Annotated in this window: 38 protein-coding genes and 8 tRNA genes (1 of these 46 cut by a window edge); 16 read left to right on the top strand and 30 right to left on the bottom strand. The window is 36.9% G+C overall.

The window, feature by feature from the left end:
• From GQR59_RS04295 to GQR59_RS04275, 5 genes are all read right to left on the bottom strand, one after another.
• Positions 1–944 carry the 5' portion of an ABC transporter substrate-binding protein gene (locus GQR59_RS04295; RefSeq protein WP_160060841.1) on the bottom strand. 16 nt of this gene lie to the left of the window's left edge, so only the first 944 of its 960 coding nucleotides appear in the window; the start codon lies at positions 942–944; its stop codon lies off the left edge, out of view.
• Positions 945–1,290: 346 nt separating this feature from the next.
• On the bottom strand, positions 1,291–4,338 hold the full coding sequence (gene amt / locus GQR59_RS04290; protein WP_160060840.1) for an ammonium transporter: 3,048 nt from the start codon (positions 4,336–4,338) through the stop codon (positions 1,291–1,293).
• Between the two features lie 2,652 nt (positions 4,339–6,990).
• Positions 6,991–7,260, bottom strand: a complete 270-nt coding sequence (gene rpsO, locus GQR59_RS04285) for a 30S ribosomal protein S15 (RefSeq protein WP_025563525.1) — start codon at positions 7,258–7,260, stop codon at positions 6,991–6,993.
• A 305-nt stretch (positions 7,261–7,565) separates the two neighbouring features.
• Positions 7,566–9,980 carry an ABC transporter permease gene (locus tag GQR59_RS04280; RefSeq protein ID WP_160060839.1) on the bottom strand — a complete coding sequence of 805 codons (2,415 nt, stop codon included), beginning with the start codon at positions 9,978–9,980 and terminating at the stop codon, positions 7,566–7,568.
• On the bottom strand, positions 9,977–10,663 hold the full coding sequence (locus tag GQR59_RS04275; protein ID WP_160060838.1) for an ABC transporter ATP-binding protein: 687 nt from the start codon (positions 10,661–10,663) through the stop codon (positions 9,977–9,979). Before GQR59_RS04275 ends, GQR59_RS04280 begins: the two co-directional genes overlap by 4 nt.
• Between GQR59_RS04275 and tesA the strand changes: the two genes are divergently transcribed.
• The 3 genes from tesA (at position 10,662) to GQR59_RS04260 (ending at position 15,529) form a co-directional block, all read left to right on the top strand.
• Entirely contained in the window at positions 10,662–11,264 is a 603-nt protein-coding gene (tesA, locus tag GQR59_RS04270; protein ID WP_160060837.1) for a multifunctional acyl-CoA thioesterase I/protease I/lysophospholipase L1, read from the top strand. The genes GQR59_RS04275 and tesA overlap by 2 nt on opposite strands.
• A gap of 83 nt (positions 11,265–11,347) precedes the next feature.
• The gene (locus tag GQR59_RS04265; RefSeq protein WP_160060836.1) at positions 11,348–12,223 is read left to right on the top strand and encodes a DMT family transporter; all 876 of its coding nucleotides are present in this window, start codon (positions 11,348–11,350) and stop codon (positions 12,221–12,223) included.
• A 345-nt stretch (positions 12,224–12,568) separates the two neighbouring features.
• Entirely contained in the window at positions 12,569–15,529 is a 2,961-nt protein-coding gene (locus tag GQR59_RS04260) for an ExeM/NucH family extracellular endonuclease (RefSeq protein ID WP_160060835.1), read from the top strand.
• A gap of 596 nt (positions 15,530–16,125) precedes the next feature.
• Here the strand turns inward: GQR59_RS04260 and GQR59_RS04255 are convergent.
• From GQR59_RS04255 to grpE, 10 genes are all read right to left on the bottom strand, one after another.
• Positions 16,126–16,815 carry a PEP-CTERM sorting domain-containing protein gene (locus tag GQR59_RS04255; protein WP_160062392.1) on the bottom strand — a complete coding sequence of 230 codons (690 nt, stop codon included), beginning with the start codon at positions 16,813–16,815 and terminating at the stop codon, positions 16,126–16,128.
• A 1,619-nt stretch (positions 16,816–18,434) separates the two neighbouring features.
• Positions 18,435–18,520 (bottom strand) — tRNA-Leu (locus tag GQR59_RS04250).
• An 11-nt stretch (positions 18,521–18,531) separates the two neighbouring features.
• Positions 18,532–18,605: transfer RNA gene (locus GQR59_RS04245), tRNA-Cys, on the bottom strand.
• An 8-nt stretch (positions 18,606–18,613) separates the two neighbouring features.
• A tRNA-Gly gene (locus GQR59_RS04240) sits at positions 18,614–18,689 on the bottom strand.
• 194 nt (positions 18,690–18,883) lie between these two features.
• Positions 18,884–19,447, bottom strand: coding sequence for a CDP-diacylglycerol--glycerol-3-phosphate 3-phosphatidyltransferase (gene pgsA, locus GQR59_RS04235; protein WP_160060834.1), 564 nt, complete (start codon positions 19,445–19,447; stop codon positions 18,884–18,886).
• A gap of 591 nt (positions 19,448–20,038) precedes the next feature.
• Positions 20,039–21,871: an excinuclease ABC subunit UvrC gene (uvrC, locus tag GQR59_RS04230; RefSeq protein WP_160060833.1), complete on the bottom strand. Its 1,833-nt coding sequence runs from the start codon at positions 21,869–21,871 to the stop codon at positions 20,039–20,041.
• Between the two features lie 165 nt (positions 21,872–22,036).
• Positions 22,037–22,681, bottom strand: a complete 645-nt coding sequence (uvrY, locus tag GQR59_RS04225; protein ID WP_025563534.1) for a UvrY/SirA/GacA family response regulator transcription factor — start codon at positions 22,679–22,681, stop codon at positions 22,037–22,039.
• 380 nt (positions 22,682–23,061) lie between these two features.
• Entirely contained in the window at positions 23,062–24,186 is a 1,125-nt protein-coding gene (gene dnaJ / locus GQR59_RS04220; RefSeq protein WP_160060832.1) for a molecular chaperone DnaJ, read from the bottom strand.
• 103 nt (positions 24,187–24,289) lie between these two features.
• Entirely contained in the window at positions 24,290–26,209 is a 1,920-nt protein-coding gene (gene dnaK, locus GQR59_RS04215) for a molecular chaperone DnaK (protein ID WP_160060831.1), read from the bottom strand.
• A 545-nt stretch (positions 26,210–26,754) separates the two neighbouring features.
• Positions 26,755–27,354 (bottom strand): nucleotide exchange factor GrpE, encoded by a 600-nt coding sequence (gene grpE, locus GQR59_RS04210; protein ID WP_160060830.1) that lies wholly within the window; start codon positions 27,352–27,354, stop codon positions 26,755–26,757.
• Between the two features lie 139 nt (positions 27,355–27,493).
• Here grpE and nadK point away from each other — a divergent pair, with 139 nt between their 5' ends.
• Positions 27,494–28,393, top strand: coding sequence for an NAD(+) kinase (nadK, locus tag GQR59_RS04205; protein ID WP_160060829.1), 900 nt, complete (start codon positions 27,494–27,496; stop codon positions 28,391–28,393).
• Between the two features lie 237 nt (positions 28,394–28,630).
• Positions 28,631–30,316, top strand: coding sequence for a DNA repair protein RecN (recN, locus tag GQR59_RS04200; RefSeq protein ID WP_160060828.1), 1,686 nt, complete (start codon positions 28,631–28,633; stop codon positions 30,314–30,316).
• A gap of 236 nt (positions 30,317–30,552) precedes the next feature.
• Here recN and GQR59_RS04195 read toward each other — a convergent pair whose 3' ends face one another.
• On the bottom strand, positions 30,553–32,424 hold the full coding sequence (locus GQR59_RS04195; protein WP_160060827.1) for a sensor domain-containing phosphodiesterase: 1,872 nt from the start codon (positions 32,422–32,424) through the stop codon (positions 30,553–30,555).
• A gap of 428 nt (positions 32,425–32,852) precedes the next feature.
• Between GQR59_RS04195 and lolB the strand changes: the two genes are divergently transcribed.
• The 6 genes from lolB (at position 32,853) to ychF (ending at position 37,954) form a co-directional block, all read left to right on the top strand.
• Positions 32,853–33,464 carry a lipoprotein insertase outer membrane protein LolB gene (lolB, locus tag GQR59_RS04190; RefSeq protein WP_160060826.1) on the top strand — a complete coding sequence of 204 codons (612 nt, stop codon included), beginning with the start codon at positions 32,853–32,855 and terminating at the stop codon, positions 33,462–33,464.
• An 11-nt stretch (positions 33,465–33,475) separates the two neighbouring features.
• Complete coding sequence (gene ispE, locus GQR59_RS04185) at positions 33,476–34,348, top strand: 4-(cytidine 5'-diphospho)-2-C-methyl-D-erythritol kinase (RefSeq protein ID WP_160062390.1); 873 nt, start codon at positions 33,476–33,478, stop codon at positions 34,346–34,348.
• A 65-nt stretch (positions 34,349–34,413) separates the two neighbouring features.
• Positions 34,414–35,361 (top strand): ribose-phosphate pyrophosphokinase, encoded by a 948-nt coding sequence (locus GQR59_RS04180; RefSeq protein WP_025565760.1) that lies wholly within the window; start codon positions 34,414–34,416, stop codon positions 35,359–35,361.
• A 255-nt stretch (positions 35,362–35,616) separates the two neighbouring features.
• Positions 35,617–36,246 (top strand): 50S ribosomal protein L25/general stress protein Ctc, encoded by a 630-nt coding sequence (locus GQR59_RS04175; protein WP_160060825.1) that lies wholly within the window; start codon positions 35,617–35,619, stop codon positions 36,244–36,246.
• A 2-nt stretch (positions 36,247–36,248) separates the two neighbouring features.
• Positions 36,249–36,839: an aminoacyl-tRNA hydrolase gene (gene pth, locus GQR59_RS04170; RefSeq protein WP_025565758.1), complete on the top strand. Its 591-nt coding sequence runs from the start codon at positions 36,249–36,251 to the stop codon at positions 36,837–36,839.
• A 23-nt stretch (positions 36,840–36,862) separates the two neighbouring features.
• Positions 36,863–37,954 (top strand): redox-regulated ATPase YchF, encoded by a 1,092-nt coding sequence (ychF, locus tag GQR59_RS04165; RefSeq protein WP_160060824.1) that lies wholly within the window; start codon positions 36,863–36,865, stop codon positions 37,952–37,954.
• A gap of 302 nt (positions 37,955–38,256) precedes the next feature.
• Here ychF and GQR59_RS04160 read toward each other — a convergent pair.
• From GQR59_RS04160 to sbcD, 5 genes are all read right to left on the bottom strand, one after another.
• Positions 38,257–39,283 (bottom strand): IS630 family transposase gene (locus GQR59_RS04160; protein WP_442966177.1). Its coding sequence is split into 2 segments (ribosomal slippage): positions 38,257–38,832 and positions 38,834–39,283, totalling 1,026 coding nucleotides; the frame shifts between segments, so codons are not numbered across the junction.
• Between the two features lie 191 nt (positions 39,284–39,474).
• The gene (locus tag GQR59_RS04155) at positions 39,475–40,353 is read right to left on the bottom strand and encodes a diguanylate cyclase (RefSeq protein WP_160060822.1); all 879 of its coding nucleotides are present in this window, start codon (positions 40,351–40,353) and stop codon (positions 39,475–39,477) included.
• 409 nt (positions 40,354–40,762) lie between these two features.
• Positions 40,763–41,524, bottom strand: coding sequence for a DeoR/GlpR family DNA-binding transcription regulator (locus tag GQR59_RS04150; RefSeq protein WP_160060821.1), 762 nt, complete (start codon positions 41,522–41,524; stop codon positions 40,763–40,765).
• Positions 41,525–41,729: 205 nt separating this feature from the next.
• Complete coding sequence (locus tag GQR59_RS04145) at positions 41,730–45,455, bottom strand: AAA family ATPase (RefSeq protein ID WP_160060820.1); 3,726 nt, start codon at positions 45,453–45,455, stop codon at positions 41,730–41,732.
• Complete coding sequence (gene sbcD, locus GQR59_RS04140) at positions 45,452–46,663, bottom strand: exonuclease subunit SbcD (RefSeq protein WP_160060819.1); 1,212 nt, start codon at positions 46,661–46,663, stop codon at positions 45,452–45,454. Before sbcD ends, GQR59_RS04145 begins: the two co-directional genes overlap by 4 nt.
• A gap of 245 nt (positions 46,664–46,908) precedes the next feature.
• On the opposite strand from sbcD, the gene GQR59_RS04135 reads away from it, so the two are divergent.
• The 5 genes from GQR59_RS04135 to GQR59_RS04115 all read left to right on the top strand — a co-directional run bounded on the left by GQR59_RS04135 (position 46,909) and on the right by GQR59_RS04115 (position 47,462).
• A tRNA-Met gene (locus GQR59_RS04135) sits at positions 46,909–46,985 on the top strand.
• A 10-nt stretch (positions 46,986–46,995) separates the two neighbouring features.
• Positions 46,996–47,080 (top strand) — tRNA-Leu (locus tag GQR59_RS04130).
• A gap of 83 nt (positions 47,081–47,163) precedes the next feature.
• Positions 47,164–47,238, top strand: a tRNA-Gln gene (locus GQR59_RS04125).
• 58 nt (positions 47,239–47,296) lie between these two features.
• Positions 47,297–47,371, top strand: a tRNA-Gln gene (locus tag GQR59_RS04120).
• A 6-nt stretch (positions 47,372–47,377) separates the two neighbouring features.
• Positions 47,378–47,462: transfer RNA gene (locus GQR59_RS04115), tRNA-Leu, on the top strand.
• A 1,145-nt stretch (positions 47,463–48,607) separates the two neighbouring features.
• Here GQR59_RS04115 and GQR59_RS04110 read toward each other — a convergent pair.
• From GQR59_RS04110 to GQR59_RS04070, 9 genes are all read right to left on the bottom strand, one after another.
• Entirely contained in the window at positions 48,608–49,057 is a 450-nt protein-coding gene (locus GQR59_RS04110; RefSeq protein WP_160060818.1) for a hypothetical protein, read from the bottom strand.
• A gap of 16 nt (positions 49,058–49,073) precedes the next feature.
• On the bottom strand, positions 49,074–49,781 hold the full coding sequence (locus GQR59_RS04105) for a DUF6796 family protein (RefSeq protein WP_160060817.1): 708 nt from the start codon (positions 49,779–49,781) through the stop codon (positions 49,074–49,076).
• A gap of 120 nt (positions 49,782–49,901) precedes the next feature.
• Positions 49,902–51,500 (bottom strand): CRTAC1 family protein, encoded by a 1,599-nt coding sequence (locus GQR59_RS04100; RefSeq protein ID WP_160060816.1) that lies wholly within the window; start codon positions 51,498–51,500, stop codon positions 49,902–49,904.
• A gap of 350 nt (positions 51,501–51,850) precedes the next feature.
• A complete protein-coding gene (locus tag GQR59_RS04095) occupies positions 51,851–52,444 on the bottom strand; it encodes a histidine phosphatase family protein (RefSeq protein ID WP_236546644.1) in 594 nt (197 codons plus the stop codon).
• Between the two features lie 198 nt (positions 52,445–52,642).
• Positions 52,643–53,077 (bottom strand): thioredoxin TrxC, encoded by a 435-nt coding sequence (trxC, locus tag GQR59_RS04090; RefSeq protein WP_160060814.1) that lies wholly within the window; start codon positions 53,075–53,077, stop codon positions 52,643–52,645.
• Positions 53,078–53,487: 410 nt separating this feature from the next.
• On the bottom strand, positions 53,488–54,528 hold the full coding sequence (locus tag GQR59_RS04085) for a glycosyl hydrolase family 8 (protein WP_160060813.1): 1,041 nt from the start codon (positions 54,526–54,528) through the stop codon (positions 53,488–53,490).
• Between the two features lie 533 nt (positions 54,529–55,061).
• Positions 55,062–56,069: a DUF4238 domain-containing protein gene (locus GQR59_RS04080; RefSeq protein WP_160060812.1), complete on the bottom strand. Its 1,008-nt coding sequence runs from the start codon at positions 56,067–56,069 to the stop codon at positions 55,062–55,064.
• Between the two features lie 109 nt (positions 56,070–56,178).
• On the bottom strand, positions 56,179–57,003 hold the full coding sequence (locus GQR59_RS04075) for a chromosome partitioning protein ParA (protein ID WP_160060811.1): 825 nt from the start codon (positions 57,001–57,003) through the stop codon (positions 56,179–56,181).
• 122 nt (positions 57,004–57,125) lie between these two features.
• Positions 57,126–57,620, bottom strand: a complete 495-nt coding sequence (locus GQR59_RS04070; RefSeq protein ID WP_160060810.1) for a GNAT family N-acetyltransferase — start codon at positions 57,618–57,620, stop codon at positions 57,126–57,128.
• Between the last annotated feature and the right edge of the window lie 51 nt (positions 57,621–57,671).

Raw genomic sequence — 57,671 nt, 5'->3', positions numbered from 1 at the left:
GTAGCACGAGCTAAAACAGCAGCAGGAACTTCGATGCCCATTTTAGCGGCCATTTTAGGGTTAACGTACAGGTCTGTACCTTCTGCCATTTTGACATCGATTGAACCTGCTTTTTCACCTTTTAGGATACGTACAACGATATCACCGGTTTGACGACCTAAATCGAAGTAGTTGTAACCTACGGCAGCAACTGCACCACGAGAAACGGTATCGGTATCACCAGCAAACACAGGAATTTGTGCGTCAATGCCTACTTTAATAACAGACTCAACAGCACTAATAATGGTGTTATCAATTGGACAATAGATAGCATCTACTTTGCCGACCAGTTGTTTTGTTGCAATCATTACGTCAGCAGATTTTGGTGCTGCTGATTCAATAATTTTAATCCCCATTTCAGCGGCTGCCACTTTTAACGCAGCAACACTTGAAACAGAGTTTGCTTCACCAGGATTGTAAGGTACGCCTAGCGTTTTTAAATTAGGAACAAATTCTTTGATTAATGCTAAATGTTGTCTCACATTCACCATGTCAGATAAACCAGTCACATTACTACCTGGTTGCTTTAACGACTGTACTAATTTAGCACCAATAGGATCGGTAACAGCAGAGAAAACCACTGGGATATTTCGGCTTACACTAACGGCAGCTTGTGCAGATGGTGTTGCAATGGCAACAATTACATCAGGTTCATCACCGACCATTTTACGCGCAATTTGTGCTGCGATTGCAGGTTGGCCTTGTGCACTTTCATAAGTGAATTTTAATTCATCACCTGTATAACCACTTTCTTCTAATACTGATTTAACACCATCTCGAACCGCATCTAAAGCAGGATGTTCGACGATAGCTGTTGTTGCTACATAAACCGGTTTAGCTTGTAAACCAGTAGAAATAACGACAGCGGCAAGGAGAGTACTTTTAACAATTGAATGTAGCTTCATAATTTAATCCCTTAGGTAAGCTTTATTTATAGAAGAATTAGTGTAAAAACCAAGCATAAAATGGACATAAAATCACACATTTTACCTCTGTTTATTTTTGCTTAACCGTACCAGTTAACGTTAATAATACCAAGCACCTATTGATAAAATGATGAGTAAAATTATTGTTTGATCACTGTTATACGGCGGTTGAGGTTATCAAGGCAATAAGTTAGAGAATGAGTGAATAAAAAAAACATCACAATCTAAAAAGTATGCTGCAGTTTAAAAAATAGCAGAGTATCGAATATAATATCTAGCATGGTATCTAACATAGTATCGGTTTATTGATAACCGATACTATTTATCAGGAGCACTTTTTAAAATATTGAGATTCAATATCGCTCGGATAAAGAGGCTTAGAAAAGAAATAACCTTGAAATACATGGCAACCATGTTCAGTTAAGAAATCTAATTGTTCTTTATTTTCCACTCCTTCAGCAACGGTTATTATCCTTAAATTATTTGCTAGGTTAATAATCGTTGCACAGATTTCTCCATCTTCCACTACTGTAGCGCAATCATCTATAAACGATTTATCGATTTTTAATACGTCGATTGGTAAACGCTTTAAATAATTTAAAGAAGAATATCCTGTACCAAAATCATCAATTGATATTTTGATGTTCAATCCTTTTAATTGTGACAGTACATCAATACAACGATCGATATCAGTCAGTAGCACCCCTTCTGTAATTTCAATTTCTAATAAATTGGCATCGATTGGATGGTCTATCAATAAACGTTGAATATAAGGAATTAATCGTTCTGACACTAAATGTCTACCAGAAATATTGATCGAAATGGGCACATTTTTATATCCTATTGCTTGCCACAGAACTAATTGTTTAGCTGCCTGTGTAAGTGCATATTCACCAATGTTGATGATTAAGTCTGATTCCTCTGCGATAGAGATAAACTCAATGGGAGAGATGAGTCCTTCTTTAGGATGATGCCAACGCATTAAAGCTTCAAAGCCTAATAAATCACCTTGATGAGTCACTTTTGGTTGGTACATTAAACTAAATTGATGTTCTGAATTAATACCTAGCAACATTTCTTGCTCGTAATTAAAGTCTCTTTGTACTTTATCGGCCATATCAATTTCAAATAATTGATAATTATCACGTCCACGTTGTTTGGCATGGTACATCGCAATATCTGCATGTTGAATCAGTTGCTCTGCTTTGTACTCCTTTCCTTTTTCAGTGATAACAACCCCTAAGCTAGTTGGAATAGTTATTTTTCTACCCGCTAATAATAAAGGACTGCGCATTAAGGCAAGCACTTCATTAGCTTTTGAATGGGCGATTTCAATACTAAAATTACCTGTAAATAAAACAACAAACTCATCTCCACCCCAACGAGCGATCGTGTCATTAGGCCCTGTCACTTCAATTAACCGTTTGGCCACTTCACACAGTAATTCATCTCCTGCTTGATGACCTAACGTATCGTTAATTTTTTTAAATTTATCTAAGTCCATGAAGAATAATAATACGTTTCCACTTTTATGGTGGTTTGGATCAATAGCCTTAGTGAGCGAGTCCATAAGATAGGTTCGATTATATAATCCGGTAAGAGGATCACTATAAGCGAGTTGACGCAAATTGCTTTGTAGTTTTAGTTGACGAGTTACATCTCGAATATGCAAGGTAAATTCATTATTATTTGAAAGGCCAAAATTAGCACTGGTCACGGTTATTTCTGCTGGAAAGGAGGCGTTACCATGACGTATTAAAGTAATACTGTTACGAATATTACGCAATATCCCTTCTGACCCTGAGAACTTACACGCTAGACTATTTCTAATAATATCTTGGTCTGGCGTTTGTATAAAAAGATCAATAAAATTCTTACCTATCACCTGTTGTTTAGTACAACCAAAGTTACGCTCTGCTGATGGGTTAAATTCAATAATAATACCTTCCAAGTTAATAATTAAAATACTATCCATGGAGGATTGCAGAATCGCACTTTTACGTTTTTCACTAGCACGAAAATCATTAATGGCGTCATCGCGTTTAGTCATTTCATGTTTAACGCGCGCCAAAACCTCATTATATTGACTAGCAATTTGCCCTACTTCAGTAAATGGTTCTACGGGCACAGGATCATTAAAAGCTCCCGCCTTTTGTTGTTTATGCATCGTACTCAACAAATCAATTAACTCTGTCGAAGCATGGTGCTCTGAAACATTAGTCCCTTTAAGCTCGTCTTCAGCACTGACACGTAATGGAACAAATCGATTAAGAATTGATAGCAGTAAGTAACTCAATATAAAACTATAACAGCCAATACTGACTACCCCAATTAATTGCGCTTCAAATTGCTGCAAGCGAGTAAGTCCAGTATCAAGCAGGGATAAATCTGCGAATAATGCAACCGCAAGTGTGCCCCAAATACCTGTTACAAGGTGAGATGGAACAACGCCCAACGCATCATCAATTTTTAATTTCTCAATCCAAAAAGTAGAAAAGTACAATAACACTCCTCCAACGATACCAATGATCATGGCTTCTGCAGGTGATACGACATGGGCATTCGCAGTGATCGAGACAAGGCCGGCAATAACACCGTTAAGCAAGAAGCCGACATCAAAAAAACGCTTATAATAGTAATGTAAAAGAGAGGCGATAATTCCTCCCCAAGAAGCGGCAAGACAAGTATTGAGAATAATAAGAGGAACTTGTTCGGTTAATTGTAAAGTGCTTCCCCCATTAAAACCAAACCAACCAAACCAAATTAATAACACCCCTAATACAGACATCGGTACGTTATTACCCGTCGGTAAACGACTATTAACATCAAAGCGACCAATTCTTGGCCCGATGATGATGATTGCAGCCAAAGCAACATAACCACCGACAGAATGTACAACGCTCGCTCCAGCAAAATCAACAAACCCAAGCGACTCTAACCAACCACTATTACCGGCTTGGTAAGATGATGCCCAAACCCAATGTCCAATCACTGGATAGATAACGGCAGAGAGAATACAAGCAATACATAAATAACCAATAAAAGTCATGCGCTCAGCGACAGCACCAGAAACTAAGGTAGCAGCAGTACCACAGAACATCATTTGAAATAAGAAAAAACTAATTTGATAAGCGGATTGAGTTTCACCGAAAAAGAAGAGGCTACTACCTATGAAGCCGTCCAGAGAGTCTCCAAACATAAAAGAAAAACCAAACATCCAAAAGATAACAGCGGCGAGAACAAAATCGGAAAGATTTTTTGCAGCAACATTAATGCTATTTTTACTACGTATTTTACCGCTCTCTAGACATAAAAAACCTGCCTGCATACAAAATACTAATAGCGCACAAATAAGCAGCCAAGAAAAATCCATTTTCCATAATCCTTTTAAACAAGAGATAAACTAATGTAGGTCTTAGTCGTTAGTGAATATCAATGTTGCTTAACGACACTTTTTCAAATTTATATATTTAAACAAAGATAAAATTAGATGACACATAATCTGATTTATAGATAAAGATCATACTTAACAAATATAAATAAACATCATCATAATACTCAATCTGAAATATAAATATATAGTTTTCAATGATTTATTAATATAAGTAATTTATCAATAGATATAAGGCCGAGTCCTCTGCTGTCTTAGGAGCAAGGTTTAAATCGCATTCATTTTCATATTGGCGATCTAAATTTGATTCAGAGACCATGGAGTTAATTACGAACAAGAGCCTTTTAAAGGTCCCGGTACTAAATACGCGCTATAAACGGAGGAAAGATGTCTTTTAGTTTATTTGCTTTACACAAAATACTGCAAGCTGAAAATAGGACTCGCAGAGTTCCTCCGCTCATAACACTAGGCAATGTCTGATTAGATATACGCGTCTAAGTCAAAAATAACACACTAAAACCTTCCGGCTTTCTGCAGCTATTATCAACCTTTGACTTTGGGGCGCTGGCTTCAGCCTGCAGGGATTCTGGTGTTAAGGTTTATGCTTTTGATTATGTATTAACTGTTATTAATTGAAATATCTCTCTTAGCAATCAACACAAAAAAGATCTGCAAGCTGAAGCGTGCGCCCCCAAATAAAACTCGCAGAACTCCTCCACTCATAATACTAGGCGACACCTAATTCGCCATGCGTCCCGAAGTCAAAAGATAGATTCAATATGCTTCTTAGTTCAGAACCTTGTCAGTTGGTAAAATATGCATTTGTCCTCGGGGCGCTGGCTTCAGCCTGCAGGATTTTTTGTGTTGAATTTTAAAAGGTAAATTGAATGGCAGTAAAATCATCATTAAAAAGAAAACACACACAAACAAAAAACTGCAAGCTGAAGCGTGCGCCCCGAAATAAAACTCGTAGAGCTCCTTCGCTCATAATACTAGGCTGCACCTAATTCGCCATGCGCCGCGAAGTCAAAAGATAAATTTAAAATGCTTCTTAGTTCAGAGCCTTGTAAATTGGTAAAATATGCATTTGACCTCGGGGCGCTGGCTTCAGCCTGCAGGGACTCTGGTGTTAAGGTTGATGCTTTTGATTATGTATTAACTGTTATTAATTGAAATATCTCTCTTAGCAATCAACACAAAAAAGATCTGCAAGCTGAAAATAGGACTCATGGAGATCCTCCGCTCATAATACTAGGCGGCACCTAATTCCCCATGCCCCCAGAAGTCAAAAGATAGATTCAAGATGCTTTTTAGTTCAGAACCTTGTCAGTTGGTAAAATATGCATTTGACCTCGGGGCGCTGGCTTCAGCCTGCAGGATTTTTTGTGTTGAATTTTAAAAGGTAAATTGAATGGCAGTAAAATCATCATTAAAAAGAAAACACACACAAACAAAAAACTGCAAGCTGAAGCGTGCGCCCCGAAATAAAACTCGTAGAGCTCCTTCGCTCATAATACTAGGCTGCACCTAATTCACCATGCGCCGCGAAGTCAAAAGATAAATTTAAAATGCTTCTTAGTTCAGAGCCTTGTAAATTGGTAAAATATGCATTTGACCTCGGGGCGCTGGCTTCAGCCTGCAGGGTTTCTGGTGTAAAGGTTTATGCTTTTGATTATGTATTAACTGTTATTAATTGAAATATCTCTCTTAGCAATCAACACAAAAAAGATCTGCAAGCTGAAAATAGGACTCATGGAGCTCCTCCGCTCATAATACTAGGCGGCACCTAATTCCCCATGCGCCCCGAAATAAAACTCGTAGAGCTCCTCCGCTCATAATACTAGGCTGCACCTAATTCGCCATGCGCCCCGAAGTCAAAAGATAGATTCAAAATGCTTCTTAGTTCAGAGCCTTGTAAATTGGTGAAATATGCATTTGACCTCGGGGCGCTGGCTTCAGCCTGCAGGGACTCTGGTGTTAAGGTTGATGCTTTTGATTATGTATTAACTGTTATTAATTGAAATATCTCTCTTAGCAATCAACACAAAAAAGATCTGCAAGCTGAAAATAGGACTCATGGAGATCCTCCGCTCATAATACTAGGCGGCACCTAATTCCCCATGCCCCCCGAAGTCAAAAGATAGATTCAAGATGCTTTTTAGTTCAGAACCTTGTCAGTTGGTAAAATATGCATTTGACCTCGGGGCGCTGGCTTCAGCCTGCAGGTTTTTTTGTGTTGAATTTTAAAAGGTAAATTGAATGGCAGTAAAATCATCATTAAAAAGAAAACACACACAAACAAAAAACTGCAAGCTGAAGCGTGCGCCCCGAAATAAAACTCGTAGAGCTCCTTCGCTCATAATACTAGGCTGCACCTAATTCGCCATGCGCCGCGAAGTCAAAAGATAAATTTAAAATGCTTCTTAGTTCAGAGCCTTGTAAATTGGTAAAATATGCATTTGACCTCGGGGCGCTGGCTTCAGCCTGCAGGGACTCTGGTGTTAAGGTTGATGCTTTTGATTGTTAGCAGCAAAACTTTTCACCTTGATAGCTAGATAAACCTTCAGAATCACAAATTTCAGACACAAAAAAAGAGCCTTTAGGCTCTTTTTGGAATTAAGATTTAAGTCGAAATTAACGACGTAGACCTAATTCTGCGATTAATGCTGTGTAAGCAGCAACATCTTTACGCTTTAAGTAGTCAAGTAATTTACGACGTTGACTAACCATGCGTAGTAGACCACGACGGCTGTGGTGATCATGGATGTGCTCTTTGAAATGGCCTTGAAGGTGGTTGATTTGTACTGTGTACAATGCAACTTGAACTTCAGATGAACCAGTATCGCCTTCTGAACGACCAAATTTTGCTACAATCTCAGCTTTCTGTTCTGCACTTAGTGACATAACGTACTCCGATATTTTGTGGTTATGTGAATAACCTATTTTAAGTATTACTGCCGATCACTAATTCAGCAGTAAAGTGAAGGCCGAATTCTACGGACTTTTCGTATTATGTGCAACTATAAATATGGTCGATTTTGCGCTTTTTATTGGTTATTTATATGATAATAAAAGTAGACTATGCCGTTAAGATATTTTAATGAAGTAAACATTTAATATGACGTACTACGTCGATAAAGTTGAAGGGCGATAAGGAAGTAAAAAGATAGAGAACGACCTTTGGCATTCAAAAGCCGTTCTTTTTATCATTAACGTAATGGTTTTAACAATGCTTTAATCACTGTACTTAAACTAATAAAAACAACCAACACCGCCAATAGCGGTAACACGATGAACATCATTGGATGCAATTGTGCTGGTAGCTCAAAGCTCCACGTCATTAAGCCGAATAATATAATTTCAGCAGCAATAGCAGCAACAAAGCCACCACTTAATGCCAATAATCCATACTCAGCCCACAAAGTATTACTAATACGCTTTTTACTTGCCCCTAAGGTGCGATACAACGTAATTTCTCGTTTGCGTTCGTTCAAGCTTAAACGCAATAAAGTAAAAATAAGCAAAATACCAGCTAATACACCTAAAGCCGCTAAACCAGTTAAAGACCAAGAAATCTGTCTTAATAGACCTTGTACCTTACTTGCCATTGTACGAAGATCTAATAAAGTCACCGTCGGATATAAACGAGCAAGTTGATTTACAAAGGTTGTTTGATTTTCTTCTGCTCTAAAACTAACCATCCATGTTGCAGGTAAATCAGCAACGGCATCTTTACTAAAGATGAAGACAAAATTAGGCTTTAAACTTTGCCATTCAACAGCTCTAAAGGAATTAACGGTTGCAGTAAATGGTTGGCTATTTACTTCAAAGGTCATTTCATCGCCTAATTTTATGCCTAGCTCTTCAGCAACCTCTACCTCAACAGACACTGTTTTTTCACCAGTCCATTCACCTGCGACGACTTCGTTGTAAACAGGTAATTGATCCATCCAAGTAAAGTTAACTTCACGTTTTAAAATACGTATTTCAGGATCTTCATAAACAGCAAGATCGGTTGTATTTTGATCTCTAATTTTTGTAATACGCCCACGAATGATGGCAAAAGCATCACTTCTTGGTAGTTCAAACTTATCTAGTTCTTTTAAATAATTAGGCTGATCTTCAGGACTAATATTAATAGAGAATACGTTAGGTGCATCAGGCGCTAATGTTTGTTGCCAATCCCCCAATAAATCACTTTTAATTAGCCAGATTAATGCGACTAACATTAATGATCCAGATAATGCGGCTAACTGCATCATGCTATTTTTGGGTGACCGACTAATACGACTTAGCGCTAGACTAAATGCAGCATTCCACTTCAACTTGCTTAATAACTTTAAAAACTTAAAGCTTAAAGAAGCTAATACAACAAATAAAACGAGCAAACCTATTAAGACCATCCAGACTTGTATATTAGCGCCATAAAACACCACCAATGCCGTCAAGGGCAGCAATAATAACCACCAGCTTTTTTTGGAGTATTGTACCGCTTGTTTTTGAATAACATTAATCGCAGGGGCATCTAATAACCGTGTTAATGGGATCAATAAAGCAGGTAACCCAATACAAAGTGCGACCCCAATGGCAAAGACAAAAGGCTGTACGCCAACGCTTGGTAATTCTTTTGGTAAAATACCTGCGAGTGGAATACGTAATAAATACTCTAATAGTAGTCCTAGCGAACCACCGATAACAAAAGCAACGGCAAACATAATCAACACTTGTGTTGTTAACCAACTGCGTAGCCATGCTCGACTAGCCCCCATGCTTTTTAACATAGAAACAGTTTCACTTCGGTTTCTGACGTAATGTAAACAGGTTAAAATAAGGGTTACAGCAGCCATTAAAATAACCATTAAAATAGTTAAAGATAAATATTGCTTTGCTTTATCCATTAATCTGGCCGCACGGCTTTCTCTGTTTTGATCGACCCATGATTCACCAGACTGTAATTCATAACTTTCTTGAAAAGCAGCTAAAGAAGTTAAATCACCATTAAGGAATAAGCGATAACGTACTCGGCTCCCTACTTGAATTGCACCTGTTTTATCTAGGTCGCTACTATGAATAAATAAGTTGGGGATACTATTAAAAGGGTTATAAGCTAACTCAGGCTCATCATCAATCACCCCTGTAATTGTCAACTCCGCATCGCCAATAGCAATTGAATCCCCTATCTCAGTTTCTAAAATAGAAAATAACCTAGGAGATAGCCATAGTTCACCGGGCTTCACTTCATGTGTCACAACCTCGCGACCATCACGTAAATTTAACGCGCCGCGCAATGGATAACTTGTTTCTACACTTTTAACAGTGACTAATTGTAATTTTTTTTCACTAAATGCCATCGTTTGAAAGCGACTTTGCGATGAAATAGTGAGTCCGGCAGCTTCTGCTTTATCTACTAGTGATGAAGAAATAGGATTTGATGATCTCATGACCAAATCCGCAGCTAATAACGCGCGACCTTGATTCGTCATTACTTTTTCTACACGTAATGCCAACGTAGAAAGTGCAACAACACAAGCAATGATCAAGGTTAATGCAACCATTACAGGCCAAAGCTGACCGGACCATATCTCTCGCCAGCTCCAGTTTATTATCATTTTATTTGTTTTCATGCGGATTCCTGACACTGGCCATCACTAATAATCAAAGTACGTTGACAACGCTTAGCAAGTTCAGCATCGTGCGTCACTAACACCAATGTTGTGCCTTGATCTTTATTCATCGCAAATAGTAGTTCAATCACATGTTGTGCCGTTTTATGATCTAAGTTACCCGTTGGTTCATCGGCAAATAAGATTTTTGGGCGTGTAACAAATGCTCTAGCTAATGCAACACGTTGCTGCTCACCACCTGAGAGTTGGGTTGGTAAATGAGTTTCACGTCCAGCTAAACCTACTTCTTTTAATAATGCTTTAGCTTTTTGGTTATTGCTACTTTCATCTTCATTACCACGTAAAACCATTGGTAAAGTGACATTTTGAAGCGCATTTAGAGAAGGGATAAGTAGAAAATTCTGGAATACAAACCCAATAGATTCGCTGCGCATTTTCGCACGTTGTTCATCATCCATCGTAGAAATGGTAGAACCTAAAATTGAAATTTTTCCCGAGGTTGGCTGGTCTAATCCAGCAAGTAAACTCATTAAAGTTGATTTACCCGCACCCGATGTCCCCATAATAGCAACTGACTCACCAGCATTGATGTTAAAGGAGATCCCCTTTAGGATAGATAACTCGTTATTATTACTAATAACTGATTTAGTAATGTTTTCAACACTTATAATGGATTGACTCATGATTAAACTCGTTTCCTTATTATGTACACTTTTGTTTTCATCTATCGTCAACAGTAACACGTTACTGATTGTTGGAGATAGTTTAAGCGCAGGTTACAAAATGCCAGTAGAAAATAGCTGGCCGGTATTATTACCAGAAAAATTAAAACAACAAAATCAACAAATTAAAATAATCAACGCCAGTATTTCAGGCGATACTAGTGGTAATGGTTTGGCGCGTTTACCCGCATTATTAGCAAAACATCAACCTGACTATGTATTACTTGAATTAGGTGCAAATGATGGTTTGCGTGGATTTTCACCCGATATCGTCAGTAATAATCTAAGTGCAATGATTGAGCAAGTCAAAACAAAAAAAGCTCAACCTATTTTAATGCAACTTAGAGTGCCGACAAACTATGGAAAACGTTATGGTGATGCATTCTCTAGTATCTACCCTTCATTAAGTGAAGAAAAAAATATCCCTCTCATGCCATTTTTCTTGGAATATGTGATTACTAAACCTGAATGGATGATGAGTGACGGTTTGCATCCAAAAGAAATAGCACAGCCATGGATTGCTGAATTTATTGCGACAGAATTAGGGAAAATAATAAAATAATACTGCCTTCAACTCATAAAAACATAGCGCTGACAATCAAAATGCTTTAAAAATGAAATACGTTCGTTGATAGAGTTAGGATCATGATTAAAAACCAAAAAACAGCCACGCTGTTTGCGTTATTAGCAGTATTAATGTGGTCCACTGTAGCCACTGCTTTTAAGATTACATTGACTTATTTCAGCGCATTACAAATGCTATTAGTAGCAAGTTTTGTAAGTAGCGCTGTATTACTCATTATCTGCTATCGACAACATAAAATAAGCTTACTTAAAACGAGTTTTTTAAAGCGCCCTTACTTTTATCTTTTAATGGGGGCAATTAATCCTTTTTTATATTATTCATTGCTTTTTCAGGCCTACGACTTATTACCCGCACAACAAGCACAATCTCTTAATTACACCTGGGCGATTACCCTCTCTTTATTGGCTGTTCCCGTATTAGGGCAGAAGTTACGCCGTAACGATATTATTGCTATTACATTAGGTTACTTAGGCGCGTTGATTATTGCCACTAAAGGAAACTTACTCGCGCTTGATTTTGTCAGCCCTTTAGGTGTTACTTTAGCTTTACTAAGTACTATTCTTTGGGCTTGTTATTGGATATTTAATAGCAAAAATGATGCAGATCCTATGATTGCTTTATCGTTATGCTTTTTATGCAGTTTACCTATGATCATGTTAACCGTCTTAATTTTCGATGATATTTACATAACCGCTTGGCAAGGTTGGTTGGGTGCGGCCTATATCGGGTTATTTGAGATGGGGCTTGCTTTTGTTGCTTGGCTAACAGCATTAAAATACGCTGAAAGCACCAGTAAAATTAGTAATTTAATTTTTATATCCCCTTTTGTCTCTCTATTATTATTAAGTCAGATTATTGGAGAAACTATCTACCCTGCTACCGTGATTGGTCTCATATTAATCATAGTCGGACTGTTCATTCAAAAACGCGCTTGATTCGCCTCTTACCCTCTTCTGTAGATCGATAAGTATTACTTATCGATTAACTTAAAATAATTATTCAACTATATTTCCTAACCCTCTGGTCAACTTAATGCACTTACATTACAATCAAAAAGACTCTAAGTAATTGTTTTAATTAAAAGCACCTATTTTGAGGTAGTTAAAATTTACATTAAATGGTCATATTTATTCAATAATTTTGTCACACAAGGTGCTTATTATGCAGCCTTTCAATTGAATAAATATTCAATCAACTTATCACCACCACACACTATGCATGATTTTGCTAGGTGTTTTGGTTTTTTTAAATGTATTTAATAAGAAAGAATAGAGGGATTTATGAATAAAAGTTTATTAGCAGCAGGTATAGCATTTGCTCTTTCAGCACCAACACAAGCCGATATTTTCATTTCAGAAGTTATTGAAGGTAGTGGTTTTAATAAAGCAGTTGAAATCGCAAACACAGGTAGCAGTGCAGTAACACTTACAGGTTACACTATTGCTCATAGTACTAACGGTGGAGTACCACTAGAAGACTTAGCAACAGGTTCTACTTTTGATTTAAGCGATGTAACAATTGAAGCTGGCGACGTATATGTAATAGCAAATACGCAAGCAGACACTGAAATATTGAATAAAGCAGATGAAACATCAGGTGGCAACCCTGTGAACTTCAACGGTGATGATCCCATTGCCTTGTTTATCGATGGCGTTGCACATGATGTCGCCGGTGAATTTGATGATGTAGATTGGAATAAAGACGTAACATTAGTGCGCTCTTTCGACCAAACTCCAAAAGCAGTTTACAACAGTGCAGATTGGGAAATACTGGCTAAAGATGATTCAAGTAGACTAGGCAGTATTAATGGGGTAAGTGAAGTAGCAGAAGCAACAGCACCTGAATTTGATGCTGAAGTTACCATCATGCAACTACAAGGTAACGGTGAAAGTTCACCATTCACCGATCCTGATAACTTTGAGTTTGACTCAGAAGAAGTGTTTAAAGTAACAGGTATTGTGACACACATCCAAACGGCTTCTTTAGGCAGTGACTTACCTGTTGGATTTTTTATGCAGGATGCAACGGGTGATGGTGACGTAACAACATCCGATGGTATTTTTGTAAGTTACAGTGCAGTATCAGGTTTAGACTTAACAGTAGGCGATGAAGTAGTTGCTTATGGTCAAGCAACAGAATCCTTTGATTGGACACAACTTTCAGCTGAATTTGTAGAGGCAACGGGTAGTAATAACCCAATGACGGCAACGACATTAGAAACGTTAGACACTGATGATGATTTTGAAGATACCTTAGAACGTTATGAAGGTATGTTTATCGAGTTAAACACTGGTTCTGACATGAAAATCACACGTACTTTTGGTTTCGACTTTGATAGTTTCAGAAACAACATGGTACTTGCTCATGGTGATATCAACCGTCAGCCGAACCAAAATAACAACCCAGGATCAGCAGGCGCAATTGAACAAACGGAAAATAATGCTTTAAATCGTCTATTTATTGAAACAGCGACAGAAGCTGAAGATGGAGTCGTGCCTTGGTATGAAGATTTCGGTGCAGATAACGGTACTGGCACAACCGAGGATTATTTACGTGTTGGTGCAACGGTTGACGGTATGCAAGGTTTTATTGGTTACTCATTCTCGGAATTCCGTTTATATGTTGATAATCAATTAACAGCAGAAAACTTTGATCATGAAGGTGTCGATCGAACAGTTGCACCTGTTATTGAGTCTGGTGACCTAAAAATCGCTACATTTAACGTATTGAACTACTTTAACTCAGAAGTGGGCGGTGCAGAAAATCCAAACGGTAGCAATCGTGGTGCTGACAATGCAGATGATTTGGCAGTGCAAACAGCAAAAATTGTCGCAGCATTAGTTGCGCTTGATGCTGACTTTGTAGGGTTAATGGAAGTTGAAAATAATGGCTTTTCAGAAGACTCCGCAATCGTTGCGTTGGTAACAGCATTAAACGAAGCATTAGATGAAGATAAGCAATACACTATCGCGTCTAGTGAAGACTACGATTACATCGGTACCGATGCCATTACTAATCAAGCCATCTACCGTGCTAATAAATTAAGTTTAGATGAGTTTGATGTGATAGAAATGCCACAACAACATGCACCTGAGACTGGTTCTGAATCGGGTGATAATTTCATGCGTGACGCGGTAACGCCTACTTTTACAGTGATTGGCACAGATAAAAAACTAACGATTTCTGTTAATCATTTAAAATCTAAAGGCTCTACCTGTTATGAAGATGTTATAAACGATGAACAATTAGCCGATACTGATTTACAAGGTAGCTGTGAAAACTTCCGTGTATCTGGTGCTTTCCAATTAGCTAACTCTTTAGCGGAGAAAGAAGGTTACACCATGATTGTGGGTGACCTAAATGCGTATGCAAGTGAAGACCCGCTTCTACTATTAACCAACCAAGATAATGCAGAAACAGGTTATGAACTTAAGGCTGCCGCTTACACTTATATTGGTGGTGACAGTGATGAGCTAGGTGAACAGTTACATGGTCCAGATGGTGCGACATTAACTGAGAGTTATGGCTATATCGATACACTAGCTAAATTTGAAGAAGAGGGTTTAAGCTACTCATTCAATGATGAAGTCGGTACATTAGATTACATTTTAGTAGATGAAGAGCTTGGCGAACTAGTCGTTGATGCTGCACATTGGAATATTAACTCAATAGAAAGCGGTTTATTTCAATATGATTACGACTTTGGTGATGTAAACATTTATAACGATGCTTACCGTTCATCAGATCACGATCCTGCTATCATCGTTTTAAACTTCGGTATAGAGAGTGATTTAGGTGAAAGTATTTCATTACCAAGTGAACCTGTTTCATTGCCCGTTCAAACAACAACGATTGATGAAGATGGTACATTCACTGTAGTTGTTGATCTAACCGCTTCTACTTTCAATAGTTTACAAATAGGCACCAATGTAAATGCAGTTATTTCAGAAGTTGAAAGTTCGCGAGCAGCAACAAGCCAAACGGGTTCAATAGACTTAACTGAAGAGCAAATAACACAAGGCTGGGCAACGGTTGAAGTAAAAGAGGCTAGCGCAGGAGATGTAACAGTATCTAGCTTTATAGGTGATGAATTAGTTGCAACAAACGACTACACGTTAACGACAGAAGAAGATACAGATAATAACGCTGACGACACTAGCGGTGGTAGTAGCAACATATTCACATTGTTATCACTACTAGGCTTTGCTGGATGGCGTTTAAGACGTCGTCAACAAAGTTAAAGCAACTGCTAAAGCTTACTCTATATTAGCAATTAATATCAGCCCTTTATGTGTTTCTCATAAAGGGCTTTTTTATAAGCTGTAGATTCCTCACTGTAATTTACACCTAGCATTTAAATCAGATATTTAAACTTAATATTTAAGCCAAAATACGATAATAACTAATACAACCTTATTAATATGAAACACCCGATCTACAAAACACATCAACTAAATAGTTTTTCAATTTACAGTCATATCAAACATACCGATAGACGATTAACGAAGTTAATCTTCGAAAGGCCTCAATTTACGCCTTAAACTAAGTCATTTTTCCTGCGTAAAATTTAGATCACTTATTTAATGTAATCGGTATAACGATTTTTAAAAGGTATGAAATTACTGAACAATAGAAACGTCCAAAGTAATTGAGACTATCAAAGCAATCAAAGTAGCAAGGAGATTTTAATAGCAGGTTGTTAGGTAAGGCTATTCAGATGAAGCGATTATAAAATCTGATTTATGAAATGTATTGCCTATAATCATCAAGTAAAAAAAAACACCAATCATCACAATTGGTGCTTTATATCATTCAAATATTGATTCGAAGATTAAAGTTATTTCTTAACTCTACGAGATACTAAAGCTAATAGGCCGAATGCAAAGATAGCAATAGTAGAAGGTTCAGGTACATCAACAACTAATGATGCATTATTAAATCCAGCGCCTTGAAAAGCAGTTTCTGAACCGAAGATAACAAAACCATTGTTTTCTGTGTCGCCGTTTACCCAATCTTGGATAATGCTCGTTACATCAACAGTATAAGTGTCAAACGAATCAGTCTTAACGTTATCTACCACTACAGATTGATTAGTTGATGAATCAGCATATTCAAATAAAGGCAAAGAACCAGACTCATCACTCCATGCACTTTCAACTTGCCCTAATAAAACACTTAAATCATTGATAGTATTAAGACGAGAAACAAAATCAATTTCAAACAATGCCGAGAACGTTGAAGCATTAACGATATCTGACGTTAAGAAACTTAAATCAAAATCAATAAAAGTCGCAATACGTAAATCTTCTTGAGATTCATTAGCTCGTTCACGTGCAATCACTTCAGTACTAGATAATGAACCACTACTAACTGAACCAGCTGAATTAAGGTCACCATCCAAAGAAACACTAATAATAGTTTCTGGAGATGTAGTAATTAATGAAGCTTGTGCACTTGTCGCGATTAATGCAGACATTAAGTAAAAGCTAGTTGTAACAGCAATCAAAAGTCTTTTTGAATTTAACATATGTTTTATCCTTTGGTTCACTATTGCTAATGTTAGTAGGCAAGATGTAAACGATTATTTAGGTATTCCTAAGATAGTATAAAGCATATACCATGCCATGATAAATATCACTTTAGTTTCAATAAGATAGATTTTTTAATGTGTTTTAAGAAATCAAAGTGAAAAGAAACCCGACACCTCTTTGGGGTTATTTTTCATTTCAGACAACATAACTTATGTTATACCTACTTCGGTGTATGAATAATCGACACTACGTTACCTGATAAAGTAACTGACTAAAGAGCAACTTATTAAGTAAATAACCTCAGTTCTGGGCAGGTAAAGCGATACAACACCGTGATTTTCGGGGATTTCTACGTTAAATTATTTATCAATAACCCGTTATTATACCAATGGAATTAAATAAGTGATCAGAGATTGCGCAGGAAAAATTAACACTAATAAGGTGTGAGTTGTAGGAGATAGTTGATCTCACTTCAAAACTCACAACGCAGTTAGGGGTAATTTTAACCAGCAAGAATGATCGCCTTATTAATTCTTTTGGTATTAATTCAATAATTCGCCTTGAACTACGTAAAACTAACGGCACTGACTAGTAAAAAATATAACCATGATTTTAAATGAAATTCCGCTTTCATTAACCAGCATTGAGGTTAAATAATAGAGATTTACACCACTCAAACTAGAAAGACCTAACACATGCCAGATATCACATCATTTATTTCATATTAATTTACTTTAATAAAATAGAAATCGTTAAATAAAGCCGTTAATAGCGTTATTAGAGAAAATAAATAACTGCCCACCTCTCAATATAATAAAAAGAGAAAAACCGTCTCAGGCCTCTTTAAATAGCTTAATAAAGGTTATTGAAACCAATAACCTTACATGACTAAATTAAATTGATGACTCATTTAGATAATTTAAGGAGGTGATAGAGAAATAAAGGAATAAAGGAATAAAGGTATAAAGGTATAAACAAGAACAATATTTACTAATCCAATTTTTGATATAAAAAAACCAGCTATAAGCTGGTTCTTTTATGAAATTGGTATCCGGAGACGGACTTGAACTGTCACGGCTAGAATTAGATGCGGGGATTTTTTATCAGAGTTTACAGAATTCCGATTGCATTAAGCTTGGCATAAATTAAACGCTTATAAACTGGCTTATAAACTAAAAACTCAAATTTTAGATATAAAAAAACCAGCTATAAGCTGGTTCTTTTATGAAATTGGTGCCCAGAGACGGACTTGAACCGTCACGGCCAGAATTAGATGCGGGGATTTTAATATCAGAGTTTACGAAATCCCGATTGCATTCAGCTTGATATAACTTAAACGCTTATAAACTGAAACTCAAATTTCAGATATAAAAAAACCAGCTATAAGCTGGTTCTTTTATGAAATTGGTGCCCGGAGACGGACTTGAACCTTCACGGCCAGAATTAGATGCGGGGATTTTATTATCAAAGTTCACAGGCCCCCGATCACATTAAGCTTGGTACTTGGATTAAAATAATAAGTGCATAAATTAAACGCTTATAAACTGGCTTATAAACTAAAAACTCAAATTTTAGATATAAAAAAACCAGCTATAAGCTGGTTCTTTTATGAAATTGGTGCCCGGAGACGGACTTGAACCGTCACGACCATAAGTCGAGGGATTTTAAATCCCTTGTGTCTACCGATTTCACCACCCGGGCAAAGATTGTAATGGAGGCGGAACCCGGAGTCGAACCGAGGTGGATGGATTTGCAATCCACTGCATGGCCACTCTGCCATTCCGCCAAAACATTTGGAGCGGTACACGAGACTCGAACTCGTGACCCCGACCTTGGCAAGGTCGTGCTCTACCAACTGAGCTAGTACCGCATCACTATGTTTATCTCAAGAAGAACTAGTAAACTGTTTCCCCTCTCGATGTGTGCGCATTCTAATGATTCTTCACAATGAGTCAATAGAAATTATCACCTTTTTTGCTTCTTTTAAGTTGTTCGACGTTTTTTTAGACGAAGCGTTTAGATATTCACCAATTTAACCTATATTAATCTGCTTTTAGTCTTTCTTTAATCTACTTTGCTTTCATTGCTCTTTTTTAGCAAAGGCCATGCTGCTTTTAAATAAACTATCATCGACCATAATGTTAATGCAGTAGCAACATATAAGAAAATAAAACCTACCCATTCCATTACAGGTGAATATTGCCAAATTAATAAAAATAGCGCTAACATTTGTGATGCTGTTTTCACTTTACCGATCCAAGAAACAGCAACAATACCTCTTTCACCTAATTCAGCCATCCACTCTCGTAGTGCTGAGATAATAATTTCACGGCAAATCATAATCATGGCAGGAACGGTTATCCAAATAACCGCATAATGTTCAACGATCATGACTAATGCCACTGCGACCATTATTTTATCCGCAACGGGATCTAAAAATGCACCAAAAGCAGTTTGTTGATTTAAACGACGAGCTAAATAACCATCTAACCAATCTGTTATACCAGCGAGCCAAAAAATAAATGCCGCAGCAGGTGCTGACCATTCTGCTGGCAGGTAAAATATAACCACAAACACGGGGATCAAAAGAATTCGAAAACTAGTCAGTATATTGGGAATGTTAAGCATTAATGTATCCTTTAAGGTATGCCTGCTTATTTTGGCACTTTATGCTTTGTATTTGCAAACCCTTAACTCATAAAATAAACAATTAAAACGAATGCTTAGTGCCTTGATGTGTTTTTTAACAGTTTTACCTGAAAGTAGTTAAAAATTAACGATGGCTTCGCTAAATTTATCTGACTTTTATCTTGTTTGTATTAAAAACACAAAAAACTTATACCCGTTACCATTCAAAGTACAACATTCAGCAAGCAGTGAAATGAACAGATTCTAGACAGATAGAGGAAGACCTAACGGGTTAAATCGATACTTTCGAACAACGAGGTGTTTACTTCACCGCTTACACGCTAGGTCGTTAGCTTGAAACCAACTCTGCGTTGCAACCTTTGATAAAGATAAAGATAAGGAATAGGTATTGTCAACATGTTACGCCTTGATTTGAAGTCCAAGCTAACGACTGAACAAAGCATATTGAACGGTATAGGCTAAAAGTAATTTGAAAATTTATTAATTAAAACACTGAATCTTTTTCGTTAACAACAGTTATCAATAAAGCATTTAATATAAAGACGATTTACTTTATTCAAACTGATTTAGTTAATGATTCAGTGCTTCGTTAATAGTTTCAGCTAAACTTTTGCTTATGCCGTTCAACTTAGCTAATTCATCAACACTAGCCGACTTCACCCCTTGTAACCCTCCAAAATGATTGAGTAGCATTTGACGTCGTTTAGCGCCAACGCCAGCAATCCCTTCTAAGGTACTGGTTCGTCTTACTTTGTCTCGTTGTTGGCGATGGCCCATAATGGCAAAGCGATGTGATTCATCACGTATTTGCTGGATAAGATGTAATGCAGGTGAATCACTATTCATTTCTAAAATTTCATGACTATCCGCTAAGATCAACGTTTCTTCACCCGCTTTTCGTGCAACACCTTTAGCGATACCAATCAATAACGGGTATTTCTCAGGGAAATTATGTTCAAGCGAGCTAATGATATTTTCTGCTTGATTCAGTTGCCCTAGCCCACCATCGATAAAGATAATATCTGGTGTTGTTTCTGCACTTTGTAAATCTTTAAAACGTCTAGCGAGTACTTGCCCCATTGCCGCATAATCGTCACCTGGCGTAATGCCTGTAATATTAAATCGACGATAATCTGACTTTTTAGCGCCTTCTCGATTGAATACCACACAGGATGCCACGGTTTTTTCGCCCATCATGTGTGAGATGTCATAACATTCCATACGTTTGATCGGTTGAGTTAATTCAAGTTTTTCTTCTAGCAAGTTATAACGTTGTAGAATTGATTTTTGCTGACTCAAATGGGTGCTTAATGCAATATTTGCATTGGTTTTTGCTAATTTAGTAAAACGTGAACGCTCGCCACGCATGGTTATTTTAAGTTTAGTTTTATAACCGCTGTGCTCAGAGAACAACTCCTCAAATATCTCACGATCCGCAAAGTCATCGGTTAATAAAATTTCTCTAGGAATAGCTCTACCGTTTTGTCCTGATAAATAAAATTGGCTTAAGAAGCTACTAAGCACTTCTTCTTGAGAACTATTTTTAGGCACTTTAGGGAAGTAATTACGACTACCTAATACTCGCCCTTGGCGAATAAATAACATGTGGATACTCGCCACACCATGCTGATAAGCAAAACCTAATACATCTAACTGTTCAACTTCACCACTGACCCATTGCTGCTCTTGTACTTTTTTCAGTGATTGAATTTGATCTCGCCTTACCGCTGCTTTTTCAAATTCTAATGTATTACTAGCCGTTTCCATTTCAGTTACTAACTGCTCTATAACATGCTGACTTTTACCTTGTAAAAATGCAGTCGCTAATTCCACTTGGTGTGTATATTCCTGTTCTGGCATGGCATTAACACAAGGACCTAAACAGCGTTTTAATTGATACTGTAGGCAAGGACGTGAACGATTTTTATAATAACTATCTTCGCATTGACGTATAGGAAACAGTTTTTGCATTAAATGCAGGCTTTCACGTACTGCCCCACCACTTGGATAAGGCCCAAAGTAAGTACCTTTACGCTTTTTGTTTTGTGAACGAACTAACGTCAGCTGAGGATGTTTATGATCGCTTAAAAACAGATAAGGGTAAGATTTATCATCACGTAGTAGTACATTATATTTGGGTTTATGTTGCTTAATGAAGTTATGTTCAAGTATTAACGCTTCTGTTTCCGTATGCGTAATCGTCACTTCAATACGTACAATATGGCTAACGAGTGCTAATGTTTTAGGGTGTTTCTGGGTAAGACTAAAGTAACTCGCTAAACGCTTTTTAAGGTTTTTAGCTTTACCGATATAGATGATGGTATCTGTATCGTCGAACATTCGGTAAACACCAGGTTCGCTTGTTACTGTTTTTAGAAAAGCATCAGAGTTAAATTTGATCATAAGTTAAATTTGGCCATAAGCTACGTTTTGTTCACCAGTTAAATTTTATCTTTCATTAAGTTATGCACTTACTATTTGAATACAAGTGTTATCAAATAAGCTTCAATAGTACATATAAAAAGGCACCTAAAATAGGCGCCTAATTTATGTATTTGAAACCGGCTTTTAGAGCGTATCTGCATCTAACATGCCGTAACGGATAGCAAGGTGGGTTAATTCAACATCGCCTTGTACACCTAACTTATCAAATAAACGGTAACGGTAACTATTGACCGTTTTAGAGCTTAGACTTAGTTGCTCTGAAATATCAACAACACGTTGTCCTTTGGTTATCATCATCATGATCTGTAGTTCACGTTCCGATAATACTCGGAATGGATCTTCATCACTTGGTGACAATTGTGACAATGCCATTTGCTGTGCGATTTCAGGCGCTAAATAACGTTGCCCAGAATTCACAATACGAATTGCATTCAACACTTCATCAGGACAGGCCCCTTTGCTTAAATAGCCAGCCGCCCCTGCTTGCATTACTTTGGTTGGAAATGGATTTTCAGTATGCATCGTTAGCATAATGATTTTAATATCTTCATTAATGCGCAAAATCTTATGCATTGCATCAAGTCCACCGATACCAGGCATATTAATATCCATTAAGATTACGTCTGGCTCATTACTGCGGCACCACTTAACAGCGTCTTCTCCGCTTTCAGCTTCGCCAATTACTTTCATGCCTCGAACATCATCAATGATACGGCTTATCCCTGTACGAACTAATTCATGGTCATCGACCAGCAGGATATTTATCACTAAAACTTCTCCGTATAGAGCAAATAATTACTCATTCTACTAAATAGGCTAAAACTCATTTTGTCGTGAATCATGCTAACCACATAAAGAAACATCACATAATTAAAAAAAGCGATGTCCTGAGCGACCTAACAGTTATTAAGAAAGTCATCATAACTCGACTCAAAATAGTTGACCTACTTAATTATTTAATAGGTTTAGTTAATAAAAACAGGCAGATATTGTATTACACATTGATAATAAATATTACCTTAAGACCTGTTTTAATCGCATTATTCCCAATCATCTAACTTGAGTGAGCGATATCATAGCAAACTATTGATTATGAGGTGCATAAAAAAAAACCACTCGAAAGTGGCCTTATATTAACACTCAATAAATTACTTACTTATGTCATCAAAGAATGTTTTCAAACTATTCAAAAAACCTTCAGATTTAGGTTTATGCTTTTTACTGCTGCTTGAACATAAAGAACTTTCAAACTCTTTCAACAATTCTTTTTGCTTGATTGATAACTTAACCGGTGTTTCTACGGTCACTTTACACATCAAGTCACCTGTAGAATGGCTACGTACTGACTTAACGCCTTTATTACGCATACGGAACATACGTCCTGTTTGCGTTTCAGCAGGGATTTTAAGCTTCACACGTCCATCTAATGTAGGGACTTCAATTTCACCGCCCAACGCCGCTTCTGTAAAGCTAATCGGTACTTCACAATATAAGTCATTACCATCACGCTCAAACACATCATGTGGACGTACATTCATTTGTACGTACAAGTCACCTGCTGGTGCACCTTGCTCTCCAGCTTCGCCTTCACCGCTTAAACGGATACGGTCGCCAGTATCAACGCCTGCAGGAATTTTAACTGATAATGTTTTACTGCGTTCGTAACGGCCTTCACCATGACACTTGTTACATGGGTCAGTGATGATTTTACCTTTACCGCGACATGTAGGACAGGTTTGGTTAACCGCAAAGAAACCTTGACGCATTTGCACTTGGCCTTGGCCATGACACGTACCACAGGTTTTAGATTCAGTTCCTTTTTTAGCACCAGAACCATTACACTGCTCACAATGTACTAAAGTAGGAATTTGGATCTCTTTAGAGATACCTTTAACGGCCTCTTCTAATGTCAACTCCATATTGTAGCGTAGATCAGAACCTTGTTGCGCACGTTGTTGGCCACCGCCACGGCGCCCACCACCAAAGATATCTCCGAATATATCGTCAAAACCACCACCACCAAAACCACCACCACCGTGACCTTGTTGATTAACACCATCATGACCATATTGATCAAATGCCGCTTTCTTTTGAGGATCGCTAAGAATTTCGTAAGCTTCTTTTACTTCCTTGAACTTTTCTTCTAGCGCATCATCGCCTTTGGTACGGTCTGGATGGTACTTCATCGCTAAGCGTTTATAAGCTTTTTTAACTTCTTTTTCTGTCGCATCTCGGCCTAAACCAAGTACTTCATAACAATCTCGTTTAGACATGGTTATTTCTCAAATCTCTGTTTATTGAAAACAAACACGCGGATTATAGATAAATCCATAACCCGCGAGTTGAAACGATCTTACTTATTTAGGGGTTACCTAATTATTTTTTCTCGTCTTTTACTTCTTCAAACTCAGCATCAACGATATCATCATCTTGCTTAGCTTGTGCTTCAGGTTGCTCTGCACCTGCTTCACCAGCTTGTGCTTTCTGTTGAGCAATCTCACCTAGTTTTTGAGATGCTTCAGCAAGCGCTTGAGTTTTAGCTTCGATTTCAGCTTTATCTTCGCCTTTAGACGCAGTTTCAAGTTCAGCTAGTGCAGCTTCAATTTTCTCTTTTTCGTCAGCAGGTAGTGCATCGCCAGCTTCTTCGATTTGTTTCTTAGTTGCATGAACTAAAGCATCAGCTTGGTTACGTGCAGTAACGACTTCTTCAAACTTTTTATCTGCATCAGCATTTGCTTCAGCATCATTTACCATTTTTTCAATCTCTTCGTCAGATAGACCTGAGCTTGATTTAATCGTAATTTTTTGTTCTTGGTTTGTATCTTTATCTTTAGCAGATACATGCAAAATACCATCAGCATCCATATCGAAAGTAACTTCGATTTGTGGTGCACCGCGCGTTGCAGCACGAATACCTTCAAGGTTAAATTGACCTAGAGATTTGTTATCTGCAGCACGTTTACGCTCACCTTGAAGAATGTGAATTGTTACCGCACTTTGGTTATCTTCAGCAGTAGAGAACGTTTGTGACTGTTTAGTTGGGATAGTTGTATTTTTCTCGATAACTTTCGTTAATACGCCACCCATTGTTTCGATACCTAAAGATAACGGTGTAACGTCTAATAATAGAACGTCAGTTTTGTCACCTGAAAGTACAGCACCTTGAATCGCAGCACCCATTGCAACAGCTTCATCAGGGTTAACATCTTTACGAGCCGCTTTACCAAAGAATTCAGCAACAGTTGCTTGCACTAAAGGCATACGTGTTTGGCCACCAACTAAGATAACGTCATCGATATCGCCAACAGACAAATCAGCATCTTTAAGCGCAATACGTAAAGGCTCAAGTGTTGCTTTAATCATATCTTCAACTAAAGACTCTAATTTAGAACGCGTTACTTTAATGTTTAAATGTTTAGGACCTGATGCATCTGCAGTGATGTAAGGCAGGTTGATATCAGTTTGTTGTGCAGAAGAAAGCTCGATTTTTGCTTTTTCAGCTGCTTCTTTAACACGTTGCATTGCAAGTGGATCTTTAGTTAGATCGAAGTTTTGGTCTTTTTGGAACTCTTTAACTAAGAAGTTAATTAGACGGTTATCGAAATCTTCACCACCTAAGTGTGTATCACCATTAGTTGCTAGTACTTCAAATGTTTTTTCGCCATCTACTTCATCGATTTCAATGATTGAGATATCGAAAGTACCACCACCTAAGTCGTATACAGCAACAACGCTGTCGCCTTTAGAGTTATTAACACCGTATGCGAATGCAGCAGCCGTTGGCTCATTGATGATACGTTTAACATCAAGACCAGCGATACGACCAGCATCTTTAGTTGCTTGACGTTGTGCATCATTAAAGTAAGCAGGTACAGTAATTACAGCACCAGATACTTTTTCGCCTAGGTAATCTTCAGCTGTTTTTTTCATTTTTTTCAACACTTCAGCAGAGATTTGCGGTGGAGCCATTTTGTTTCCACGCGCTTCAACCCATGCATCACCGTTATCAGCTTTTACGATTTTGTAAGGCATGATTTTAATATCACGTTGTACTTCTTCGTCTTCAAAGCGACGACCGATAAGACGTTTAATAGCAAATAGAGTGTTTTGCGGATTAGTAACAGATTGACGTTTAGCAGGTTGACCTACTAATATTTCGCCATCTTCTGCATAAGCAATGATCGAAGGAGTTGTGCGCTCACCTTCTGCATTTTCAATAATTTTAGCTACATCACCATCCAATACAGAAACACATGAATTTGTAGTACCTAAATCAATACCGATAATTTTACCCATTTTAACTCTCTCCACACTTGTTAATGTTGTTACTTGTTTAGTTGACTATCTGCACGCTGGCAGTGTCTGTTCGATACTTTATATATAAGGGGCTATTTCTGTGTTTCAAGGGCAACTAGCAAAATAAATGCAATTTTTTTTAAAATAAATAAAAAAAGTGACACAACTTAATCGTATTAACCATCAAGCAATAGGCAATATCAAATAAATATTAAAGTAGCTCATTAAAGGAAAGATAAAAGCAGTAGTATCCAAGGCCACTAACTTATAAAGTATTAACTAATAATCAATAAGTTAAAGAAAACATGTGTTAGCTAAACTACGCTTATTCATAGACAAAAGTAATTTAAATAGATACATGAATAAAAAAGATGAGGTGAAGAGTAAAAAGAAGGAACCACGTCATACTAAGTTAGCGAATGAAAACTGTTAGCGAATAAAAATTATTTTTAACCTCTAGAAAATAAATCACCAGATACAAAAAAAGCACCGAAGTGCCTTTTTTCTATCAATAATTAATTGATGGTATTTTTATAACGCACTCATTACTCAGCGGCTTTTGAAACCACAACCATTGCAGGACGAATAACTTGACCACCGCTTAATTCATAGCCTTTTTGCATTACAGCAACAACTTGGTTAGGTTCAACGCCTTCAACAAACTGCATGCTCATTGCTTGATGCTTTTCAGGGTTTAATGCTTCACCCATTGGATCAATTTGTTGAATACCGATACTTGAAATTGCTTTCAGTAATTCAGTTAATGTCATTTGAACACCGTCAACCATAGGTTTCAGCGTTTCATTTTCTTTATCAGCGTGCAGAATTGCTAATTCTAAATGATCAACAACAGGTGTTAATGCATTAGCAAATGTTTTTAATACTGATTTACGACGATTCTCTGCATCAATACCCGCTTTACGAATTTCGTTTTGAGAGAATGCTTGAGCACGGATCACAAGATCTTTTTGCTCTTTAATTTCTTCTTCAGCTGCCGCTAGCTTTTTAGTTAACTCTTCAATCAAAGCCGCTTGATCATCGCCTTTGTCTGCAACTACTTCTTCTACTAACTCAGCTTCAACCGCTTCGTCACCCAAAACAGTTTCAATTGCTTCTTCTACAGTCTTTTTTTGTTCTTCACTCATAGTTAAATCCTACCTAATGTCGTTTGGTCAATATTATACGCTCTATTATGGGGATAGTATTAATAGTTTCAAGCCTGTTAATAAAAACATTTTTAAGAGGTATACTGAAAACCATTACATTTTATTGAATAGGCATTTTATGAGTCTGAATAGTGAGCAACAAAGCCAATTTAAAACCATCGGGTTAATTGGCAAACCACAGCACAGTGAAGCATTACAAACGCTAACTAGTTTATACTTTTTTTTGCAAGCCAAAGGTCATTCAATCATTGTCGATATTCGTCTTGCCGATGACTTAGAATTACCACAAATACGTTATGAAGATTTAGTCGGCATCGGCCAAAAATGTGATTTAGCTATTGTGGTCGGTGGTGATGGCTACATGTTAGGAGCTGCAAGAGTGCTCGCAAGATTCGACATTTCAGTAATTGGAGTTAATCGAGGTAATTTAGGTTTTTTAACAGACTTAGATCCTGAAGACTTTGAAAAGCCGCTAACTGAAGTATTGGAAGGGACCTACCAAACCGAGAACCGTTTTTTATTAGAAGCACAAGTTTACAGTCATGGGCATTTAAAAAGCAGTAGCACAGCGGTTAATGAAGCAGTATTACACCCTGATAAAATTGCGCATATGATTGAATTTGAAGTGTATGTTAATGATAACTTCATGATCAATCAACGTGCAGATGGTTTGATTCTATCCACTCCAACAGGTTCAACAGCTTACTCATTATCAGGAGGCGGCCCAATATTAACACCTAAACTAGATGCAATTAGTTTATTACCCATGTTCCCACATACACTTAACAGCCGCCCTATTGTTATTGATGCCAATAGTGTTGTGCGATTAAAAATAGCGCAATCTAATACAACAGAAATGCAAATTAGCTGCGATAGTCATGTTAACTTATCGGTTTTGCCTGGCGATGAAGTGGTGATTAAAAAGACACAACATAAGTTGAATTTATTACACCCACAAAACTATAACTACTTCCATGTATTACATAATAAATTTGGTTGGGGTAATAAACTTTTTTAACCTCACTTTGCTTTCAGTACTTTTATCTGTCATTCAAAGTACTGAAAGTGATCCTTAATATTGTCTCTTACCCAACTTTCAAACTAATTTCTTTCTCCCTGCAAAATTTAAATTATTTACATAAAATAGATAAGCAACACTTTACTGTTTAAAAAAACAGTACTAAACTACATTCTTAAGCTGTATCTTTAACCAGTAGTTTTATCGTTGTTAATATCATCATAGGATGTCAATTTTATGCTAAGCCAATTAACCGTTCAGCACTTTGCAATCGTCAAATTTCTAGAGCTCGATTTTCACCAAGGCATGACCACCATTACTGGTGAAACAGGGGCGGGTAAATCAATCGCCATTGATGCACTTGGTTTATGTTTAGGTGCGCGAGCTGATGCAGGAATGATCCGCCAAGGAACAGATAAAGCAGAAGTCAGTGCTCGTTTTAATTTAAGCGATACACCAAATGCTTTGACCTGGTTAAAAAATAACGACCTAGAAAATAGCCTCAGTGATAACGCTAATGAATGTTTGCTGCGTCGAGTGATCACCCGAGAAGGACGTTCACGCGCTTACATTAACGCAATACCAGTACCGTTATCACAGCTAAAAAGCTTGGGGCAATTACTGGTTAATATCCACGGACAACATGCTCACCAAAGCCTACTACGCAGTGACATACAGTTATCGATTATTGATGAATATGCAAATCATCAACAACTATTACAAAAAGTAAAAGACACCTACCAAGGCTGCCATTTTCTGAAAAAACAGTTACAACAACAGCAACTTAGCCAACAAGAAAAACAAGCACGTAAACAATTACTTGAATATCAAATTATTGAATTGGATGAGTTTGCATTAGCTGAAAATGAATTTGCAGAGATTGAAGCTGAACATAAAAAATTAGCAAACAGTGGTGCGCTTATTGAAAACTCTCAAAAAAGCTTAAACTTATTAACCGATTCAGATGAAGTAGATACATTAAGCTTATTACAAAAAAGTATTTCCTTACTTGAATCACAAGTACAACACGATAATAAACTAACCAATATTCTAGAGTCATTACAAGAAGCTGCAATTCAAATTGAAGAAGCTGGTTATGAGTTGCGCCAATACTGCGAACAACTAGAGCTAGATCCAGAGCAATTTGAACAATTAGAGTCACGGTTAAGCCAAGCAATGACCCTATCTCGAAAACACCAAATTCAACCGGAAATGCTTTATTCATTTCATCAAAAATTAAGTAAAGAGTATCAGCAACTTAATAATAGCGAAGCGCAAATTGAGCAGTTAACTATAGAACTAGATAATGCAAAACAAGATTACATAAAACATGCACAAAAACTAAGCCAAAGCCGTCAACGCTACGCAAAAGAATTAAGCAAAAAAATCACTAAAAGTATTCAAAAATTGAATATGGAAGATGGGCAATTTGAAGTCGCAATGACACAACATGACACTGATAGTTTAAGCCCTCTTGGTATTGATGGAATTGAATTCCAAGTTGCCGCTAATGCGGGTCAAGGGCTACAAAACTTAGGAAAAGTTGCTTCAGGTGGTGAACTATCACGTATTAGTTTAGCAATTCAAGTTATTATCAGCCAACGCATTTCAACCCCTACATTAATTTTTGATGAAGTTGATGTTGGTATCAGTGGTGCAACGGCAGCCGTCGTCGGTAATTTGTTACGTCAATTAGGTGAAAGTACTCAAATATTATGTGTAACACATCTTCCACAGGTAGCTGGAAATGGTCATCAACAAATGACGGTAAATAAACATAGTGATGGTAAGAGCACCAACACTATGATGCAATTATTAGATGAAACACAACGCGTTCAGGAATTAGCAAGGTTACTAGGTGGGGATAGTATTACCGAACATACATTAGCGAATGCTAAAGAGCTGTTAATAGTTAAAAGTTAAAATAACCGTCGAATGACTATCATTATCTAGCTCTTGCTTTTTTGCAGGGGCTTTTCACATCTTATTTACGCATATCACAACACACTGTTTTTAATGCCTGGCTCATTAAAAAACTTTCACTCAGGCTATTAGGGCCATTACTGATGGCACTCAATGAACAGTAAATTACCCTTCAAAAAAAGAGAAAAAACAAACATACATGCCTTTTCTACTCTTTAAAGAGTGAAGCCTAATGTTTAGTGTTTAGTGTTTGCAGCAAAAAAATCATTCTTTTGAGACATCAGCTTAATAATTTCAGTAGAGTGGATAGGCTTAGAGATTAAGTACCCTTGCAGGTAATCACAATCATTTTCAAATAACCATTGAGCCTGTTCTTCACATTCCACACCTTCAGCTACTAATTGTAGTCCCATTCCTTTAGCAAGACCGATGATTGAACGAACAATGCAGATATCTTCTTCACCGCTAGGTAAACCATCAACAAAAGACTTATCAATTTTCAACTTAGAGACATTTAAGTTCTTTAAACGAGAAAGTGAAGAATACCCCGTGCCAAAGTCATCAATAGACAACTTAATACCTAAATCCGTTAGCTTTTCCATTTGTTTAGACAACACTTCAAAATCGCCTGCTATCAATTCTTCTACGATTTCAAATTCAATTAATGACGTCGATACCTGATAGGCATCTAAACAGTGTTGTATCTGCTTAATTAAGAGTGGAGAAAACAGTTGTTCGGAAGATATATTGACAGATACTTTTTTAAGGTTTAAACCTAAGTTAATAAACTCTTTAATATCCATACAAGTTTGTTCAAAAATAACATTACCCAGTTCACCCATTAACCCTAATCGCTTAGCAATGGGTAAAATGATATTAGGGGTAATAACCCCTTTAACAGGATGTAGCCAACGTACTAAGGCTTCCAAAGCAAAACCAGACGTTTGATAATCTTGTTTTATAATTGGCTGATAAAAAGCTACGATTTCACCATTATGCAAAGCATCAACAAATTCTTTTTCAAGTACGGCTTCTTCTTGATGCTCTATTAACCAAATAGGATTAAAATAAGAGATTGAACCATTACCCTCTTGCTTAGCTTTTAGCATTGCAATTTCAGCTTTACGAAGCGGATCTTTATCCACTAACTCACTGACATTACAACTAAATACTCCCAGGCTAGCCGTTAAATTGATCACTTCATTGCTCAGTGTTTTAAATTCATCAATAAACTGCGCTTTGATGTCTAAAACTACCTCGTCCAATTGACGTTTATCTATGATAGTAGGTAACCATAAGGAAAAGAGATCCCCTCCAACCCTAGAAAGGCTATAAGAAGCTTCACAAGTGACTTTCTCTAATCGACGAGCTACTTCACACAATAATTTGTTGGCAAAATCATAGCTAAATCGGGTATTAATATTAGTAAAATCATCCAAACCGATCAGAATGACAGCAAATTTACTATTGCAAATGGCATGGGTGATATCTTGAGTTATTCTTTTTTGGAAGAAAAAACGATTCTCTAAACAAGTTAATGGATCAACTCTTTCCATATAACGCATTTTTTGTTTTTCAAAAAACCAATAAGATTGGGCATAAACGAGTGAAATACTATCCGCTACCGAAGCCGCATAAGATATTTCTGCCATATCCCAATGTTGCACAGTAAGTGTTTGTTCAATACAAAGTACTCCCGCCAGTTTTCCATCTCTAAATATAGGGGCATCAAGCATCGACATAACATTTAATGGTGTTAAATAACCATCAAGGAACTCTCGGGTGCGGTAATCCGTTCTAGCATTATCAGCGTTGATAACTCTACTTGTATTAAGTGCTTTAAAATATTCGGGATAAGTTGTTTCAGGAATTTCTAAGCCAGCTTCAAATTTATCTTCGGCTTTTACATAAAGATAATGACAAACAATAGTTTTTTTGTTTTCGCTGAAAAGCCATAGACTTGCACGCGCTACATTTAATAATTGACAACAAGATTTTAGAATGACTTGTATTTTAATATCTGAATCATCTTTATCTGATTGGCTATTTTGCACACCTAAATTCGTTAAAGATTGTTGTAACGTTAAAAACTTATCCAGTAAATGCATGAAAGTTACCCTTAATCAATCTTTACACCTTATATGTCAATTTTTTATAAGCTGCATTCATCAATGCGACTATTTAATGTATTGATGAGAAGATCATCTACACCACAATAAAACCATTCTATGATAATAAAGCTTACAATTGATACAAAAATACATCTAAAGTAATAAACTTTTATTAAATTAATGACTCTAAAGCACTAAGTTAGGCTAAAATATGCCATCAACACCTATTGAAAGTAGCAGAAAAAATAAAATCAGCCATTTAATCATTTAGTAAGTAGATAAGCTCAAAAGCGATTCATTTGTAATCCCTTTGTATTTATTGAACTAGTAGAGACTTAAACCATCTAAATATTTTTATCGAGGAACAAAGCTATCAATTAAATACTTTGCTATATTAAAAACACTTTTTATGACTGGTTTTAAAAATGAAAAAAATTCTATTACTGCTTTCTATCATTGTGCTTTCAGGTTGTTCACAATTCGCATCAGATATTGAAGATGTGCCTTTATCAACGAACCTAACCTGGGAGCAACAGCAGCAAAAGTTACAACAACTTGATCATTGGACGCTCACCGGTAAATTAGCAATCTTTCTTGAAAATGATCGTCAAACTGCCAATATATATTGGAAACAACAAGGCGATAACTATTCTATTCAATTAACCACCTTTATTGGTACTCGCATTTTGCAAGTCACTAAAAATGCACAAGGTGTTGAGATCATTAATAATGATGATGAAGTATTTACAGGGAAAGATGCAAACACATTAATTAAGCAGTTATCTCCTGGCCTAGACTTACCTATTTCAGCTTTACAACAATGGATTAAAAGTAACCCTGCTAATGCGTCATACCAACTAAATGACCAACAACAAGTTAGTGATATTTTAGGCTTCGACGCAAGTCAAAACATATGGGAAGTTAGCTTTCAGCAATACCAAAACTTCTCTGGCATAGCCCTACCTAAGAGAGTTGACCTTAAACGAGATAATATCCGCCTTAAAATTGCCATTAATCAATGGAAAGTAGAAAATTAATCGAGCTTATTATGCATCCAGATACTATTCGCTGGCCTGCGCCAGCTAAATTAAACCTTTTTCTTTACATCACAGGGCAACGTCCCGATGGTTATCATGAATTACAAACACTATTTCAGTTTATCGATCGCTGTGATTACCTTACTATTCATGCCAACATCAGTGGCAATATAACCATTAGCCCTGCTATTCCAGATGTCCCACTTGAAAGTAACCTCATTTATAAAGCAGCGATGCTACTTAAAGAACATGCCAACTGTTCGTTTGGTGCACATATCGAGTTAGAGAAAAACTTGCCAATGGGAGGAGGTTTAGGTGGTGGTTCTTCAGATGCAGCAACCACATTAGTTGCGCTAAATTACCACTGGAATTTAAACTTAAGCGAGCACGTTTTGTCTGAGTTAGGCAAAAGCTTAGGTGCTGACGTGCCTATTTTTGTACACGGAAAAGCTGCGATTGCTGAAGGGGTAGGAGAAAAATTGCATTCTATTTCCACTGAACAATCACACTACCTTGTTGCGACTCCTAGTTGTCATATTTCTACACCGGATGTTTTTAAAAATCCAGATCTAAAAAGAAACAGTAAAAAGCTTTCCCACCAAGAACTTATGAACAATAAATGGACAAATGATTGTGAACCTTGTGTTAAAAAACATTATCCCGAGGTTGCTAATACTATCGACTGGTTGCTAGAATACGCACCAACTCAAATGACAGGGACAGGCGCATGTGTTTTTAGCACATTTAGCCATGCTAATGAAGCTGAGTTATTAGCACAAAAAATGCCAGAATGGTTGAATTGTTTCACCGCGGAAGGCTTAAATATTTCACCACTTCGTGAATTATTGACTACAAAAAATCAGACTAATCAATTTGCTTTATAATTGATTACACTTGTTAATGACATATTGCCATTAGCCAAATCAACAGGATGAAAGAGGTCCTCACAGTGCCAAACATGAAACTATTTGCAGGTAACGCAACACCCGATCTAGCTCAGAAAATAGCAGATCGTCTTTTCATCAAACTAGGAAGCGCTGACGTAGGTCGTTTCAGTGATGGCGAAATTCACGTGCAAATTAATGAGAATGTTCGTGGTGATGATATTTTCATCGTGCAATCTACATGCGCACCAACCAATGATAACTTAATGGAATTGATCGTGATGATCGATGCCCTTCGTCGTGCATCTGCTGGTCGTATTACAGCAGTAATTCCATACTTTGGTTACGCACGTCAAGACCGTCGTGTTCGTTCAAGCCGTGTTCCAATTACAGCAAAAGTAGTCGCAGACTTCCTTTCTAATGTTGGTGTTGACCGTGTAATGACTGTTGATTTACATGCAGAGCAAATTCAAGGCTTCTTTGATGTACCTGTTGATAACGTATTCGGTAGCTCTGTGCTATTAGAAGATATGTTAGAGAAAAAATTAGACAACCCAATGATCGTATCGCCTGATATTGGTGGTGTTGTACGTGCTCGTGCACATGCTAAACTATTAGACGATGCTGACTTAGCAATCATTGACAAACGTCGCCCTAAAGCAAATGTTGCACAAGTAATGCACTTGATTGGTGATGTTGAAGGTCGTAACTGTATTATCGTTGATGATATGATCGATACTGGCGGTACATTATGTCAAGCAGCAGCAGCACTTAAAGAACGCGGTGCACTTTCTGTATACGCTTACGCAACACACGCAGTATTCTCTGGTTCAGCAGTAGAGAACATTAAAAATTCAGTTATTGATGAATTCATTGTTACTGACTCTATCCCACTAACGGCTGAAATCTTAGCAACAGGTAAAGTTAAACAACTTACTTTAAGTGGTATGTTAGCTGAAGCGATTCGTCGTGTTAGTAATGAAGAATCAATTTCTGCAATGTTCCATTACTAAGATTCTATTACTAAAAATCAAATAGATAGTTAACACCTATTTGATATGTATTTTTTAAAGCGCTTATTTGTTATGAATAAGCGTTTTTTTTTGCATTTAATTTGCATTTAAATTGTACAAAAGTCTTTACTGGGTTACTATGGCGCGCCTTTTTTATACACCCTTTTTGGTGGGAAGGCGGTTATCGCTGGTCGCAAACGATAATCTATTTTAATTTGAAGAGACATTTTGTTTTTTCAACAATGGAGTTTTACCATGTCAATTACATTAGTAGCTACAACCCGTACAGATTTAGGGAAAGGTGCGAGCCGCCGCCTACGTCACACAGACCATACACCTGGTGTTGTATACGGTTCAGGAAAAGATCCTGTTTCACTTACTTTCGAACACAAAGAATTAATGAAAGTTGAAGGCATCGAAGCATTTTACTCTTCAGTATTAAGCCTAGAAATCGATGGTGTTGCTGAGCAAGTATTGCTTAAAGATATCCAACGTCACTCTTTCAAAGAGCGCATCCAACATTTAGATCTTTTACGTGTTGACGCAACTCACGCATTACAAACTACTGTACCACTACACTTCTTAAACGAAGATACTGCTGCAGCTGTTAAAAATGGTGGCATTATTGCTCACTTAGCAAACGAATTAGAAGTAACTTGTTTACCAGCTGATTTACCTGCATTCATTGAAGTAGACATCGCAAATGTTGAAATTGGTCAAACAGTTCACATCTCTGACGTTGTATTACCAAAAGGTGTTGAGTCTGTTGAGCTGATCAAAGGCGAAGAGCATGACTTACCTTTATTAGCTATCACAGCTAAGAAAGTAGTAGCAGAAGACGAAGAAGAAGAAGCAACAACAGAAGCAGCTGACGCTGCTGAGTAATCGTGTCAACTACGATTAAATTGCTTGTGGGCCTGGCTAATCCAGGCCCCGAATATGCAAATACTCGACACAATGCCGGACAATGGTACTTACAACAACTCGCCTCTCAAGAAAATATTCAATTAAAACCTGAAGCTAAATTTTTTGGTCTAACCGGACGTATTCAGTTTGCTGGTAATGACATCCGTTTATTAGTTCCATCTACCTTCATGAATCTTAGTGGCAAAGCTGTTATCGCAATGGCGAAGTTCTACCAAATCAAACCAGAAGAAATTTTAGTCGCTCACGATGAGTTAGACATCCCACCGGGTGTTGCCAAATTTAAACTCGGCGGTGGTCATGGCGGACATAATGGTTTGCGAGATATCATTTCCAAATTAGGCAATAATAAGAATTTTTACCGTTTACGTATTGGTATCGGCCATCCTGGCGATAAAAGTCGTGTTAGCGGTTATGTACTTGGTAAAGCAACGAGTACAGAACAGAATTTGATCGAGCAAAGTATCGATGAAGCAGCACGTTGTACACATATTTTAGGTGTTGACGGCATAGAAAAAGCGATGAATCGCTTACATAGCTTCAAAGCACAATAATAGTTAATTAATAGGATAAAATCATGGGTTTTAAATGTGGTATTGTTGGTTTACCCAACGTTGGTAAATCTACCCTTTTTAATGCGTTAACAAAAGCAGGCATTGAAGCGGCTAACTTTCCTTTTTGTACTATCGAGCCAAATACAGGCATCGTTCCAGTACCTGATCCACGTTTAGATAAACTAGCTGCGATTGTAAACCCGCAGAAAGTGTTACCAACGACCATGGAATTTGTTGATATCGCTGGTTTGGTTGAAGGCGCATCAAAAGGTGAAGGCCTAGGTAATAAGTTCCTAGCAAATATTCGTGAAACAGATGCAATCGGACATGTTGTACGTTGTTTCCAAGATGACAATATCGTTCATGTTGCAGGTAAAATCGACCCACAAGAAGATATTGACATCATTAATACAGAGTTAGCACTAGCTGACTTAGAAAGCTGTGACCGCGCTATCTTACGTTTAGTTAAGAAAGCAAAAGGCGGCGATAAAGACGCTAAATTTGAAGTACCTGTTCTAGAAAAAATTAAAGCACATCTAGAAGCTGACGGTATGGTTAGAAGTTTAGATCTAGAAAAAGAAGAATTAGCAGCCATTGAATACCTTAGTTTCTTAACACTGAAGCCAACAATGTACATTGCTAACGTTGCTGAAGATGGTTTTGAAGACAACCCATTCTTAGATAAAGTACGTGAAATTGCAGAAAAAGAAGGTGCTGTTGTTGTGCCTGTTTGTGCTGCTATTGAATCTGAAATTGCAGAGCTGGACGATGAAGATAAAGCAGAGTTTTTAGAAGGTATTGGCCAAAGTGAGCCAGGCCTTAATCGTGTAATTTACAGCGGTTATGAACTATTACATCTTCAAACTTACTTCACTGCAGGTGTTAAAGAAGTACGTGCTTGGACTGTGCCTGTTGGCGCAACTGCACCACAAGCAGCAGGAAAAATTCATACTGACTTTGAGCGTGGTTTTATCCGTGCTGAAATCATTGGTTATGATGATTTCGTTGAATTTAAAGGCGAAGCTGGCGCAAAAGAAGCAGGTAAATGGCGTTTAGAAGGTAAGTCTTACGTAACTAAAGACGGTGATGTTATCCACTTCCGTTTTAATGTTTAATTAGCTTACTTTAACGTAACTCTAAAATGGCAACTTCGGTTGTCATTTTTGTTTCTAGCCTTTTGTAGCTAACACTATTTTTTCTGATGATTTTAAAAAGGATGTTAGTGTTTTTAATGTTACATCTTATGTTGACTGGATAAGCTTTTTGACTAGCTAAACAATTGAATTTTGATAGGTAAATGATTGCATTTTCTTAGGTAAGTAGCTGTTTCATATTAAGTAGATATTACTTTATATCACGAGAGCTGCTTTATATTAAATGAACATTATTTTCTATTAAATAATACCATTCCGCCTAATTAGTTGATCAGATTCATCCAATCCCTAGTGCACATTTTTATTACTCTTTGACTATCACTTACAAAGTCATTCCATGCATAACAAACCGCATCCACAATTGATTCATAACCATTAAAACAACGATTAGCTAAATGATGTTGACGCAACCAGCTCCACACTTGTTCTATCGGATTTAGTTCTGGAGAGTACGGAGGAAGCTTAATTACGCTAACATTATTAAAGTCTGTCGCAAGATCTTCTGTATGCCAACCAGCTCCATCCATAATAATGACTGCATGCCGATCTTCGGCGGTACTCATGGATACTTGTTTCAGGTGAGCATACATAATGTCTTTATTTACATAAGGCATTACCATCGCTTGTGATTGCCCATTAGTGACACAAACGGAGCCAAATAAATATGCATATTCAAACTGTTGCTGTTTCACAGCTAATGGTCTGCTACCTGTTTTAGCCCATAGCTTTGTTGTTGTATTTTGTTGTCCAAAACGTGCTTCATCTTGTAACCAGATATCGACTCTATCTAATGAGATATGGCCAGGGATCTTAAGGATCATTTTTATTTGGAATTTTTTTAAAATCTTCTTGAACTTCAAGGGACTGTTTTGGGTGCTTAGAGCGAGAGGTTATCCATGAAAAACCTAAACGGTGAAGTAATTTGTAGACACTTGAAAGGTGGTATTGATGGCCAAAATTATCAGCAATAAACAACTGGATATCAGTGCCTACTAATCGGCCACCCTTATCATTTTTTGTATATTCATTAATATATTGAATTAGTTGAAGTGATTGGATTTCAGATAATCGTAAGGGACGTCCAGTTGTCTTTTTATCAATTAATCCATCCAATCCATTTTGATGATATTGAGATATCCATTTATTAACACTAGTACGGCTCACTTTAAGAAATTTAGCGATATCGGTACGAGAGCTGCCTTCTTGAAAGTGCGCTAGAGCAGAATAACGCAGTCTCATACGAACACTTTTATGTGTTTTGGCCAATTCAGAAAAATCATGTTTTTTCATACGTCACCAAGAGAATATAATCAGTTAATAATTAAATACATTAGATCACATAATTAGGCGGAATGGTATAACACATTAAACATTTTAAAAACTCAACCTTCCTAAAAACCTATACTCCCCAAAGTAATCTTTAAAAAATAAGCGATCAAAAGTAAGGTTTTAAATCTCATCTTTAAAGAGTCAGATAAAATCTAAGCGATCTCAATTCTGTTTCTACCATTATTCTTTGCTTCATATAAAGCATCATCAGCACGCTTTAATAAACCATCAAAATCTTTATCTGTTGCTTCCAATTTCGCCATACCAATACTGATCGTGATATTAATATCATTCGGATTAAGTGATTCTATTGCGTCCAGTAAACCGACCGATTTATTAACGGCTTCTTCGCCTTCGCATGAATCAAATAGAATAATAAACTCTTCACCGCCCGAGCGAGCAATCAGATCCATATTGCTAGATTCCAACTGCAAAGTATTCGCCACCTTTTGTAATACTTGGTCTCCAACCGCATGTCCATAATTGTCATTAACCATTTTGAAGTGGTCAACATCAATCATTAACACCCATAAAGATGAACCATTAGTTTGTGCCGTTATTACTTTCTGATCAGCAGTATCCATTAAAAAATGACGATTATATAATCCTGTTAATTGATCATAAAATGCCATTTTATTTAACTTATCTTGTTGCAGCTTAATCGTTAAGTGGGTGTTAACACGAGCGCGAACGATGACCTGACTAAACGGTTTAGTAATATAATCGACTGCACCAATTAAAAAGCCTCTCTCTTCATCTTCTTCTGCTTCTAATCCAGTCACAAAAATAATTGGAATAGAGGCCGTCAAAGGGTTACTTTTTAACAACTCGCACACTTCATAGCCATCCATATTAGGCATGGTTACATCGAGTAAAATCAAGTCGGGTTGTGGCAACTGTTCTGACATTTCTAAACATTCAACACCACTTGTCGCCACTTTGACTTTATGCGTTTTTTCAATACATGACGTTAAGATATTCAATGTTGTTGGAGAGTCATCAACAATTAGCACTAATTGATTTTTAGGCATTATCTAAGGTTCCATTTTTCATTTTATACACTTATTATTTTAATCCAAGACTAAAATTGTCTTTATATTTACGCAATAATTGAATACAAACGAATAATTAAATACAAACATCAAATATATTAGCGCTTCCGGCTCTATGAGCTTATTGATTTCAAATGATGTTAATAATAACTTAAATTTAGAGTTGGACTAATCTAGTTAAACTATAATAATTAAGTTTAGCTACAAAAAACCAAAATGCATTACCACCACTTATTGGCCACAATATACACATAAAGTAGTAGCCCATACAAACCAAAAATTAATCAAAGTGATTAAACACTCATTTAAAGGTCTTTACGTAACTCTTTCATTTAACACAATATATGGAGATATGGTTTTTAAGCTAAAGTAAACTGCTCTTAATTGACTAATCTGAACACACTTGAATATCAACACCTTGTGCTGAAAATAAAGACAGTAATTTCACATCTGACATAGAGTCGGTGACTAGACAATCAATCTTATGAACATCACAGACTTTGTGTGTCGCCATTTTTCCCAGTTTTAAATGAGAGGCAAGCGTAATAACACGTTCTGATTGCTCAATAATCGTCGCTAGTGTTTCAGCTTCATCAATGTGATTGATACTTAAGCCTTGGCTAGGATGCAATGCACACACGCCTAGAAAACAACTATCAAAATGAATTTTTCGCAGCATGGCATTGGTCGTCGCTCCTAAGGCCATCACTGAAGGTTTAAATATTTTTCCACCTAATAAAATTAATTCAATATTATTATGATGGATTAACTTAGTCGCCACTAATGGGCTAGGTGTGACCACCGTAAAATTAAAGTGTGTCGGTAAATTCATTGCTAACTGTAGGCAAGTACTGCCAGAGTCGATCAGGATCGTTTGCCCTTCCTTTATCAAAGGAATAGCCGCAAGTGCAACACGTTGCTTTAAAGGATCAATTTCTTCATGACGCTCTCGATACTCTTGGTTTTCATGCTGTAAAGGCAAAGCCCCGCCATGAACACGACGTAGCTGCTTAAGTTCATCGAGTAATTTCAGATCACGACGCACAGTATCTTCAGACACACCCAATTGCAGGCTTAATTCTGCGGCATAGACTCGGCCTAATTGGCTTAACAACTCTAATATTTTGCTGTGTCTTTGTTGTTGTAACATAATTTACCCTGCGCTTTTTTTCATGATTTTACTTAATTATGCAGGAATATCTCATAATTAGCACCCTTCCCTTTGCATGGAAATGCGGCTTTGTTATCAATGACCATAAACGGGTAGGTATAGTAATTAAAAGTCTCTACCAACCTCTATAGCGATGCTTATATTTCCGATTTCACACTACTTAAAAATAGCCGCCAAATTACCCCTACTCAATAACAGGTTTAAACTGATACTGAGCCGCTAATTGACTAAACCCTGCCGATGCCCCTTTGCTGACATGAATCTGATGGTTAATGCGCTCTTTTAAGGCGTCAACATGCGAGATAATACCAATTAACTTACCCGTCGCATTTAAACGCTCTAATGCTTCTAAAGCCACTTCTAGGGTATTAGCATCTAACGTACCAAAACCTTCATCTAAGAATAATGATTCTATTTGAGTTTTATGGCTCACTAAATTTGATAAAGCCAACGCCAACCCCAAACTGACTAAGAAACTTTCACCGCCAGATAAGGTTTTCACATCCCGCACCGCATTCGCTTGCCATAAATCGATAACTTGCAAAGCTAACGGTTGATTAATATTACGTTGTAATTGATAGCGTTGATGTAAATTAGCCATTTCTTTGTTCGCTAAATAAACTAAGTTATCTAACGTCACTCCCTGCGCGAAAGTTCTAAATTTAGCGCCATCCGCAGAGCCAATTAACTTATTAAGCATTTCCCATTGTTGTGCATTTTTTTGCTTCTGTTGTTGTTGCGTTAATAAGTTTTGTTGCTTAACTTTGGCACTATCATCGGCTTGTAACAAACCTAACTTAGTTGCATAAAGTTGATGATGTTGCTCTATCTTTTGTTCAGACTCGACCAATGCATCGTTTGCTTGTATTAAATCTAACGTAGTTAATTTCAATGCTTGTTGCGTGGTTAGTTGGCTTTCTAATGTTTGTAAACGCGTTGTTTCCGTTAATAACCGTTGTTGTAACTGTTGTCTCAATTCCGTTAAGGCTTGTATTTCATCTTGCGTTAAACAGGCATCAAGGTAATCAGCTTGGTCAGTAAACAGTGAAGAAGTTAATGCCGTTGTAAATAGCCCATCAGCATGGGTTAACTGCGCTTTATATTGAGCTTCTAAAGTAACCAGCTGCGAGTTTTCACCTTGTAATGCTTGCTCTGTCGCACTTAACGTTTGTAATACTGATTTAGCCGCTTCTAACTGAGTTTGGCATTGTGTTAATTGCTGTTGTGCTTTATCACGTAATTGTTGCTGAGAAAGCTCCCCAAACTGCACCTTCCTTTGTTGTTGCAACTCCGTTATTTTTTCAGTTAACGCATTAACTTGAATCGTAACTTGTTGTAATAATTTACTATGTTGTTGCACAACTTGCTGCGATAACGAATATTGTTGCGATAACTCTGCCAATTTCTGTTGTAGTTGCTGTTCGTTAGTTAACTGCAGTTGATAGTCAGTAACTTGCTGTGTCATGTCAGCTAACCATTGTTCTGGCTGATTAAAAATGACGGTTGGATTTAAAAAGGTTAAGTCATTAGCTTCTGAAAGCTGAGAGTGTTCTGGCAAACTGTCTATGATTGTTTGTTTAACGGCATCTGTTTTTAATGCAAGTTGCTCAGATTCAGCAGTTAATGATTCAAGTTGTTCAATTAATGACGTTTGTGCATGTAAACTCTGTTGCTGCGTTAATGATAAATTATGTTTGTCATCCGAAAATATTTGTAATTGATTTGATTGATCAGACTGTTGCTTTTCTAAGGTTCGAACCGCTTCCATTTTTTGAGTTAGCTGCTGTGCTTGTAATGTTAATGCCTGTCTCTGTTTTAACAGCAACTCACTACTTTGTGGATTATATTCCAGAGTCATTAAATAAGCATTATTTGTCCATAAAGTCAGTAATTCCTGTCTTTCAACTAACAAAGCTTGCAGTGAAGACTCGATCTGAACTAGTTGCTGTTGCTTGGTTTTTAATTGTCCATTTAACTCACTATAACGATTACGAGCTTCAAGCAATTGTTGCTGTTGTTCGTTTAAACGGGATTGATGATGTGAAGCATCAATCTTTTGATAATTAACTAAAGCAGGATGTTCTAACGAACCACATAAAGGACACGGTTCACTTTCTTCTACTTTCATTTGCAGCGCGCTAAGACTTTGTATTATCTGATCTTGCTCAAGCAGTTTTTCTGTATTGTTTACATCGTCGGCTAGTTGCTTGCCCTGAGTTTTCCAGGCGAGTAGCTGTTCATTCTCTGCTTGTAATGAGGCTTCTAAGTTAGCTTTATTACCTGTTATTTTTGTTAGATCCGCTTCAATGCGATCCAATTTATCCACCAGCGGTAAAGCTGACTGACAATGTTCTAATTCGTTTTGAATATTAACTAACTGTGCATTTGCACTCGTCAGTGATGATTCAGGTAATAAAGCTAATGCATTTTGAATGTCAGACTGTGTTTTCTGAAGCGCCAATGCTAATGGTTCAACTTGACCCATTAATGCATTCATTGCTTGCTCAGCTTGATGACTTGACTGAAGAGCTTCAGATTTTTTCTTTTCAGTTAACTGTAATGTTTGCGAAAGCGTTGACTGTTTTTCTTGCATCTCATTAAGCTGATTAAGTTGAAATGAGATAGTCGATAACTTTTCGCTAACTTGCGGAATATAAGCACGTGATTTTAAAATTAACTGACTGTCTTGAATCTGAGTTTGATAGTTAGTTATTTGTAATTTCTGCTCCGTGAGCTTTTTATCTTCCTCCGCTAAGAGCTTTGATTTTTCAACTTGTTCTTGATTTAACTGTTCAAATTGAGATTGTTTATCTGCGATGGATAACTCTAAAGGCACTAATACACGGTTAATTTCATCTAAGGTTTTATCAGTTGTTTGTTGCTGCGCTTGTAATTGTTCACTTTTCAGTGACTGATCTTGTTGTGCTTGCTGCATTAGCGTTTTATTACTATTACGCTTTTGTTCAATATCCAACAATTGTTGTTTAACACCTTCATGTTGCGAGAAAGATTGCTGTTTTGAGTCAAATAAAGGCGTTAATTTAGCGGCTTTTTCAGCGTTAACTAAAGCTTTATCTTTGCTTGCAAACTCGTGTTGTTGTTGATTTATGGTAGCCACAATGTCAGTTTGCTTTTTCACATCATCAGAAAGTTTTTGCGTTTGTTGCAACCAATTACAGGCGGTTTCTAAGGCTTTATGTTCTGTTGTTAATGTTTTTTGTTGTTGAGATAGCCTAACAATCTCTGCGTCCAATTCAGCACGTTGTTCTTCATCTAATAAACTTAATACTTTTGATTGCTCAGTGAGTAATGTTAATTCACTTTGGATCTGTTTATTTTGCTGATAAACGTACTGTGCAATTTCACAATATATTTCAGTGCCCGTTAACTCCTCTAGTAACTCAGCACGTTCACCACTTGAGGCATTCAAGAACGCTGCAAAACCGCCCTGAGCTAACAACATAGACTTAGTAAAACGAGAGAAATCGAGTCCTGTTAGCTCGGTAACTTGTTTTAATACTTCACTGCTTTTCGTCGCCAGCACTTTGCCATCTATTTCAGTTAATTCACAAATCGGCGCTTGCAAGTTACCATCAGCATGGCTACGAGCACGTTTTTGTGACCAATAAACTCGATAGCCTTTACCTTTAACCGCAAACTCAACTTCGGCATAACAATCACCAGTACCGCGTGTCATCAACTCATTTTTACTTTGCGTTAATTTATCTAAGCGTGGTGTTTGCTGATATAGCGCTAAACAGATGGCATCTAAAATAGTACTTTTACCCGCCCCCGTTTGTCCTGTGATCACAAATAAAGCGTTCTCTTGGAAAGCTTGATCTTGAAAATCAATTTTCCATTCACCTTTTAAGGAATTTAAATTTTTAAAACGTAAAGAAAGAATTTTCATGATTGATGCTCCACAGCTGATAACACTTCAGCAAACAACCCTTTCAACTGTTGCTTCTGTTCGTCGCTAATATTGTCTTCAATATCCAAACGATGCTCAAATAACTGTTCTGGCGTGACGTTATCCAAACTTTTTTTATCGTTATCTTGCCATTGATTAGCTTCATTGATTTGCGGGCTACTGACTTTTAAAATATCAATGTGAGTTCCTTCTACTAATTGACTTAAATGCGAGTGCAAGTCTGACATGTAATGCGCTTGTTTAAGTTTTACTTCTACCCAAACACTTTGTTCAAAGTCATCAGTCTTAAGAGCATTAATTTGCTCTGAAATACTATCAAGGTCGCCACTGATTACTTTTAAAGATTGAAAGGTCGGTATGTCTATTTCACTCACGCTAAGATCTGTTTTATTCGTAAATTCAATAATATTTACTTTCTTAGTTTGTTTGCTTTCATCAAAGCTCAACGGAATAGGCGAACCGCTATAACGAATAACGTCAGACTGTTGTACTCGTTGTGCCTTATGAATATGCCCTAATGCAATATAGTCAAAGGCCGGAAACAATGAAGAAGGAAAAGCCGTTAACGTACCAATATAAATTTCACGTACCGAATCAGATACCGCGCAACCCACTGCGGTTAGATGGCCCGTTGCTAAAATAGGAGTGTCAGTATTCGCTTGTTCTTGCGCAGTTTCATAGATTCGTTGATAAGTATCGGCAATCCCCTGTTGTAATGACATTTGTTTATGTTCAGCTGAGCTACCTTGCTCGCTGACCATCACATCAGTGGCACGTAAAAAAGGCAATGCACATAACAAAGCTTGTTGTTCACCGTTTTTATCTTTTAAGGAAACAAGATGCTCATTTAAGTTCTCGCTCAACCCAGCCAACACAGAGACGTTTAAAGCACTTAACAGGGATTTACTTTCATTTAACACAGCAACACTGTCATGGTTACCTGAAACAATCACTAACTGTGAACAATAGCTTTGTTGTAATTGCACCACAAAGTCTGCGTAAAGCTTACGTGCATAAGAAGCAGGTGAAGCACTGTCGAAAATATCACCGGCAACGATAACCGCATCAACTTGTTGCTTATTAACGACCTCAATTAACCACGACAAAAACTGCTGATGTTCATTTTCACGTGTTTTCATCATAAAATACTGGCCAAGGTGCCAATCTGAGGTATGTAATATTTTCATGTTTGACTATTCTTAAGTTAAATTATGATCAGTTTATCTTTTTCAGCCGTATAAAACTCTATTCAGCGTTGTTTTTGGTTATGTTTGCACAAAATAAAAACAACTTGATTAGCAATTAAGCAAAAAAACAAAAAAACGTTTTTTTTATTAAAAAATAGTTGACGAGGTTCACTGATATCCGCATAATGCGCCCCATCGAAATGACGCACTGTTCTGCAGAGGTTGTTAAGATTAAAGTAAAAAATGGCTACATAGCTCAGCTGGTTAGAGCACATCACTCATAATGATGGGGTCCCAGGTTCAAATCCCGGTGTAGCCACCATTTACTTTACGCGGAAGTGGCGGAATTGGTAGACGCGCTAGATTTAGGTTCTAGTATCGTAAGATGTGAGAGTTCAAGTCTCTCTTTCCGCACCATTCTTTATTTCGATAAAGAAGCCAGAGAAGAATAACTCTATAAAATAACCACTCAATGAGATTAAACTCTATAAAATAGTAATTGGGATATCGCCAAGCGGTAAGGCACCGGGTTTTGATCTCGGCATTCAGAGGTTCAAATCCTCTTATCCCAGCCACATTCTCTAATGCGTTTTTAACGAATTAGAATCCTTGAAGAAGGTTAAACTTAACAACTGGGATATCGCCAAGCGGTAAGGCACCGGGTTTTGATCTCGGCATTCAGAGGTTCAAATCCTCTTATCCCAGCCACATTATGCGGAAGTGGCGGAATTGGTAGACGCGCTAGATTTAGGTTCTAGTATCGTAAGATGTGAGAGTTCAAGTCTCTCTTTCCGCACCATGATTTGGCCACACGCTAAAATAATGAAACCAGCTTCTAGCTGGTTTTTTTATATCTAAAATTTGAGTTAAATAAAACCCTTCAATTTCGTGATTAAGCCATTTTGACTTTAAAAAGCATTAATCACCACGAAGCCGCTGCGCTACACAAAGAAAAACAATAAATAGCTAGTTAACCTCAATTCTGGATAAGCAAAGTGATACCACACCGCTATTTCTGCAGATTTCTGCGTTAAATTATCTCTCAATAACCAGTTATTGCTTCAATAATTTACCTGAACTACGCAAAACTAATGACTCTGTCTAATAAAAAATAGCCCTTATGATTTTAAAAGTAATATCGATTTAACAAACCAGAATTGAGGTTAACTACAAAGTCAAAGTCAACACATGTAAACATTAAAACACTGCAAGCTAAAGCATGCGCCCCGAGTTTCGATACCTACAAACTGAAATATGACTCGTAAAATATAAATCGACACAAAAGCATCTGGAAACTGAAACGTGCACCTCCAAGTCAAAATTAACAAACTAAAACCGTCTGCCTTTCTGCAACTATTACCAGCCTGTGACTTTGGGGCGCTGGCTTTAGCCTGCAGGGGGTGGTGTGTTTTTTGACTTGTTGCTACAAGTTTATGAGCTTTTTATTCTGGGGCGCATGGTTTAGCTTACAGGAGGTCTGTGTTGTTTTTTCTTTTTAACTAATCTTCTTTACCCTTCGTGCCTTCGTGGTTAAATCGCTTTTGACTTTAAAAAGTATTAATCACCACGAAGACGCTGCGCTACACGAAGGACACGAAGAAAAATAACAAAGAGCTAGTTAGTAATAAATGCTTTTGACCTAACCTTCTTTACCCTTCGTGCCTTCGTGGTTAAACCGCCTTTGATTTTAAAAACATTAAGCACCACGAAAACGCTGCGCTACACGAAGGACACGAAGAAAAAAATAACGCTAATTAATAGTAAGGGGCTAGGTTTAGCTATTTTAAATAAGCCTAGGAAGCGAAAGCCCAAGTCTCTCCTTCCGCACTCTATTTGGTTATGCTTTGCTCAATAAAAAAGGGATGAAGCTAATAACAGCTAACATCCCTTTTAGAGTAATTAAATTAAATTAAATTAAATCATGTAAATTTACTTTTGTTTACATTACTTGATAGAAGAACTCATTTTATTAAGTAACCAAAATAGCGCAGCTACCATGATCGCAAAGCTAAGTGAGACATAACACAACGCTATTCCCATACTGCTTTTAGGACAAATATCACCTTGGCTTAACTCCAATAAACTACCGACTAGAGCGAGTAATACAACAGGTGACCAGCCAATAATAAACAACCATTTAGCGTTAAGCTTATTATGAAAAAAAGTCGCGACCAACATTAGAAAATAGCCAATAGTCACGATAAAACAAGCAGGTAGTTTGGCAACACTTGGACATGGCGCAATGCCTGTTACTGTTAAATAAGACACAGATAACGCGCCGTATAAACCAATACTCAATAGCACTAACAAAATGACTTTTATTGCTATCTGAACCTTCGTAAGCGGCATATCCTTGTTCTCTGTACCTTTGTTCTGTGTATCTTTGCTCTGCATATTAATTATCTTTTAATTAGTCTTGGCTTTGAGTAGGCAAACCTATTTTATACACACGGTGTAATGAATAAAGTGAGATAGTAAATACAATTAAATGCACCACATTCATTGCAGCTGGCAATAACCAAACACCAATACTTAACCCAGTAAAGTAAGTCATAAAGATCACTCCTAAGATTAAGGCAGGGCTAAACAGTGCAACCCAACGCGGGTAAAGTGTCTTACCGATGACAATACGCCATATCCAAAGCACAGACACAACAACCATCGCCAAGCGCAATGCATTAACAAGTGGTTCGTTGTGCGTCCCAAAGTCGCTTAATAAGCTCTGTAATTGAAGTACTACATTAGTATCAGTCGTATCGGCAATTTCATGCGCAGTTAAGGCTAAATAAATGCGGCCACCTAACCAAGCATTACCGACCATAAAGGCGTAACCACCTAATAAGGTGATAATCCAACCATGTACTTTACTACCACCTCGAATAAACATTTGTCCAAGGTGCCAGTAGCCTAAAATATATAATGGCGCCGCTAAGGTACTAAAGAAATGCCCTATCGTTAATTTGTCTTTAGTCACATTAGCAAAGTAACCGTACCCCTCAACTTCGTAACCACCGAGAGGAGAAAACTGTAAAGTGAACTCCCCTATTCCAACTAACAAAGCAGCTAGAAACCCAGCGATGCCAGTGAGTAATAACGTGTTATATGTTTTTTTATCCACAATTTAGATCTCTTTTTGAGTGTTTATATGGTTATGGCTAATCATTTAAAACTAATAATCCGAAATTAATCGTCTGGTACTAATAACTTGGAATTAGCCATTTGAAATTAACGCTTTAAATTAATAATCAGAAAGATCAATCGTAGAGTCGACCTGTGGTAAATCAATATTCACCGTTCTTCCGCTCTGATAAGTCACTTTCACAGATTTAATCTCAGTTTGATCACCTAATCCAAAAAACACATCACTAGTTTGATCCGAACCTAAACCTTCACTGGTATAAAACTGATTGGTATAAGTTTGACCATCGACCATAGTTAACGTCACTAATGCACCAATAGAATGAGTCTCATCTTTAAAAGCAATTTTAAGCCAATGACGCGTTCCACCATTATTAATGAAAGCACGTAATTTCCCATTTAAATTACCAATAACAGCATCAGGCCAACCATCTTGATTAAAGTCTGAAACAACCGTTGTTACCCCGAAATGTTTATTACCAATACCAGCGACTTCTTCAACAGGTTTAAAAGAGTTTTCTTCATATTGTTGTAATAAGTTACCAGGGTATAGATCGAGATGTTCAACCGCAGGGAAACGAATGTAATTTTGAGTAATAAGGTAATCAGCAAGGGTATCGTTATTAAAATCATAAGAAACGAGTCCCCAACCAAACCCATATTTTGCGGCGTTATTTTCTAGTGCAGTATCTTTAAAGTTAAAATCACCTTGATTCTCTAGCAAAATATAATCTTTATTCAGGGTTTGATCTTCTCTTAAATCCCCTACGACTAAAAAGTCAGGTAAGGTTTTACCCACATTACTGAAATATAAATCCATCAAACCGTCGTTATTATAGTCACTAACTGCAATACCCATCGGGTAGCTATAAGTCACCGGTAAAGTAATATTTTCGAAGGTTAAATCACCATTGTTTTTAAAGATACGTACAAAACCAGTATCTTGAGCGACAACTAAATCACTTAAACCATTATTATTTAAATCCACAAAAACGGCGGTAAAGGTATTATGTTGCTCATAAACACCAGATGATTTAGTAATATCCGTAAAAGTGTTGTCACCGTTATTTAATAATAAATTACTAATGCCGCCGTATTCTTGATTAAAGATAGTTTCACCTTCCACATATTCAGGACGAATATAGTTAGAAACATACAAATCAACCGCGCCATCATTATTAATATCACCAAAAGAAACAGATAAAGGCATCGACTTTTTATCTAAAGGAAAGTCTATTTTCTTACCACTAAAACCTGTTCCTGTATTTTCATAAAAATAAAGACCACTGCTTCTTGCGACAAAAAGATCGACTAAACCATCGTTATTAGCATCGATCGATGATGCACCATAAGTTGGGTCATCTTCAGCTTTATCAAACCAACCTTCAGAAGGAATACTTACTAGCGCATTATTCTCATATTTTTGTAAACCATCTTGTTGTCCAATACCACCACCAACAAACACTTCATCAATGCCATCGTTATCTATATCAATCGTAGATAACGCCATAAAAGGTAACCCGGCAACAAAATCAGATTGATGTGTGAATTCCGTGCTAATTTCACTAAAACGTAAGTCGGTTTCACCTTGTTCTTGCTCAGGTCCTTGTATTACATAGGCTACTATTTTAGTAAAAAATAATGCAATACAAATTAGAATGCCGATAACAATTAGCGATATTTTCTTCCATTTACTCATAACTCTCTCCGGGTGATGTAACCATTTTATTCGTCCCTGTCAGGCGTGTATTAATAAGACCCGAAAAACCACTTTAATCATTCAATTATTTAAATAGATTAAGCCGATTAAATATTTATTATCGTGTCAAACATGTGCTATTCAGGCTTAAGATTTAAAATATAAGAGTAGGTTAATAAATAGAATAGTGCTTCTTTAATAGGTCGCTATTTATAGGTATTGATTGAATAAGTGCCAATAAATGAGGTATTAATAAAATAATTTAAAAATTAGGTCGTGAGAGCTGTCTTAGATGCAAATAGTAAGTACAAAAAAGTAAATAGCTTAAAGCAATTTTAAAAGTTAATTGCCTAGTAACTTTTCTTATAGAGGTCTCCAGCCCAATATTCTGATTGTGGGGATTTAGCGCCAGACCATCCTCGCCTTATCAATTCCTTAACAAGAAATCGATTAAAAATGCCATGACCAACAAACAATACTTTATGATGCAGAGTCGCTAACTCAATAAGCTTATCTGTCGCTAATGCCGCTCTAGCTTTTACTTCTTTTATTGATTCGGAGTGATTTGAGTATCCTAAAAGCCATAACACTCTAAAACATATTGCCCAAAATTTCGGCGTCATTTTAAAAGTACGCCAACTTGCTGATGGTAATCCAGCTTCTATAAATAGATCATCACATAAAACGATCTTCCCTGCATTTAGGATAGAGGCTGAATCAATAGATCGTTGAAGACGACTACAAATTATCGCATTGCAATCATGAGCATAATTAACCGCGCTAAGCGGAGGATAGGTACTCTCGAGCACACTTGATTTATTATACAGCTCAATCCAATGTCTAAACCCCAATGCAGTGACAGGGGCTTCTGAAATAGGCTCAGGCATACCATGTCTAATACCAAAAGAATTAATAAGGTGATCATTCTTGCTGGTTAAAATCACCCCTAACTGCGTTGTGAGTTTTGAAGTGAGAACAACTATCTCCTACAACTCACACCTTGTTAGTGTTAATTTTTCCTGCGCAATCTCTGAGCACTTATTTAATTCCATTGGTATAAGTACCGTTATTTCCACCACTTTCCTTTGAGCATAAGCCATAATAAATGTGACTTATTCTGGATATCTATTATGACTTTACTATTATGACTTTAACAACGCCTGTGCTAACCAAGATTTAAACTGCGCTGCAGGTAATGCCCCATTCAAAGTATCTACCACTTTGCCTTGTTTAAACACCATCAATGTTGGAATGCTACGAATATTATATTGCGCACCTAACTGTTGTTGATCTTCAGTATCTACTTTCACAAATCGAGCAGCAGTTTGTTGTGTTGCTACCTCTGTAAATGTTGGAGCAAAGTTAATACAAGGGCCACACCACGGTGCCCAAAAATCAACAACAACAGGTTTATCGCCATTGATTAACACTGACAAATTAGCGGCTGTTCCTTCAATTGGTGCGCCCTGTAATAAGTCTTTTTTACAACGTCCACAACTAGGTGTTGCTTCAATTCGTTCAACAGGCAAGCGATTCATGGAATGGCAATGTGGGCATCTAGAAGTAATTGTAGTCATATTTATTTTCTCTTTTAAGTCTGAATATTTGGCGTCTATTTTAATTGAGCTATTTTCATTGAGCTATTTTTCATCGAGCTATAGTAATTTAATCTATTGGCTTAGCCTATTTCTATCATGTTTTTCTAATCTTGAATTCAAGTGATAAGTGCAATAGTATTTTTCTAACTTAAGTAATAGTGCCTTTCTAACTTAAACAATGCCACTCTAAATAAATACCTAATTAAATAATCACTTATAAGCAGATCACATCTTTTAAAAACGCCCTGTTGAACTGACACTTATAGTAATAATAATTAACACCAATAAGACGCCCCTCTTTAAGCAAACCAACTCAAGCATTAGATCGAGTTACTCTATATCAAGATCTGCTCGTCGCACTTTGATCAACGAATTCAACGTTGGTATCATTATTTTTTCACAATCGGGAGCTGTGATAATAAAATAAAAGTGGCAGAATAATAATCTATTTCTGGTGTTACCTGAGGCAATGTAACATCAGCATTTTCATTGTTCATTTTAGCTTCTGTAACGGCTTTAATCGCTTTCATTCCAGCGTTAGCTAATGTTTCTGAACGTTGACCTGTCAATAAATCAACCGTTGCTGGTAGTGTTTCCTGAGCCCAAAAGTCAATAAATGGCGCGATTAATTGTGTTTGATAATCTTGTGCAAGCATTAAATAAAGCGGTAATCGATTAGCATTCTCTCCATACTCTGTAGAGTTAGCCCCTTCTAAAGTTGCTTTATCTTCCGACAAGATCATCCAATTTGACGGTAAATTCCAATCGCCAAAACGAGCAGACTTCATCAATGATGTGCCCGATTGGTATACTTCAGCCCAAATAGGATCACCTGTTACTTCTGTAAATAAATTTAAAGCGGGAAATACCCAGTAGGATAAATTGATTTGAACACGGTCATCAGGCAACTCAAAACCTGTTTCGCTCGGTAATAGCAACTGATAACCGAATTGTTGACGAATAAGTTTAGCTTTAATAGCATCTAACACACGTAAACCTTCAACTAGGAATATTTGGCGATCCCATTTATTTTCTGCTGCTAATAAAGCCCAAGCAATAATGATATCGCCATTACTTGCATTGCTTTGAGCAGAGATACATTTTTTATCACACTCCCCTTTTTCTGAGGGTGAATATTGCTGACGAAATAGATGATCTTCACGCTGCATGTTTTGCTGTGTCCACGCCCACATGTCTTGAAACTGCTTTCTATCATTAGAAAAGACAGCAAACAATAAAGCAAACCCTTGCCCTTCACTGGTTGATGTATTGTTATTTTCAGTATCAAGTATTCGATTAGTATCAATAAACTGTGCTTTGTAAGTAATCCAATTTTTTTGAAAAGGTGTTCGCTCAAAAGAAATAAATTTTGGGATAAATGAAATCGCAATCAAAAACAAGAGTATTCCAATGAATATAATTTTCTTCATTTCCCAGTATTCCTTAATCTTTTTTAAATGTAGCTGTATTCATAAATAGGCTGCCATCATAAAGGTGAACAGTATAAAAATCATCAATAATAACAGCTAACTAATACTCTCATCCTTGTCATAGCAATTATCAAAAGAACTTAAATCAAGGTACTCTGCTAAAGGAGTATTCAAGAATATGGAAAAGTAGAATGGAAAAATGAATATTCATATTCAAAGGGGATAATTTGCAGTGAGAAATCAATTGGGATGAATTTACTTTGGTAAAATAAGTAAGGTTTGCCTCTTTATTTAAAAAGGATGCCATCACATTTAACTCTGAGCGAATAATAACGATTAGATCACAGAAGACCAGCTCAATAAAGATTTTTTTTGTACAATGATAGATTATAAAAAAAGAATGCAAAAACATTCTTTTTGGAGAAATTCTATAGCCTCAACGCTCCACCCACATTAAGCGGACAAAAGTAGTTGGCTATACTTGTTGAGGTACGAAATAAAGCCAACTGTTTTTGTTCCGACTTAAATTGCTGTTATATTTCTATTTCGGGGTGCAACTCTTTTAACCGTTCATTGGTTACACCAAAAACAGAGAATGGATTAATCCCCATTGAAAACTCAACCCCATAAAATGGTTTAAGCTCATACTCCCTGTATTCTGGATATTCAATTCCATCGGAATAGGACATTAATTGAATTATCTTTTCAATTTCAATTGATTCCGCATAATCATTTTCTGCCGAAGATAACATAAATGGAATTTGTGGGAAGGTGCCAAGAAGTTCAACATTCATTTTGCTGATTACTCGATTGTTGTCGCTTTTTGCAACAATTAGAGAAGTAGAAGCCGACTTAATAAGGTCAAAGTTAATTTTATATGCATCACCTTTCTCTAGCTTTAATACTTTTTGCTTTGGAAGAGGCAGCTCTTCTCCTATTAGAGTGAACAGCATTTCAATAAAAGAACAAGCAACAAAACACTTTTTAGGACTCAAAGGATAAAATATTGTAGTGCTTGGGTTTTGAAGAAACCCTGTCATATAAACAGGATTATCCGTCCGAACAAAGAAATCATCTTCAGCAGCTTCAAGAATAATCCAATCTCGACAAGCAACATACTTATTATCTTCGCACCATTGGCAACCGATGATAGTTTCTTTATAGGATTCGTCACCGCCATGTGCTTTTTCAAGTTCGTCACGATACTTGAAAAAACTTGGAGTTCTCATAGATTGGGTAACAATAAACTGCCCCCATTTCATTCTTTCATCAGCATCTAAGGTGTCATTATTTAAAAGCTTTTCGTAGAGTGGTGCCGAGTCATTTTCTAATTCAGAATCAAGCCGATCCTCTAGCTCTTGGGAATATAAATCAAATTCATAACCCCAAGCAGTCTTACCTTTATCTTTTTGAGAATCGACAACACACTTGCGATATGGACAATAGTAATAATATTTATAGTGCCAACCACTAACCTCATTCGTCCAATATTGATTGGCGAAAACAGGGCTAAAATGATTTTTGTTCGTTTTATTCTTCATAACCCCTCCTGAAATATAGCGCCGTTTTAAGCGGCAAATTGCAGTTGGCTAAAATAAGTGAGGCACGAACAAAAAGCCAACTGTAATTTGTCCGACTTGAAAACCCTTGTTAGGCTTCTTTACTCTCAAATATGCTATCAAAAGCTACATTCATTCTTTTAATATTATCATTTAATGCATCAACAAATGTTTGCGAATTTTGATCATTTTCAAGTTCACCACGCAGAGCAATTGTCATTGGTGGTAGCAATGATAAAAGGCGGCTATGCTCACTCAAGCACTTTTTTGCGAAAGCCATATGTAAAGGCTGTAATATAGACTTTTGCTCTTCTAAACTCACTATACTTCGATTGACAATACCTTCTTGGGTTTCATAACTTTTATTTAAATAGTCAAAAGTCGCTTGATTATTGTGTCCTTGAAGATTTAACTCTTTCATTATTGAAATGATTCTATCTTTTTCTTTTTTAGCTGAATCTATAGTTACTTGATATATTTCAATGGCTTTTTTGTGATCCAAAGCGACAGCTCTTTCTTTCATTAATTGAATAAAAACTTCAGCCGTTTCGGCTGAATAATTCAAAATAGCTGCAACGGACTCTTCTTTTGCTGCAAGATAAGATTTGGCAACAATTCCGCTATGATCAGACATTTGAATTTCAATTTCTTTTTGTGTGAAATCTAAATTCATTAATTTAGGGATTATTCCTAAAACATCAGCAAATGACCTAGCTACGTTTAAAAATACTTCTTTCTTTAAAGCTAATTTTTGCTCTGATTGATACTTTTGCTTTTCGTGCTCAAGTAACGCAGTTTGTCGTTTTTCATTTCCTCTATTTGTCCACAAAACACCTAAAAATGTGAGGAATGATGCAATCACCGCACTCCAAATCACATTAGGCACTTTTGAAATTAACTCGATAAAAGATTCCATGCACTGCATCCTTGAGAAGCCTAACGCCCTGCTCACTGGCGAGTAAGTTGGTGTTGTTTTTGCTGCTTTTTTTTTTAGCAAAAAACAGCGACAACTGTATCGAGTCCGCGTGCAGCAGCTTGTTAAGTGCCATATTGCGCCATAATTGTGATGTTTTGATATCTATTTTCGAACAATCTTGCGTTCTTTTTTACACCTTCAACTTCGAATTTGTATTTTTCATATAACTCAATGGCTATTTGATTATCAGAAAACACTTCAAGTTCTAGTCGTGTTAATTTTTGATTCCAAGCATGTGCGATTGCTTTTTCTAAAAGTTGAGATCCAATTCCCTTGCCGCGAAAATCTGCGATAACCCCCATGCCAAGCTGTCCGACATGATTCATTGTATTTCGTTCTAATGGAATGATATCAGCCCAACCGACAATTTTATCGTTCAATACAGCAACGTATTGAGAGTTGTTCTTTTCAATATTGTTACGAACAAAATTTTCCATTCTTTCATAGGGTGGCGGATTGGTTGTAAGTAAATAGATCCCTTCGCTTGCAACAGTGCATAAAGCATCATAAAAACCACTAATATCCTTATCTTCTATTTTTCTAATCTCAATGCTCATATCTATACCTTGGCATTTAACGCCGCAATAAGCGGACTAAAGCAGTGGGTT

Source organism: Psychromonas sp. L1A2, from assembly GCF_009828855.1.
GTDB lineage: Bacteria > Pseudomonadota > Gammaproteobacteria > Enterobacterales > Psychromonadaceae > Psychromonas.
This window is presented reverse-complemented; position numbering and strand designations above follow the sequence as displayed.

Coding starts and splice junctions, on each gene's coding strand:
- amt (WP_160060840.1), bottom strand. CDS start 4,338: ATGGATTTTTCTTGGCTGCTTATTTGTGCGCTATTAGTATTTTGTATG.
- rpsO (WP_025563525.1), bottom strand. CDS start 7,260: ATGTCACTAAGTGCAGAACAGAAAGCTGAGATTGTAGCAAAATTTGGT.
- GQR59_RS04280 (WP_160060839.1), bottom strand. CDS start 9,980: ATGAAAACAAATAAAATGATAATAAACTGGAGCTGGCGAGAGATATGG.
- tesA (WP_160060837.1), top strand. CDS start 10,662: ATGATTAAACTCGTTTCCTTATTATGTACACTTTTGTTTTCATCTATC.
- GQR59_RS04275 (WP_160060838.1), bottom strand. CDS start 10,663: ATGAGTCAATCCATTATAAGTGTTGAAAACATTACTAAATCAGTTATT.
- GQR59_RS04265 (WP_160060836.1), top strand. CDS start 11,348: ATGATTAAAAACCAAAAAACAGCCACGCTGTTTGCGTTATTAGCAGTA.
- GQR59_RS04260 (WP_160060835.1), top strand. CDS start 12,569: ATGAATAAAAGTTTATTAGCAGCAGGTATAGCATTTGCTCTTTCAGCA.
- GQR59_RS04255 (WP_160062392.1), bottom strand. CDS start 16,815: ATGTTAAATTCAAAAAGACTTTTGATTGCTGTTACAACTAGCTTTTAC.
- pgsA (WP_160060834.1), bottom strand. CDS start 19,447: ATGCTTAACATTCCCAATATACTGACTAGTTTTCGAATTCTTTTGATC.
- uvrC (WP_160060833.1), bottom strand. CDS start 21,871: ATGATCAAATTTAACTCTGATGCTTTTCTAAAAACAGTAACAAGCGAA.
- dnaJ (WP_160060832.1), bottom strand. CDS start 24,186: ATGTCTAAACGAGATTGTTATGAAGTACTTGGTTTAGGCCGAGATGCG.
- dnaK (WP_160060831.1), bottom strand. CDS start 26,209: ATGGGTAAAATTATCGGTATTGATTTAGGTACTACAAATTCATGTGTT.
- grpE (WP_160060830.1), bottom strand. CDS start 27,354: ATGAGTGAAGAACAAAAAAAGACTGTAGAAGAAGCAATTGAAACTGTT.
- nadK (WP_160060829.1), top strand. CDS start 27,494: ATGAGTCTGAATAGTGAGCAACAAAGCCAATTTAAAACCATCGGGTTA.
- recN (WP_160060828.1), top strand. CDS start 28,631: ATGCTAAGCCAATTAACCGTTCAGCACTTTGCAATCGTCAAATTTCTA.
- GQR59_RS04195 (WP_160060827.1), bottom strand. CDS start 32,424: ATGCATTTACTGGATAAGTTTTTAACGTTACAACAATCTTTAACGAAT.
- lolB (WP_160060826.1), top strand. CDS start 32,853: ATGAAAAAAATTCTATTACTGCTTTCTATCATTGTGCTTTCAGGTTGT.
- ispE (WP_160062390.1), top strand. CDS start 33,476: ATGCATCCAGATACTATTCGCTGGCCTGCGCCAGCTAAATTAAACCTT.
- GQR59_RS04175 (WP_160060825.1), top strand. CDS start 35,617: ATGTCAATTACATTAGTAGCTACAACCCGTACAGATTTAGGGAAAGGT.
- ychF (WP_160060824.1), top strand. CDS start 36,863: ATGGGTTTTAAATGTGGTATTGTTGGTTTACCCAACGTTGGTAAATCT.
- GQR59_RS04155 (WP_160060822.1), bottom strand. CDS start 40,353: ATGCCTAAAAATCAATTAGTGCTAATTGTTGATGACTCTCCAACAACA.
- GQR59_RS04150 (WP_160060821.1), bottom strand. CDS start 41,524: ATGTTACAACAACAAAGACACAGCAAAATATTAGAGTTGTTAAGCCAA.
- GQR59_RS04145 (WP_160060820.1), bottom strand. CDS start 45,455: ATGAAAATTCTTTCTTTACGTTTTAAAAATTTAAATTCCTTAAAAGGT.
- sbcD (WP_160060819.1), bottom strand. CDS start 46,663: ATGAAAATATTACATACCTCAGATTGGCACCTTGGCCAGTATTTTATG.
- GQR59_RS04110 (WP_160060818.1), bottom strand. CDS start 49,057: ATGCAGAGCAAAGATACACAGAACAAAGGTACAGAGAACAAGGATATG.
- GQR59_RS04100 (WP_160060816.1), bottom strand. CDS start 51,500: ATGAGTAAATGGAAGAAAATATCGCTAATTGTTATCGGCATTCTAATT.
- trxC (WP_160060814.1), bottom strand. CDS start 53,077: ATGACTACAATTACTTCTAGATGCCCACATTGCCATTCCATGAATCGC.
- GQR59_RS04085 (WP_160060813.1), bottom strand. CDS start 54,528: ATGAAGAAAATTATATTCATTGGAATACTCTTGTTTTTGATTGCGATT.
- GQR59_RS04080 (WP_160060812.1), bottom strand. CDS start 56,069: ATGAAGAATAAAACGAACAAAAATCATTTTAGCCCTGTTTTCGCCAAT.
- GQR59_RS04075 (WP_160060811.1), bottom strand. CDS start 57,003: ATGGAATCTTTTATCGAGTTAATTTCAAAAGTGCCTAATGTGATTTGG.
- GQR59_RS04070 (WP_160060810.1), bottom strand. CDS start 57,620: ATGAGCATTGAGATTAGAAAAATAGAAGATAAGGATATTAGTGGTTTT.